The 56,251-nt window shown below is 68.6% G+C and carries 50 protein-coding genes (1 of these 50 cut by a window edge); 26 read left to right on the top strand and 24 right to left on the bottom strand.

Features of this window, described 5'->3' with window-relative positions; translation table 11 throughout:
- Positions 1-364, bottom strand: the start of a protein-coding gene (locus tag ACO2SS_RS17895) for a GGDEF domain-containing protein (protein WP_423279128.1). It extends 656 nt beyond the left edge of the window; only the first 364 of its 1,020 coding nucleotides appear in the window; the start codon lies at positions 362-364; its stop codon lies beyond the left edge, outside the window.
- A 72-nt stretch (positions 365-436) separates the two neighbouring features.
- Positions 437-1,600 (bottom strand): radical SAM family heme chaperone HemW, encoded by a 1,164-nt coding sequence (hemW, locus tag ACO2SS_RS17890; RefSeq protein WP_423279127.1) that lies wholly within the window; start codon positions 1,598-1,600, stop codon positions 437-439.
- Positions 1,601-1,740: 140 nt separating this feature from the next.
- Between hemW and ACO2SS_RS17885 the strand changes: the two genes are divergently transcribed.
- Both ACO2SS_RS17885 and ACO2SS_RS17880 read left to right on the top strand, forming a co-directional pair.
- Positions 1,741-1,995, top strand: coding sequence for a DUF2312 domain-containing protein (locus tag ACO2SS_RS17885; protein WP_423279126.1), 255 nt, complete (start codon positions 1,741-1,743; stop codon positions 1,993-1,995).
- Between the two features lie 54 nt (positions 1,996-2,049).
- Positions 2,050-2,706, top strand: a complete 657-nt coding sequence (locus tag ACO2SS_RS17880) for a LysE family translocator (protein WP_423279125.1) — start codon at positions 2,050-2,052, stop codon at positions 2,704-2,706.
- Positions 2,707-2,719: 13 nt separating this feature from the next.
- Here the strand turns inward: ACO2SS_RS17880 and ACO2SS_RS17875 are convergent, their stop codons facing one another.
- Genes ACO2SS_RS17875 through ACO2SS_RS17865 form a run of 3 tightly spaced genes read right to left on the bottom strand, consistent with a single transcriptional unit; the run spans position 2,720 to position 6,093 of the window.
- Positions 2,720-4,240: a CHAD domain-containing protein gene (locus ACO2SS_RS17875; protein WP_423279124.1), complete on the bottom strand. Its 1,521-nt coding sequence runs from the start codon at positions 4,238-4,240 to the stop codon at positions 2,720-2,722.
- Between the two features lie 9 nt (positions 4,241-4,249).
- Complete coding sequence (locus tag ACO2SS_RS17870) at positions 4,250-5,290, bottom strand: glycosyltransferase family 4 protein (RefSeq protein ID WP_423279123.1); 1,041 nt, start codon at positions 5,288-5,290, stop codon at positions 4,250-4,252.
- Positions 5,290-6,093, bottom strand: coding sequence for a UDP-2,3-diacylglucosamine diphosphatase (locus ACO2SS_RS17865; protein WP_423279122.1), 804 nt, complete (start codon positions 6,091-6,093; stop codon positions 5,290-5,292). Before ACO2SS_RS17865 ends, ACO2SS_RS17870 begins: the two co-directional genes overlap by 1 nt.
- Positions 6,094-6,327: 234 nt before the next feature.
- Between ACO2SS_RS17865 and ACO2SS_RS17860 the strand changes: the two genes are divergently transcribed.
- Both ACO2SS_RS17860 and ACO2SS_RS17855 read left to right on the top strand, forming a co-directional pair.
- Entirely contained in the window at positions 6,328-6,876 is a 549-nt protein-coding gene (locus ACO2SS_RS17860) for a peroxidase-related enzyme (protein ID WP_423279258.1), read from the top strand.
- 81 nt (positions 6,877-6,957) lie between these two features.
- Complete coding sequence (locus ACO2SS_RS17855) at positions 6,958-7,965, top strand: ABC transporter substrate-binding protein (RefSeq protein WP_423279120.1); 1,008 nt, start codon at positions 6,958-6,960, stop codon at positions 7,963-7,965.
- Between the two features lie 46 nt (positions 7,966-8,011).
- Here ACO2SS_RS17855 and ACO2SS_RS17850 read toward each other — a convergent pair whose 3' ends face one another.
- Genes ACO2SS_RS17850 through ACO2SS_RS17840 form a run of 3 tightly spaced genes read right to left on the bottom strand, consistent with a single transcriptional unit; the run spans position 8,012 to position 10,451 of the window.
- Entirely contained in the window at positions 8,012-8,860 is an 849-nt protein-coding gene (locus ACO2SS_RS17850) for an alpha/beta fold hydrolase (RefSeq protein ID WP_423279119.1), read from the bottom strand.
- Positions 8,860-9,708, bottom strand: coding sequence for a prephenate dehydratase (locus tag ACO2SS_RS17845; RefSeq protein ID WP_423279118.1), 849 nt, complete (start codon positions 9,706-9,708; stop codon positions 8,860-8,862). Before ACO2SS_RS17845 ends, ACO2SS_RS17850 begins: the two co-directional genes overlap by 1 nt.
- On the bottom strand, positions 9,708-10,451 hold the full coding sequence (locus ACO2SS_RS17840) for a 3-deoxy-manno-octulosonate cytidylyltransferase (protein ID WP_423279117.1): 744 nt from the start codon (positions 10,449-10,451) through the stop codon (positions 9,708-9,710). The genes ACO2SS_RS17845 and ACO2SS_RS17840 overlap by 1 nt, the downstream gene beginning before the upstream one ends.
- A gap of 169 nt (positions 10,452-10,620) precedes the next feature.
- Between ACO2SS_RS17840 and ACO2SS_RS17835 the strand changes: the two genes are divergently transcribed.
- The 8 genes from ACO2SS_RS17835 to ACO2SS_RS17800 all read left to right on the top strand — a co-directional run bounded on the left by ACO2SS_RS17835 (position 10,621) and on the right by ACO2SS_RS17800 (position 20,894).
- Positions 10,621-11,433 carry a c-type cytochrome gene (locus tag ACO2SS_RS17835; protein ID WP_423279116.1) on the top strand — a complete coding sequence of 271 codons (813 nt, stop codon included), beginning with the start codon at positions 10,621-10,623 and terminating at the stop codon, positions 11,431-11,433.
- Between the two features lie 84 nt (positions 11,434-11,517).
- Positions 11,518-13,416 (top strand): extracellular solute-binding protein, encoded by a 1,899-nt coding sequence (locus ACO2SS_RS17830; RefSeq protein WP_423279115.1) that lies wholly within the window; start codon positions 11,518-11,520, stop codon positions 13,414-13,416.
- A gap of 8 nt (positions 13,417-13,424) precedes the next feature.
- Positions 13,425-15,275: an extracellular solute-binding protein gene (locus tag ACO2SS_RS17825; protein ID WP_423279114.1), complete on the top strand. Its 1,851-nt coding sequence runs from the start codon at positions 13,425-13,427 to the stop codon at positions 15,273-15,275.
- Complete coding sequence (locus tag ACO2SS_RS17820; RefSeq protein ID WP_423279113.1) at positions 15,272-15,691, top strand: DUF4260 domain-containing protein; 420 nt, start codon at positions 15,272-15,274, stop codon at positions 15,689-15,691. Before ACO2SS_RS17825 ends, ACO2SS_RS17820 begins: the two co-directional genes overlap by 4 nt.
- The gene (locus ACO2SS_RS17815; protein ID WP_423279112.1) at positions 15,691-16,803 is read left to right on the top strand and encodes a microcin C ABC transporter permease YejB; all 1,113 of its coding nucleotides are present in this window, start codon (positions 15,691-15,693) and stop codon (positions 16,801-16,803) included. The genes ACO2SS_RS17820 and ACO2SS_RS17815 overlap by 1 nt, the downstream gene beginning before the upstream one ends.
- Before the next feature lie 7 nt (positions 16,804-16,810).
- Positions 16,811-18,016 (top strand): ABC transporter permease, encoded by a 1,206-nt coding sequence (locus ACO2SS_RS17810; protein ID WP_423279111.1) that lies wholly within the window; start codon positions 16,811-16,813, stop codon positions 18,014-18,016.
- Positions 18,013-19,665: an ABC transporter ATP-binding protein gene (locus ACO2SS_RS17805; protein WP_423279110.1), complete on the top strand. Its 1,653-nt coding sequence runs from the start codon at positions 18,013-18,015 to the stop codon at positions 19,663-19,665. The genes ACO2SS_RS17810 and ACO2SS_RS17805 overlap by 4 nt, the downstream gene beginning before the upstream one ends.
- Positions 19,662-20,894, top strand: coding sequence for a phosphopentomutase (locus tag ACO2SS_RS17800; RefSeq protein ID WP_423279109.1), 1,233 nt, complete (start codon positions 19,662-19,664; stop codon positions 20,892-20,894). The genes ACO2SS_RS17805 and ACO2SS_RS17800 overlap by 4 nt, the downstream gene beginning before the upstream one ends.
- On the opposite strand, the gene ACO2SS_RS17795 is transcribed toward ACO2SS_RS17800, so the two are convergent.
- A complete protein-coding gene (locus ACO2SS_RS17795) occupies positions 20,891-22,141 on the bottom strand; it encodes an FAD-dependent monooxygenase (protein ID WP_423279108.1) in 1,251 nt (416 codons plus the stop codon). The two genes, ACO2SS_RS17800 and ACO2SS_RS17795, sit on opposite strands and share 4 nt — an antisense overlap.
- A gap of 95 nt (positions 22,142-22,236) precedes the next feature.
- Between ACO2SS_RS17795 and tesB the strand changes: the two genes are divergently transcribed.
- The 3 genes from tesB to ACO2SS_RS17780 all read left to right on the top strand — a co-directional run bounded on the left by tesB (position 22,237) and on the right by ACO2SS_RS17780 (position 25,148).
- Entirely contained in the window at positions 22,237-23,118 is an 882-nt protein-coding gene (tesB, locus tag ACO2SS_RS17790) for an acyl-CoA thioesterase II (RefSeq protein ID WP_423279107.1), read from the top strand.
- 155 nt (positions 23,119-23,273) lie between these two features.
- The gene (locus tag ACO2SS_RS17785; RefSeq protein WP_423279106.1) at positions 23,274-23,612 is read left to right on the top strand and encodes a P-II family nitrogen regulator; all 339 of its coding nucleotides are present in this window, start codon (positions 23,274-23,276) and stop codon (positions 23,610-23,612) included.
- A gap of 36 nt (positions 23,613-23,648) precedes the next feature.
- Positions 23,649-25,148 (top strand): ammonium transporter, encoded by a 1,500-nt coding sequence (locus tag ACO2SS_RS17780; protein ID WP_423279105.1) that lies wholly within the window; start codon positions 23,649-23,651, stop codon positions 25,146-25,148.
- A 1,076-nt stretch (positions 25,149-26,224) separates the two neighbouring features.
- On the opposite strand, the gene ACO2SS_RS17775 is transcribed toward ACO2SS_RS17780, so the two are convergent.
- The 6 genes from ACO2SS_RS17775 to ACO2SS_RS17750 form a co-directional block, all read right to left on the bottom strand.
- Positions 26,225-28,189: an oleate hydratase gene (locus ACO2SS_RS17775; protein WP_423279104.1), complete on the bottom strand. Its 1,965-nt coding sequence runs from the start codon at positions 28,187-28,189 to the stop codon at positions 26,225-26,227.
- Positions 28,190-28,451: 262 nt separating this feature from the next.
- Positions 28,452-28,700 carry a hypothetical protein gene (locus ACO2SS_RS17770; RefSeq protein WP_423279103.1) on the bottom strand — a complete coding sequence of 83 codons (249 nt, stop codon included), beginning with the start codon at positions 28,698-28,700 and terminating at the stop codon, positions 28,452-28,454.
- Entirely contained in the window at positions 28,693-30,489 is a 1,797-nt protein-coding gene (locus ACO2SS_RS17765) for a DEAD/DEAH box helicase (protein WP_423279102.1), read from the bottom strand. Before ACO2SS_RS17765 ends, ACO2SS_RS17770 begins: the two co-directional genes overlap by 8 nt.
- Positions 30,490-30,560: 71 nt before the next feature.
- Positions 30,561-30,998 carry a DUF1772 domain-containing protein gene (locus tag ACO2SS_RS17760; protein WP_423279101.1) on the bottom strand — a complete coding sequence of 146 codons (438 nt, stop codon included), beginning with the start codon at positions 30,996-30,998 and terminating at the stop codon, positions 30,561-30,563.
- Positions 30,999-31,244: 246 nt separating this feature from the next.
- A complete protein-coding gene (locus tag ACO2SS_RS17755; protein ID WP_423279100.1) occupies positions 31,245-36,041 on the bottom strand; it encodes an NAD-glutamate dehydrogenase in 4,797 nt (1,598 codons plus the stop codon).
- Positions 36,042-36,078: 37 nt separating this feature from the next.
- Positions 36,079-37,515 (bottom strand): DUF882 domain-containing protein, encoded by a 1,437-nt coding sequence (locus ACO2SS_RS17750; RefSeq protein WP_423279099.1) that lies wholly within the window; start codon positions 37,513-37,515, stop codon positions 36,079-36,081.
- A gap of 268 nt (positions 37,516-37,783) precedes the next feature.
- Between ACO2SS_RS17750 and guaD the strand changes: the two genes are divergently transcribed.
- The 4 genes from guaD (at position 37,784) to ACO2SS_RS17730 (ending at position 41,852) form a co-directional block, all read left to right on the top strand.
- Positions 37,784-39,082 carry a guanine deaminase gene (gene guaD / locus ACO2SS_RS17745; RefSeq protein ID WP_423279098.1) on the top strand — a complete coding sequence of 433 codons (1,299 nt, stop codon included), beginning with the start codon at positions 37,784-37,786 and terminating at the stop codon, positions 39,080-39,082.
- A gap of 184 nt (positions 39,083-39,266) precedes the next feature.
- A complete protein-coding gene (gene dksA / locus ACO2SS_RS17740; RefSeq protein ID WP_423279097.1) occupies positions 39,267-39,686 on the top strand; it encodes an RNA polymerase-binding protein DksA in 420 nt (139 codons plus the stop codon).
- Between the two features lie 193 nt (positions 39,687-39,879).
- Positions 39,880-41,220 (top strand): MFS family transporter, encoded by a 1,341-nt coding sequence (locus ACO2SS_RS17735; RefSeq protein WP_423279096.1) that lies wholly within the window; start codon positions 39,880-39,882, stop codon positions 41,218-41,220.
- Positions 41,221-41,327: 107 nt separating this feature from the next.
- Positions 41,328-41,852 carry a VOC family protein gene (locus ACO2SS_RS17730; RefSeq protein WP_423279095.1) on the top strand — a complete coding sequence of 175 codons (525 nt, stop codon included), beginning with the start codon at positions 41,328-41,330 and terminating at the stop codon, positions 41,850-41,852.
- Here the strand turns inward: ACO2SS_RS17730 and ACO2SS_RS17725 are convergent.
- From ACO2SS_RS17725 to ACO2SS_RS17710, 4 genes are all read right to left on the bottom strand, one after another.
- Positions 41,841-42,407, bottom strand: a complete 567-nt coding sequence (locus ACO2SS_RS17725; RefSeq protein WP_423279094.1) for a hypothetical protein — start codon at positions 42,405-42,407, stop codon at positions 41,841-41,843. The two genes, ACO2SS_RS17730 and ACO2SS_RS17725, sit on opposite strands and share 12 nt — an antisense overlap.
- Positions 42,408-42,638 (bottom strand): hypothetical protein, encoded by a 231-nt coding sequence (locus tag ACO2SS_RS17720; RefSeq protein ID WP_423279093.1) that lies wholly within the window; start codon positions 42,636-42,638, stop codon positions 42,408-42,410.
- Positions 42,639-42,679: 41 nt separating this feature from the next.
- Positions 42,680-43,327, bottom strand: a complete 648-nt coding sequence (rdgB, locus tag ACO2SS_RS17715) for an RdgB/HAM1 family non-canonical purine NTP pyrophosphatase (protein ID WP_423279092.1) — start codon at positions 43,325-43,327, stop codon at positions 42,680-42,682.
- Between the two features lie 82 nt (positions 43,328-43,409).
- Positions 43,410-44,372 (bottom strand): hypothetical protein, encoded by a 963-nt coding sequence (locus ACO2SS_RS17710; RefSeq protein ID WP_423279091.1) that lies wholly within the window; start codon positions 44,370-44,372, stop codon positions 43,410-43,412.
- 229 nt (positions 44,373-44,601) lie between these two features.
- Between ACO2SS_RS17710 and ACO2SS_RS17705 the strand changes: the two genes are divergently transcribed.
- From ACO2SS_RS17705 to ACO2SS_RS17695, 3 genes are all read left to right on the top strand, one after another.
- Complete coding sequence (locus ACO2SS_RS17705) at positions 44,602-45,354, top strand: ABC transporter permease (RefSeq protein WP_423279090.1); 753 nt, start codon at positions 44,602-44,604, stop codon at positions 45,352-45,354.
- Positions 45,351-46,136, top strand: a complete 786-nt coding sequence (locus ACO2SS_RS17700; protein WP_423279089.1) for an ABC transporter ATP-binding protein — start codon at positions 45,351-45,353, stop codon at positions 46,134-46,136. The genes ACO2SS_RS17705 and ACO2SS_RS17700 overlap by 4 nt, the downstream gene beginning before the upstream one ends.
- Positions 46,137-46,261: 125 nt before the next feature.
- On the top strand, positions 46,262-46,861 hold the full coding sequence (locus tag ACO2SS_RS17695; protein WP_423279088.1) for an Hsp20/alpha crystallin family protein: 600 nt from the start codon (positions 46,262-46,264) through the stop codon (positions 46,859-46,861).
- Positions 46,862-46,942: 81 nt separating this feature from the next.
- Here ACO2SS_RS17695 and ACO2SS_RS17690 read toward each other — a convergent pair whose 3' ends face one another.
- Positions 46,943-47,923, bottom strand: coding sequence for an ABC transporter substrate-binding protein (locus tag ACO2SS_RS17690; RefSeq protein WP_423279087.1), 981 nt, complete (start codon positions 47,921-47,923; stop codon positions 46,943-46,945).
- A 176-nt stretch (positions 47,924-48,099) separates the two neighbouring features.
- Here ACO2SS_RS17690 and ACO2SS_RS17685 point away from each other — a divergent pair, with 176 nt between their 5' ends.
- Positions 48,100-48,660, top strand: a complete 561-nt coding sequence (locus tag ACO2SS_RS17685) for a Uma2 family endonuclease (RefSeq protein ID WP_423279086.1) — start codon at positions 48,100-48,102, stop codon at positions 48,658-48,660.
- 9 nt (positions 48,661-48,669) lie between these two features.
- Here the strand turns inward: ACO2SS_RS17685 and ACO2SS_RS17680 are convergent, their stop codons facing one another.
- The 3 genes from ACO2SS_RS17680 to ACO2SS_RS17670 all read right to left on the bottom strand — a co-directional run bounded on the left by ACO2SS_RS17680 (position 48,670) and on the right by ACO2SS_RS17670 (position 53,001).
- Complete coding sequence (locus ACO2SS_RS17680) at positions 48,670-50,052, bottom strand: amidase (protein WP_423279085.1); 1,383 nt, start codon at positions 50,050-50,052, stop codon at positions 48,670-48,672.
- Positions 50,053-50,116: 64 nt separating this feature from the next.
- Positions 50,117-52,099, bottom strand: coding sequence for a hypothetical protein (locus tag ACO2SS_RS17675; RefSeq protein WP_423279084.1), 1,983 nt, complete (start codon positions 52,097-52,099; stop codon positions 50,117-50,119).
- 68 nt (positions 52,100-52,167) lie between these two features.
- On the bottom strand, positions 52,168-53,001 hold the full coding sequence (locus tag ACO2SS_RS17670) for a tetratricopeptide repeat protein (RefSeq protein ID WP_423279083.1): 834 nt from the start codon (positions 52,999-53,001) through the stop codon (positions 52,168-52,170).
- 68 nt (positions 53,002-53,069) lie between these two features.
- Here ACO2SS_RS17670 and ACO2SS_RS17665 point away from each other — a divergent pair, with 68 nt between their 5' ends.
- From ACO2SS_RS17665 to ACO2SS_RS17655, 3 genes are all read left to right on the top strand, one after another.
- Positions 53,070-54,452, top strand: coding sequence for a leucyl aminopeptidase family protein (locus ACO2SS_RS17665; protein WP_423279082.1), 1,383 nt, complete (start codon positions 53,070-53,072; stop codon positions 54,450-54,452).
- A 36-nt stretch (positions 54,453-54,488) separates the two neighbouring features.
- Positions 54,489-55,361, top strand: coding sequence for a C40 family peptidase (locus tag ACO2SS_RS17660; protein WP_423279081.1), 873 nt, complete (start codon positions 54,489-54,491; stop codon positions 55,359-55,361).
- Between the two features lie 75 nt (positions 55,362-55,436).
- A complete protein-coding gene (locus ACO2SS_RS17655) occupies positions 55,437-55,916 on the top strand; it encodes a hypothetical protein (protein ID WP_423279080.1) in 480 nt (159 codons plus the stop codon).
- Between the two features lie 12 nt (positions 55,917-55,928).
- On the opposite strand, the gene ACO2SS_RS17650 is transcribed toward ACO2SS_RS17655, so the two are convergent.
- A partial coding sequence (locus tag ACO2SS_RS17650; RefSeq protein ID WP_423279079.1) for a hypothetical protein occupies positions 55,929-56,251 on the bottom strand: 323 nt, incomplete at its 5' end.

Genomic DNA, 56,251 nt, shown 5'->3' with positions numbered 1-56,251 from the left:
AGAGCCGAACGGGCCGCCCGTCCCGGTGCTCGATCCCCGCCGATAGTCGCATCCATCGAGGCTCGCCGCGCGTGGTTCGAATGCGCGCATCGAGCGTGAAGCTACATCCGGTTGCGATGGTGCGTGCGCGCAGGAACTCCATCTCGTCCCGCGATTCGTCCGTGTAGAGGCTGAGGATCGCGGCCCGTTGGGGACATGCCTCGACCGGATGTTCGAAGAGCCGATGGACTTCCTCGGTCCATGTCAGCCGCCCGGTTGCCAGATCGCATTCCCAGCCGCCGATGCCGGCCATCCGTGCCGCCTGCATGTAGAGGCGCGCCGGACCGGCGTCTCTCTCCAGCGGCAAGCCCGTCCCATACTGCATCCCGCCCTTCGCCTCTTTCGAGCCAAGTCGACGGAAACTAACCCCTCGCGGCTTAAGCCTGGGTTGCCGCGATCAGGCGGCGAGATCGGCCACGACCGCGTCCAGAACCGGGAATCCCGCGGGCGTCACGGCAATGCGCGACCCGAGATGGCCGGCGATCAGGCCGTCTCCGACCAGGTCCGACACGCGGCGGGAATCGAGGCGCCGTCCCGCGAAGGCGCGATAGCGCTCAGGGTCGATGCCCTCGCGCAGGCGGAGCCCCATGAGGAGGAACTCATCTGCCGCTTCCTCGGAGGTGAGCGTCGTGAACTCGGTGAGCCCGTGCCCGTGCTTCTCCACCCGGTCGAGCCAGGTCTCGGGATGCCGCTCCGTCGCAGTCGCGATCCGGCCATTTGGGGCGACGACACGGCCGTGAGCGCCGGGGCCCACGCCGACATATTCGCCGTAGCGCCAGTAGACGAGGTTGTGCCGGGATTCGGCCCCTGGGCGCGCGTGGTTGGAAATCTCGTAGGCGGGCATGCCGGCCGCCTGGCAGACTTCCTGGGTCAGATCGTAGAGGATTCGGCCTGCTTCCGGATCCGGCACGGTCAGGCGGCCCGCCGCATGGAGCTTCTCGAACCAGGTGCCCGGCTCGATCGTGAGCTGGTAGAGCGACAGGTGCTCGGCCGCATGGCCGATCGCCTCGCGAAGCTCGGCCGCCCAGGCCTGCGGAGACTGGTTGGGCCGGGCGTAGATCAGGTCGAAGGAGTAGCGGTCGAAGGTCTTGCGCGCGATCTCGACCGCGGCGAGCGCCTCGGCCACCGAATGCATCCGGCCCAGCCGGCTGAGATCCGCGTCGTTCAGGGCCTGCACGCCGATCGACAGGCGGTTCACCCCGGCGGCCCTGTAGCCGCGGAAGCGCTCGGCCTCGACGCTGGTCGGGTTCGCCTCGAGCGTCACCTCGGCGTCGGGCGCGACCGCCCACGCCGCTCCGATCGCGTCTAGGACGGCCCCGACCGTCTCCGGCTTCATCAGCGACGGCGTGCCGCCGCCGAGGAAAATGCTGGTGACCGTGCGGCCGGGCGTGAGCGAAGCCGCATGCGCGATCTCGCGCGCAAAGGCGGACGCGAAGCGCGGCTCGTCGATCCCGGTCTGCCGGACATGGCTGTTGAAGTCGCAATAGGGGCACTTCGCGAGGCAGAACGGCCAGTGCACGTAAACGGCAAAGCCGGCGTCGCGAGTCGGGTGGTCGAGCATCTTCTCAGCCTAGCACAAATCCGTCGGGCAGGGTGACGCGCCTTTGTGGCCTTGACGACGCGGGGTCCGGGCGGGCAGGCCGCATCTTTGCTTTTCGAATCGTCGACCGGCGCCCCGCCGGGTGTAGGAGTTGGTGGATCATGGCCGCAGACGTCGCGGATACCGGTGTCGCAGCCGACGAACTGAAGCAGTTCATCGAGCGGATCGAACGCCTCGAGGAGGAGAAGGCCGGTATCGCGGGAGACATCAAGGATGTTTTCGCCGAGCTGAAGGGCCGCGGCTTCGATGCCAAGGCCGTGCGCCAGATCCTACGCATCCGCAAGAAGGATCATGCCGAGCGGCAGGAAGAAGAGGCAATACTCGAACTTTATATGCAGGCCCTCGGGATGGTGTAAGGCCGGGACGGCACGCAGCCGTCTTTGCTTGTTGCGTCGGCCGCCGCCGTGTGGATGGCTGGGATCGATAGCTTCGCGGTCGGGACCTGGCCAATGCTGAACCCGGAACTCTTCCTCGCCTTCCTGCTGATCACCTTTGTCCTGATCGTTACCCCGGGACCGATCGTGACGCTGGTCATCGCGACGGGCGCGACCCGGGGCCCGAGGGCGGCACTCGCTACGGTACTCGGGACCGTCATCGGCAACGGCCTGCTCGTGGGTTCGATCGCGTTCGGCCTGAGCTGGGTCCTGAAGAGCTCGGTGCTGCTGTTCGAGGTCATCCGCTGGGCCGGAGCCGCCTACCTTATCTGGCTTGGAATCCAGGCCTGGCGGGGTGCCGGGAAGGCCGCGCAGCTCGCCTCGCCGCCCGACAAGGTCTACTTCTGGCGTGGTTTTCTGGTCGCCCTGTCGAACCCAAAGACGATCGCGTTCTTCACCGCCTTCCTGCCGCAATTCGTCGACCCCAACCTGCCTGCGGAGGTTCAGCTCCTGGTGATGTGCGCGGTTTCGGTGCTGATGGCGGCGGCGCTGGACGCCTGCTGGGCCGTGGCGTCGGGCCTTGGCCGGACGTGGTTCATGAAGCCCGCGCGGGCCAGGCTCCTCGGCCGCGCATCCGGCGCTGTCCTCATCGGCGGCGGCGTATGGCTCTCGCTTCTCCGGCGTCCTGCCTGACCCGCGCTCGTGCTCAGGCGAAGTCGCGCCAGAAAGGCTTTTTGTCCGAGAAGCTGGAATGCGCCGCGACCGCGGCCTCCAGCAGCTCCTGTTCGCGGCTCTCCTCGTCGAGCACGGCTTCCAGCGCGAGGGTTCCCTCCTCCGCATGATCGGCATGGAGCGCCTTCGCCGTCTCGAAGTCGTTCAGCTCGCCGAGGGCTTCCTGGAGGTGCTCGGTCGCCGAAAGGAAGGCCTTGAGCCTCTTCTTGTCCTTCTTGCCCTCGACCAGGCCTGAGAAGAATTCGGCCGCGTAGCGCAGTTTCTTCGCTTCGATTCGGACCTGATGGCGCGCCTCCGCGTCGATCCCAGCGAGATCGCGACCTCTTCGCCTGACCCGGCGACGGCGCTTGTCGAGGATCGCGGCGGCCAGTTCTTCTACGGGCCGCGCGAGACGCGCATCCTCCGCCTTGCGCCAAGCCCCGTCCTCGGCCCAGGCAAGCAGATCCAGCATGAGGCCGCGATAGCGCTTCGACGCAAACGCCTTGGCGACCCGATCATAGGCGGCCTCGCGATCCGCCCTGAGTTTCGCGATCCAGTCCGGGTCCGGTTCAGGCTGGCCCTCCTCGGGCGCTTCGGCTCGCGCAAGGTAGACGTCGAGGTTGCGGGCCTCTCCGAGGTGGCTCGAGAAGCCGCGCAGCAATTCGCGGATCCTCTGTGACTCCGGGTCGGCCAGAAGATCCTTGAACAGCGACAGGGCGGAGCGGAGCCGGCGTATCGCGACGCGCGCCTGGTGCAGCGCCTCCATGCGCCGCGCCTCGACGACGCCCGCCTCGTTCAGGCGGAAATGGCGGATGCAGGCGCGGATGATCGCTGCGACGGCATCTGCCGTCGGGGTGCCTCGCCGGAGCTTCACCGCTTCCGCTTTGTGGAATTCCGGCCTCTTGCCACCCGAGGCGAGAAGGTAGCCGTACTCGGATTTCGGAAAGATGCCGATCTTCAGGCTGCCGGCGGATTCCAGACCTCGGGCGAGGGCGAACAGATCGGCAGCGCTGCCGCGCTTCAGCTCGAGTTCGAGTTCGGCGATCATCCGCCCGGTGCCGTCTGAAGCGATCGTGCCCGCGTCGAGCGCGACCTCGATCGAGGCCGCGTCGCTCTCCACTTCCCAGGTCGTGCGCTCGACCTCGACCGAGAACATGGGTTGGAGCCTTCCGACCCCGTCCCGGCCGAGCAGCTTTTTCAGGGGCGTCTCGGCTGCCGCCGCCGGGTCGAGCTCCTCGCCTGCGACCTCAGTCTCCCACTCCGACCGGTCGAAGAGACCGATACCGGGCCCGTTATCCGCCCGCTTGACGGTCTGGACGACCTTCCCGCCGGCGGAGCGGAGCCGAAGGCTGAGGCCCTCGTTCCGCAGGGTTTGATCGGGCGTGTCGAAATAGACGGAGTTCAGCTGCTTTCGCGCTGCAGGCTCGCCCAGCGTCTTGGCCATGTGCGTCCGCAGGCGGGCCAATTGCTTCGGGCCCACCTCCAGCTTCAACTCCAACTCACGCGGTTCAGACATGGCGCTCGCCTAGCCGGCCGAGCGTAGCACGAGTGCACGAGGCGTCGACACCGGCTCCCTGAGAGGGACAACATGCGAGAGAAAGGCGCTGGCGCTTTCCTCCCACGAATGGCGGAGCGCAAACACCCGGCAGCGCTCCCGCGGGATCCGGAGCGCCGCAAGGGCCGCCCCTTGGAGATCATGATCGAGCACGGCCACGCCGCTGCCGGCGAGCACGTCCCGTGGGCCCGGGGCCGGAAAAGCGGCGACGGGAACACCCGAGGCCAGCGCTTCGAGAAGCACGATCCCGTAGGTGTCGGTCAGGCTCGGAAACACGAAAGCGTCCGCTGACGCGAAGATGCGGGCGAGATCCTCTCCCGTTCGGAGACCGAGAAAGACGGCCTCGGGATGCGCCGACTGCAAGAAGGTGCGCTGCGGGCCGTCGCCGACGACGAGCTTGGTTCCCGGCAGGTCGAGGGCGAGAAAGGCCGGAAGATTCTTCTCCACCGCGAGCCTGCCGACGAAGAGGAAGATGGGGCGGGGCAGGCCGAGGGTGGCGGAGCGGGGGCGAAACAGCGCCGTGTCCACGCCTCGCGCCCAGACCTTCAGCCGCTCGAAGCCGCGGCTTTCGAGCTCGCGCGCGAGGCTGGCGGTCGACACCATGGTGGCGGAACCCGCATTGTGGAACCGCCGCAGCCAAGCGTAGCTCCAGGCGAGAGGGATCGGCGCCCGGACCCGGAGGTATTCGGGAAAGCGGGTGTGGTAGCTCGTCGTGAAGGCGAGGCCGTTGCGAAGGCAGAACCTGCGCGCCGCCATGCCGATGGGGCCTTCGGTCGCGACGTGGATCGCGTCGAATCCCTTCTCCTGCACGAAGGAGGCGACCCGGCCTGCCGTCGCGAAGGAGAGGCGGATCTCCGGATAGGTCGGCATCGGCGCGGCCGCGAAGGCGGCCGGCGTCAGGAACGTCGTCTGGACGCCCACCCGGGCGAGAGCGGCGGCGGTCTCGTCGAGCGTCCGCACGACCCCATTCACCTGGGGGGCTGCCGCGTCGGTCGCGACGAGCAGGCGCATCAGGCCGCAGCCGCTTCCGCGTGAGGGGCAGCGAGCTTCAGCCTGGCCTGCCGCGGCGTCAGCGCCGTCCAGCGGATCAGCTCGAATTCGCCGTCATAGGTCTCGGCGAGAGCGGTGCAGCTCTCCACCCAGTCGCCGCAATTCATGTAGCGGATGCCGAGGTGGTCGTGGATGACGGCGTGGTGGATGTGCCCGCAGATGATGCCGTCGACGCCGTGCCGCCTCGCCTCGTTCACGAGGGCCGCCTCGTAATCGCCGATGAAGCTGACGGCGTTCTTGACCTTCAGCTTCGCCCATTGGGAGAGCGACCAGTAGGTGAGGCCGAGATGCCGGCGGGCGAGGTTGATGTAGCTGGAGACCAGGAGGGCGGCCTCGTACGCCCAGTCGCCGAGGAGCGCGAGCCATCGCGCATGCCGCACGACGACATCGAAGTCGTCGCCGTGCACCACGAGATAGCGCCGGCCGTCGGCTGCGACGTGAATGGCCCGTGACACCACCTCGACCCCGCCGAAATGGGTGCCGAGATAATCCTTCAGGAATTCGTCGTGGTTGCCCGGGATGTAGATCAGCCGGACATGTTTGCGGACCTTGCGCAGCAGCTTCTGGACGACGTCATTGTGCTCCTGCGGCCAGAACCAGCTCTGCTTGAGGCGCCAGGCATCCACGATGTCGCCGACGAGGTAGATCGTGTCGCTCTCGACCTCGCGCAGGAAGTCGAGGAGCAGGGCGCTCTGACAGCCTCGGGTCCCGAGATGGACGTCCGAGATGAAGACGGCGCGGTAGCGGCGGTTCTGAGCCTGCACGTCCCACCCTGAGATTCGGGTTCGGTTCCTCCCTCATGTCAAATCGCGATTGCAGAGATGTGACACCCCCTCTGCGGTCGCGGCGGCAACCGGCGTCGTCTATCCTCTCCGGCAGACAGGGAGGCCGGGATGGCGAAGGCTAAGCCGCAGCGCGAGCATCAGGACCGTGGCGCGAAGGAGGGGAGGAAGCCCGAGGTGGGCGAGCGGCCGGCCCGGCAGGTGGACGATCGCCCGATGGCGCTCGACCTGCCCCGCGGCGAGCTCTCGTCCGAGATGGAGGGCTACTTCGCCAAGTGCGACGAAAAGATCGGCTATGTGCCGAACGTGCTTGCCTCCTACGCGCATGACAACGCGAAGCTCGAAGCGTTCGCGGCCATGTACAATGACCTGATGTTGGCTCCGTCCGGGCTGTCCAAGCTCGAGCGCGAGATGATCGCCGTCGCGGTCTCGAGCCAGAACCGCTGCTATTACTGCCTCACGGCGCATGGCGCCGCGGTCCGCCAGCTCTCGGGAGATCCGGTTCTGGGAGAGCTCATGGTCATGAACTACCGGGCGGCGGAGCTCTCGCCCCGGCACCGGGCGATGCTGGATTTCGCCGTGAAGCTGACCGACACGCCTTGGGCGATCGAGGAGGCGGACCGGGCGGCCTTGCGGTCATCCGGCTTCGGCGAGCGCGACATCTGGGACATCGGCGCGGTCGCCGCATTCTTCAACATGTCGAACCGCATGGCATCCGCGGTCGATATGCGGCCTAACCCGGAGTACCACGGACAGGCCCGCTGACGGCCGTAAATCACAATTCGACGGCGATATTTGATTTTGCTTCCGAGGTCCCTATGTGGATTCCGAATTCAGGGATCTTCCATGCTCAAGAGCTTTCTCGCGGCGGCCGCCGGCGCCGCGCTGGCCGTCTCTGCCGCCTCCGCCCAGACCGTCCCCGCGCGGGTCGGCGTCATTCCCATCGTGGGTGCCGCCCCGATCTTCGTGGCGAACGGGCAGGGGTGGGCCAAGGAGGCCGGCCTCGACCTGAAGTTTACTGTGTTCGAGTCCGGGCCGAACATGATCCAGGCGCTCGCCTCGGGCACGATCGACATCTACGTGGCGGGCGTCATGCCGCTCGCCGTGGCGCGCGCGAAGGGGATCGAATCGAAGGTCGTCACCGCGACGGCGGTCGAGGAAATGGTTTTCGTCGCCGGGCCGAAGCTCGCCTCGTATTTCAAGGAGGGCGTCGCGCCTGCGCAGGCCCTGAAGGATTACCGGGCGAAGGAAGGAAAGCCGGCGCGGCTCGCCGCCCAGCCCCCGGGATCCGTCCCGAACACCACCTTGCAGCACTGGCTCTGGCAGGTCGCCAAGGCCGACAAGGCCGATGCCGAGATCGTTTCGATGGGCATCGACGCCACGCAGCAGGCTGTGCTCGTCGGCGCGGTCGAAGGCGCGGCCATTCGCGAGCCTGCCCTGACTATCGTCCAGGGCCGCAATCCCAACATCAAGCTCGTCGCGACCGGGGGGCAGATGTTCCCGTCTCAGCCCGGCACGGTAGTCGCCGTGACCCCTGCCTTTGCCAAGGCCCATCCCGAGAAGGTCCAGGGGTTGGTGGATGCTCTCGTGAAGGCGGAGAAGCTGCTCAAGGACAAGCCTGACGAGGCAGCTCCCTTCGTCGAGGCGGCGCTCGGAAAGGGCATCGTCGATCTTGCGACGATCAGGAAGGCGCTGACCTCGCCAGCCTCCCGCTTCGTGACCGACCCGCGCGTCATCGTGGACGCCACGGCCAAGATGCAGGATTACCAGGTCTCGATCGGCACGCTCGACAAGGCCGCGCCGCTGGATGGCCTGTTCGATCCGAGCTTCTTCGAGAAGTCGGCCGCCAAGTAGACGCGGTCGTGCAAGCGGCCGGACGAGCCTGTCCGGCCCGCACCTCTTACGCCCGAAGGTGGCTGAGGAGGCCCGCGCTGACGGAGAGGTGTTCTTCGTGCTGCACCCAGTGGCTCGCGTCCGGGAACCACGTGATCGCGCCCGCATCGCACATCGCGAGGCTCGCCTTTGCCAGACCTGACGCGAGCGCCCCATCCCGCTTGCCCCAGAAGATGCGGGTCGGCGCGCGGACGCGGCCGACGGGCGGCGTCTTCCGCTGCACGAGGGCACGGTACCAGTTCAGCATCGCGGTGATCGCGCCGGGTTGGGACCAAGCCTCGCGATAGCGATCCAGATCCTCGTCCGAGAACGTGCCGCGCCTGCTCGTTGCCGTCAGGGCGCGGCGCAACGCGCGATAATCGCCCGCCGCGAGCAGCCGCTCGGCAAGGCCGGGCATCTGGAAGAGGGCGACATAGTAGCTGCGCAGGAGCTGCGTCGGATGGCGCCGGATGAACGGCCAGACGACGTCAGGGTGCGGCGCATTCGCGATCGCAAGGCGTTCAATGCGCTGCGGATGCGCTGCCGCAACCCACCAGGCGACGATGCCGCCCCAATCGTGTCCCACCAGATGGAAGCGATCGTGCCCATATGCGTCCGCGAGGCCGATCACATCCGACCCGAGGATCGGCAGGCGATAAGCCCCGATCCCGGCCGGCTTGTCGCTTCTCGCATAGCCGCGCTGGTCGGGAACGGCCACGCGAAAACCCGCTTCGGCCAGCGGCCCGACCTGATGGCGCCAGCCATAGGAGAACTCCGGGAAGCCGTGCAGCAGGATGACGAGCGGTCCATCCTCGGGTCCGGCCTCGACCACGTGGAGGTCGAGGCCGCTCACCCGATGGATCCGCCCGCTATCCATCAGGTGCTCGTGTCCAGGCTCTTCCGGAAGGGATGCGCCGGGAAGACGCCGAGGATCCGGAATTCACGCGAGAAGAAGGCGAGTTCCTCGAGCGCGCGAGAGAGGGCCGCATCGTCCGGGTGGCCGTCGACCTCGGCGTAGAACTGGGTTGCCGTGAACTGGCCCTCGACCATGTAGGATTCGAGCTTGGTCATGTTGACGCCATTGGTCGCAAAGCCGCCGAGGGCCTTGTAGAGCGCCGCCGGCAGGTTGCGCACCCGAAAGACGAAGCTCGTGACGGTCGGGCCGTTTCCAGCCGGCGCCCAGCGCTCCTCCTTCGAGAGGACAATGAACCGCGTCGTGTTCGAGGCCTCGTCCTCGACATCCTCGGCCAAGACGTTCAGGCCATAGATCTTGGCGGCCATGCGCGGCGCCAGCGAGGCGCGCGTGCGATCGCCTGCCTGCGCAACCTCGCGGGCGGAGCCTGCGGTGTCGCCCGCCACGACGGGTTTGAGGCCGAGCCGGCGGATGATCTTGCGGCACTGCCCGAGCGCGTGGATGTGGCTGTGAACCGTCTTCAGCTCCTCCGCGACCACGCCCGGCAGCGCCATCAGGTCGAAGTGGATCGGCAGGAAGTGTTCGCCGACGATGTGGAGGCCGGAGGTCGGCAGAAGATGGTGGATGTCCGCCACGCGTCCCGCGATCGAGTTCTCGATCGGGATCATGGCGAGTTCCGCCTCGCCCTCGTTCACGGCCGCAAAGGCGTCCTCGAAGGTCGCGCAGGGAAGGGGCTCATGGTCGGGCCGGGCCTGCGAGCAGGCCGTATGCGAGTTCGCGCCGGGCTCGCCCTGGAAGGATATCTTTGCCATCACCGTAAAGTCCTGCCGGACAGAATCGCCCGGGCCCGCTCGAGATCGTCCGGCGTATCAACGCCGAGCGGCACCGTGTCGACGATCGTCGCATCGATCCGCATGCCGGCTTCCAGAGCCCGGAGCTGTTCCAGCTTCTCGCGCTGCTCGAGCGGGGAGGGAGGGAGCGTCACGAAGCGCTGGAGCGAGCGCCGGCGATACGCATAGAGGCCGATGTGGTGGAGGAGCGGCCCGTCGCCCCAAGGCGCCGTAGCGCGTGTGAAGTAGAGCGCGCGCAGTCGGCCGGTCGCCACCTCGCTGCCCACCAGCTTCACGACTGAGGAGGCCGTCCTCTCTTCGTCACGCGTGATCACCACCGCAAGCGTCGCAATATCGACCTCCGGGTCGGCAAGCGGGGCGATGCAGGCCGCGATAATGCCCGGATCGATGGTCGGCAGGTCGCCCTGCACGTTGACGATCAGGTCGTGGCGTCCTTCCGGATCGACCATCTCGACCGCTTCCCAGATCCGGTCCGAGCCGGAGGCATGGTCGGGACGGGTCGCGACAGCCCGGCCGCCTGCGACACGTACGGCGTCCAGGATCTCGGGCGCGTCGGCCGCGACGACGACAGGGCCGATGCCCGATTCCAACGCACGTCGCCAGACATGGACGATCATGGGTTCGCCCGCTATTTCGGCGAGCGGCTTGCCGGGCAGGCGCGTGGCGCTCATGCGCGCCGGTATGAGGACGAGCGGGTCTGACACGGCAGGTGCTTGGAAAGTCGCCGGGCTGTAACAGCCGCGCGCAGCGTTGTCATCCGAGCGCTGCGACCACGCGCGTAGTCTGGAACCGTTGTCAATCCGGCGGAAATGCGGCTAAGCAACCGGCGCCGCGGGCTTGGCGTTCCGTCGAGGCAGGAGTGCGAACGTAGACATGGCTATGGATTCGGTGGGCGGGACCCACGGCGGCGGCCGGGACCCGCTGCTCGGCAACAAGATCGCGGGTGCGGTCCTCGGGGCACTTCTGCTCGCCATGGGCCTGAACATCTTCTCGGAGATCCTCTACACGCCGAAGAAGCCGGCGGTGCCGGGCTATGACCTTCCCGCGCCCGAGGCCGGTGCTTCGGCCGGGGGGAGCGACCAGCAGGCTCAGGCCGAGCCGCTTCCGGTGCGTCTCGCCAGCGCAGATCCCGCAAAGGGCCAGGCTTCCGCCAAGAAGTGCCTCGCCTGCCACGTTCTCGAGAAGGGCGGCCCGAACAAGATCGGCCCGGGCCTCTTTGGCGTAATCGGTCATCCGAAGGGCGCGCATGAAGGGTTCAACTACTCCGCTGCCCTGAAGGCGAAGGGCGGCGAGTGGACCTTCGACGATCTCGACCACTTCTTGGCCAACCCGAAGGGCTTCGTGCCCGGCACCATCATGGCATTCGCCGGCATCTCGAACCCGAAGGAGCGGGCCGACCTGATCCGCTACCTGCAGACGCTGTCGGATAGCCCTGTTCCGCTGCCGGCGGTCGAGGCCGCTCCGGCCGCAGAGCCTGCCGCGGCGCCCGGCCCGTCGCAGACCCAGCAGCAGCCCACGCCTTCGATGCCGGGGCAGCGCGCCGAGCCGGCGCCCGCGCCGCTGCAAGCCAACCCGCAGCCGGCCGAGAGCCAAACCCAGCCTGGCGCTCAGCAGCAGCCGTCTCCGACACAGCCGGCCGACCCGGCACAGGTGACGCCGCCCCAGACGGAGCAGAAGCCCCAGTGATAGAGACAGGCCCGCGACCTCCGTCGCGGGCCTTTTTCGTTCCCTGATCTCAAACCCGACACATTCTTGCGGCCGGGTCTGACCATGATTTCAAAGTCGTTTTCCGCAATCGGGAATAACCGGCGCGAGATCCTGCGCCTCGCCGGGCTCGCCGGTACGGCCGCCATTGCCGGGCTGCCGGCTCGATCCCTGGCCGAGGAAAAGGTCTGGCGCCACGCCGTGTCCCTCCTGGGCACGCCGAAATACCCGGCCGGCTTCAAGCATTTCGAGCATGTCCGGCCCGATGCGCCGAAAGGTGGCCTGCTCCGACTTGGTGCTCAGGGCACGTTCGACAATTTCAATCCCTTCGTCGAAGGCGTGAAAGGCGAGTTGGAGAACGGGATCGAGAGCCTGCTCTACGACACGCTTCTCGTTGCCTCGGAGGACGAGGTTGCGACCGAATACGGGCTGATCGCAGAGGCGCTGAGCTATCCTGCCGATTTCGCGGAAGTCAGCTATCGCCTGCGGCCCGAGGCGAAGTTCCATGACGGCTCGCCGATCACGCCTGCCGACGTGATCTTCTCCTTCGAGACGCTGAAATCGACCCGGCCCACTTACGCCTTCTACTATCACAACGTCGCCAAGGTGGAGCAGACGGGTCCCCACGAGGTGACCTTCACGTTCTCCGAGAAGGGCAACCGCGAACTTCCTCAGATCGTCGGTCAGATGCCGGTCTTGCCGAAGGCGTGGTGGACGGGGACGGCTCCGAACGGCGAGAAGCGCGATCCCAAATCCACGACGCTGGAGCCGCCGCTGGGATCTGGTCGCTACCGCCTGAAGAGTTTCGATCCGGGCCGCTTCGCCGTCTATGAGCTCGTGCCCGATTACTGGGCGCGGGACCTGAACGTGAATGTCGGGCGCAACAACATCCGCGAGATCCGGTTCGAGTACTTTCGCGATTCGACCGTGCTGCTCGAGGCGTTCAAGGCCGACCGTCTCGATTTCCGGGCCGAGAACAGCGCCCGCAACTGGGCGACGGCCTATGACTTTCCGGCCGTGTCCGAGAGACGCGTCGTCAAGGAGGAGTTTCCGATTCGCTCCTCCGGCGTAATGCAAGCTTTCGTGTTCAATCTGCGCCGGCCTCGCTTCGCCGATCCACGAGTGAGGCGCGCCTTCAACCTGGCCTTCGACTTCGAGGACACGAACCGCACGCTGTTCTACGGCCTGTATCAGCGCATCGATTCCTACTTCTTCGGAACGGACCTCGCCTCCTCAGGCCTCCCTGAGGGGCCTGAACGGGAAATCCTGGACAGCGTGAAGGACAAGGTCCCGCCCTCGGTGTTCACGACGCCGTACCGAAACCCGGTGAACGGAAGCCCGGAGGCGGTGCGCAACAATCTTCGGGAAGCCGTACGGCTGCTCGGCGAAGCCGGGTACGAGTTGAAGGGTCGGCAACTTGTCGACAAGCGCACGGGCGAGCCGTTCCGGGCCGAGTTCCTCGGCTTCGACCAGAACACCGAACGCTTTGTCCTCCCCTACAAGGGCGCTCTCGAGCGCATCGGGATCGGGGTGGATGTCCGGATCGTGGATGCGGCGCAGTACCAGAACCGGCTCCGCTCCTTCGACTTCGATGTAACCACAACCGTCTGGGCGCAGTCGCTCTCCCCGGGTAACGAGCAGCGCGAGTTCTGGGGTTCCGCTGCGGCGGACCGGCCGGGATCGCGCAATCTCGCAGGTATCAAGGACGCGGCGGTCGACGCCCTGATCGAGCGGATCATCTATGCGAAGGACCGGCCGGAGCTCGTGGCCGCCACCCGGGCCCTGGATCGCGTGCTGCTGGCGCATGATTTCGTCGTGCCGCAATGGTCTTCGCGCGTCACCCGGACGGCGCGCTGGAACCGCTTCGGCCGGCCCGAGAAGCTGCCCGAGTATGGCGGCTCCGGCTTCCCGACCGTCTGGTGGTACGACGAGACGCTCGCCGCAAAGACGGGCTCACCGCGGTGAAGGTCGGAATGCGTCGTCGCTCGCTTCTCGCCGGAGCTGGGGCGCTCGGCGTTGCGTCCGCGGTCCGGCCCGGGCGAGGCCTGGCGGACGAGGCGGAAAGCCACGGGCTGTCGATCTTCGGTGACCTGAAGCACGGGCCGGATTTCCGCCATTTCGATTATGTGCGGCCGGATGCCCCCAAGGGCGGCGCCTTCTCGCACCAGATCGCGTTCACGGCCGGGAACCAGAACTTCGACACCTTCAACACGCTGAACATCTTCGTCCTGCGAGGCGACGGCGCTGCCGGAATGGGCCTTACCTTCCAGAGCCTCATGGCGCGCGGCCTCGACGAGCCGGACGCGATGTATGGCCTGGTTGCCGCAGGCGTGCGCCGTACCGAGGACGGGCTGACCTATCGCTTCCGCCTGCGCCCGGAGGCGCGGTTCAACGACGGATCGAAGCTGACGGCCGAGGATGTCGCCTTCTCGGTGAACCTCCTCAAGAGCAAGGGCCATCCGCGCATCTCACAAAACCTTCTTCAGGTGAGGGGCGCCGAGGCCGACGGCGCGGATATCGTGCGGATCGATTTCGCACCGGGCCGCTCGCGCGACCTTCCGCTCGTCGTCGCCGGGCTCCCGATCTTCTCGCGCGCCTACTACGACAAGCACGATTTCGAGGCCGCGACGCTCGAGGCGCCGCTCGGCTCCGGGCCCTACAAGGTCGGCAAGTTCGAGGTCGGCCGCTTCATCGCCTTCGAGCGCGTGAAGGACCATTGGGCGGAGAAGCTCCCGGTCAGCGTCGGGCAGAACAACTTCGACGAGATCCGCTACGAATATTTCCGCGACCGGCAGGTCGCGTTCGAGGCGTTCAAGGCGGGCGTCTTCACCTTCCGCCAGGAGTTCACGGCGCGGATCTGGGCGACCGGATACGATTTCCCGGCAGTCGTCGAGGGGAAGGTCAAGCGCGAGACGATCCCGGACCGCACGCCCTCCGGCATGCAGGGGTGGTTCTTCAACACGCGCCGCGACAAGTTCAAGGACCCGCGCATCCGCGAGGCGATCGGGCTCGCCTTCGATTTCGAGTGGACGAACGCGACGATCATGTACGGGGCCTACACGCGTACGGCCTCCTATTTCGAGAACTCGGATCTCAAGGCGGAAGGGAAACCATCGCCCGAGGAGATGAAGCTGCTCGAGCCGTTCCGCGGCCGTGTGCCTGACGAGGTGTTCGGGGAGCCTTATTCGCCTCCTCGGTCAGATGGATCGGGCCAGGATCGCGCGGCGTTGAGGCGTGCGAGCGAGTTGTTGCGCGAGGCGGGCTGCAAGCGCGAAGGGAACAGCCTCAGGCTACCCTCGGGGGAGCCTCTCGCTATCGAGTTCCTCGACTTCCAGCCGACCCTGCAGCCGCACACCCAGCCCTTCATCCGTAATCTCGGCCTGCTCGGCATCCAGGCAACCTCCCGCATCGTCGACGCGGCGCAGTACCAGCGGCGGACGGAGGAATTCGATTTCGACCTCGTCACGGCGCGCTACTCGAACTCCGCAACCCCGGGGGAGGGGCTGCGGCTGATCTTCGGCTCGCTCGCCGCGAAAACGAAGGGCTCGCAAAACCTCGCCGGCATCTCCGACCCCGTGATCGACTCCCTCCTCGACGGGATCGTCCAGGCGGAAACCCGCCCAGACTTGGTGGCGTCTGTCCGCGCGCTCGACCGGGTCCTCCGCGCCGGACGCTACTGGGTGCCGATGTGGTATCGCGGTTCGAACCCGGTCGCCTATTGGGATATGTTCGGCCACCCGGCCACCCCGCCCGCCTACGATCTCGGCGCGCCGGCCACCTGGTGGTATGAGCCGGAGAAGGCGAAGCGGATCGGACGGACTTGAGCGGAGCGGCGCGCGACGAAGGTGGAGTGCCCGCGGCACATTCGGGCGGCCTGCGGACCTTGCTGAGGCTAGAGGGCGCGGCGCTCCTCGCAGCGGCAACTCTCGCCTACGCGTGGGGAGGCTGGAGCTGGTATCTCTACCTCGGCCTTTTCTTCGTGCCGGATCTGTCGATGCTCGCCTACATGGCCGGGCCGCGCATCGGTGCATTAGCCTATAATCTCCTGCACGCGACCGTGGCACCGCTCATGCTGGGCTGCCTAGGCCTCGCCGCCCCGGAGGGACCCTGGATGCCGATCGCCGCGATCTGGCTTGCTCATATCGGCCTCGACCGGATGCTCGGCTACGGGCTGAAATCCTCGGCCGGCTTCGGACACACCCATCTCGGCCCGATCGGCCGGCGCGAGCGCCCTGCCTGATGGCGGCCTATATCGCCCGCCGCATCCTTCTCATGATCCCGACCATTCTCGGGATCATGCTGATCTCTTTCATCATCGTGCAGTTCGCGCCGGGCGGGCCGATCGAGCGGATCCTGGCGCAACTGCAAGGTACGGATATCGGCGCGACCGGCCGGATCAGCGGCGCCGGTGGCGACATGGGCGCCGGCGCCGCGAGAATGCAGCCCGGCGCCGGTGGGGAGATGAACTCGCGATACCGTGGCGCGCAGGGCCTCGATCTGGGCTTCATCAAGCAGCTCGAGGTGCAGTTCGGCTTCGACAAGCCCCCGCACGAGCGCTTCCTGAAGATGATCGCCGACTACGCGCGTTTCGATTTCGGCAAGAGCTTCTTTCGCGACGTGTCGGTCCTGCAGCTCATCCGGGAGAAGCTCCCCGTCTCTATCACGCTGGGGCTCTGGATGACGCTCCTGTCCTACTCGATCTCGATCCCGCTCGGGATCCGGAAGGCTGTGAAAGACGGGCGCCCCTTCGACGTCTGGACCTCCGCGGTCGTCATCGTCGGCTACGCGATCCCGGGCTTCCTCTTTGCGATCCTTCTCATCGTGCTCTTCGCCGGCGGATCGTTCTGGCAGATCTTCCCGCTGCGCGGATTGACCAGTGAGAACTGGAACGACCTCTCGCTCGGCGGGAAGATCGTCGACTATCTTTGGCACATCGCCCTGCCGATCACCGCGATGGCGCTCGGCGCATTCGCGACCTCGACGCTCCTCACCAAGAACTCGTTCCTGGACGAGATCAGGCGGCAATACGTCTTGACGGCCCGCATGAAGGGCCTGTCCGAGCGGGGCGTGCTCTATGGCCACGTCTTCCGCAACGCGATGCTGATCGTGGTCGCGGGCTTCCCGGGTGCCTTCATCGGCTCCTTCTTCGCAGGCTCGCTCCTGATCGAGACGATCTTCTCGCTGGACGGGCTGGGGCTCCTCTCCTTCGAGTCGATCGTCAACCGGGATTATCCCGTCGTCTTCGCGAACCTCTACATCTTCTCGCTCATAGGCCTGGTCGTGAACCTCATCTCGGACCTGACCTATGTCTGGATCGATCCGCGGATCGATTTCGAGACACGCGAGGCGTGAGGTCGGGATGAGCGACACCGTCGTGCCCGCACCTGAACTCGACCGGGTCCCGGTCGCGTCGCCGGCGAACAACCCGGAGGCGCCTCCTCTGCCGCGCGAGGGCTTCGTCCGCCTCTCCCCCCTCAACCGGCGCCGCTGGCTTAATTTCAAAGCCAATCGCCGGGGCTTCTGGTCGCTTTGGATATTCCTGGCGCTGTTTGGCGCGAGCCTGTTTGCCGACTTCATCGCGAACGACCGCCCGATCCTCGTCAGCTACAAGGGCGAATTGCTCTCCCCGATCTTCGTCGACTACCCGGAGGAGAAGTTCGGCGGCTTTCTGGCCGTCACCGACTACCGGGACCCGGTGATCGCAAAGGAGATCAGCGAGAACGGCTGGGCGCTCTGGCCGCCGATCCGGTTCTCCTACTCGACCCATAATCTCGACCTGCCCGTCCCGGCCCCGTCGCCGCCAACCTGGATGCTGACGGATGCGCAGTGCCGGCCTGCCGCCGAGAAGGCGGGCAAGAACCCTCCGCCGGGCGAGGCCTGCCGGGCGATCGAGCAGAACTGGCTCGGCACGGACGACCAGGGCAGGGACGTCGTCGCACGCCTGATCTACGGCGTGCGGCTCTCGATCCTGTTCGGCCTCATCCTGGCCACGATCGCCTCGGTGGTCGGCATCGTGGCCGGTGCCGTCCAGGGCTACTTCGGCGGCTGGACCGATCTCATCATGCAGCGTTTCATCGAGATCTGGACCTCGCTCCCTTCGCTCTACCTGCTGATCATCATTTCCTCGATCATCACGCCGAGCTTCCTCGTCCTCCTCGGGATCCTGCTCCTGTTCGAGTGGGTTTCCCTGGTGGGCGTAGTCAGGGCCGAGTTCCTGCGCGGCCGCAACTTCGAATATGTCCGGGCCGCCCGGGCGCTTGGCCTGTCGAACCTCACGATCATGTTCCGGCACCTGCTGCCGAATGCCATGGTGGCGACGCTGACCTTCCTGCCCTTCAACGTGAACGGCTCGATCGCGACGCTGACTTCGCTCGACTATCTCGGCTTCGGCCTGCCGCCAGGGTCGCCCTCGCTCGGCGAACTGCTGGCCCAGGGCAAGGCGAACCTCCAGGCACCCTGGCTCGGCCTGACCGGCTTTGTCGTCATCGCCTTCGTGCTGTCGCTCCTGATCTTCATCGGGGAGGCCGTCCGCGACGCCTTCGATCCGCGGAAGACGCTCGCGTGACGGCCCGAGCCGGAACTTGCGAGGACGTCCTCCTCTCCGTCGAGGACCTCTCCGTCGCGTTCCGCCAAGGCGGGGCGGACTCGCTCGCAGTGAATCGCGTGTCGTTCCACGTGAAACCCGGTGAGACCGTGGCCCTGGTAGGCGAATCCGGCTCGGGCAAGTCGGTAACCGCGCTGTCTATCCTGAAGCTCCTGAACTACCCGGCCGCGCATCATCCCTCCGGGCGCATTCTCTTCGAAGGCCGCGATCTTCTCGCGATGAAGGAGGACGAGATCCGCCGCGTTCGCGGCGACGACATCACGATGGTCTTCCAGGAGCCGATGACGTCGCTCAATCCGCTGCACACGATCGAGCAGCAGGTCGGCGAGATCCTGTTGCTCCATCGCGGCCTGTCTGGTCGCGCGGCACGGTCGCGAGTTCTGGAATTGCTGGAACTCGTCGGCATCCGGGAGCCCGAAAGTCGCCTCGGCGCCTATCCGCACCAGCTCTCCGGCGGGCAGAGGCAGCGCGTCATGATCGCCATGGCGCTGGCGAATGAGCCGAAGCTGTTCATCGCGGACGAGCCGACGACGGCACTCGACGTCACCGTCCAGGCGCAGATCCTGAAACTCCTGGCCGAGATGAAGGTTCGGCTCGGGATGTCCATGCTCTTCATCACGCACGACCTCGGCATCGTGCGAAAGATCGCCGACCGGGTCTGCGTGATGACCAAGGGCGAGATCGTCGAGTCCGGCCCGGTTGCGGAGGTGTTTGGAAACCCGCGGCACGACTATACGCGTCGTCTCCTCGCGGCGGAGCCGAAGGGCAGAGCGACGCCCGTTCCGGCGGAGGCGCCATTCCTCGTCAAGGCCGGGCCCCTGAAGGTCTGGTTCCCGATCCGCCGCGGCTTCCTGCGTCGGACGGTCGGGCACGTGAAGGCCGTAGATGGGGTCTCTGTCGCTGTCCGCGAAGGCGAGACCGTCGGCATCGTTGGAGAATCCGGCTCGGGCAAAACGACCCTCGGCCTGGCCCTGCTCCGGCTCACCCGCTCTGAGGGCCCGATCTGCGTGCTCGGTCGCGACATCGACGGCGTGGGCGGGAGAGCGCTCCGGCCGCTGCGCAAGGAGATGCAGGTCGTCTTCCAGGATCCGTATGGCTCGCTATCCCCTCGCATGTCCGTGGCCGAGATCGTGGCCGAGGGGCTCGTCGTGCAGCAGCGCAGCATGCCCCGGGCCGCGCAGCGTGCGGCGGTTGCGCGAGCCCTGCACGATGTCGGGCTCGATCCGGCGTCGATGGACCGCTATCCGCATGAATTCTCGGGCGGGCAGCGGCAGCGCATCGCGATCGCCCGCGCGATGGCGCTCGAACCCCGGTTCGTTGTTCTCGACGAGCCGACTTCCGCCCTCGACATGTCCGTCCAGGCGCAGATCGTCGACCTGCTGCGCGGCCTGCAGAAGAAGCGGAAGCTCGCCTACCTCTTCATCAGCCACGACCTGAAGGTGGTGCGAGCCTTGGCGAACCACGTCCTGGTCATGCAGGACGGGCGCGTGGTCGAGGAGGGGCCGGCCGAGCAGATCTTCTCCGAACCACGCACCGATTATACCCGAGCTCTCATGGCGGCCGCCTTCGGCCTCGAGGCCGCCGCGGCACCCGGCGTGGTGCGGGAATGACCGGCCGAGCATTGCTCATCGTCCTCGATTCCGTCGGCATCGGGGGCGCACCGGACGCGGCCGCTTACGGCGATGCGGGATCCGACACCCTCGGTCACATCGCGGAGGCATGCGCGATCGGACGCGGCGACCGCCTCGGGCTGCGATCCGGACGGCTCTCGTTGCCCAACATGGCCAGCCTTGGGATCGGCCTCGCCTGCGAGGCATCCACGGGCCGAGTGCCCCCTGGGCTGGATCGGCCCGGGCCCGCGATCGGCTGCTGGGGCGTCGGTCGTGAGACTTCGCGCGGAAAGGACACGCCATCCGGTCATTGGGAGATCGCCGGCGTCCCGGTGGATTTCGACTGGGGCTACTTTCCGGACACCCGTCCCGCCTTTCCGCCGGAGCTTGTCGAGGCCCTGCTTCGTGAGGCTCGCCTTCCGGGCATTCTCGGCGACCGGCATGCGTCCGGCATTACCATCGTCGACGAGCTCGGGGCCGAGCACGTCCGGACCGGCAAGCCTATCTGCTACACCTCGGCCGACAGCGTGTTCCAGATCGCCGCGCATGAAGAGGCCTTCGGGCTCGAGCGGCTCTACGATGTCTGCCGGATCGCGCGGCGGCTCTGCGATCGATATCGGATCGGCCGCGTCATCGCGCGCCCGTTCACCGGGGACGAGCGCGCCGACTTCGTGAGGACCGCCAACCGGCGCGACTACGCCACCCCGCCGCCCTCCGACACGATCCTCGATTGCCTCGCCGGGGCCGGCCGGGAGGTGATCTCGATCGGGAAGATCGGGGACATCTTCGCCCATCGCGGCACCGGGCGGGAGGTGAAGGGCGCCGGTAACGACGCCTGGCTCACGGCGGCCCTCGAGGGCCTCCGGGATCTCGGGGACGGCGGGCTGGTCTTCGCAAACCTCGTGGATTTCGACACGGAATACGGCCACCGCCGTGACGTGCCGGGCTATGCGGCGGCGCTCGAGCGGTTCGATGCGCGCATTCCCGAGATCCGGGCGGCGCTGGCGCCCGGCGATCTGTGCGTCATCACGGCGGACCACGGCAACGATCCGACCTTCCGGGGAACGGACCACACGCGGGAGCAGGTGCCCATCCTGGTCTTTGGGCCGGCTATCGCGCCCGGCTCGGTCGGGGTCAGGCCAAGCCTCGCCGACATCGGCGCCAGCATCGCGGCCCATCTCGGTATAGCCTGGACGGGCGCCGGGAACTCCTTCCTGGCGAGGGCCTAGAGCGGCTCGCCGCGCATCAGCCGTGGCGCCCGGCCGGCAGTGCCGGCGGCCTGTCCGGCGAAGAGGCCTTTCAGTCCCGGTGCCCGGTCCACCATGCCGAGGCCGATATCCCGCAGGACCCGCGAGGGCAGGCGGTCGTTGGAGAACAGGCGGTTCAGCGCATCCGTAGCCCCTGCCAGCACGACGGCGTCGAGCCGCCGGTCGCGCTGGTAGGCTTCGAGAACCGGCTCGCCGCCCGGATCCAGGCCCAGCCGAACCGCTTCGGCGATCCGCTCGGCCAGGGACGCGACATCCCCCAGCCCCAGGTTGAGGCCTTGTCCCGCCAGGGGATGCACGCGGTGGGCAGCATCGCCCACCAGGGCGAGCCGCGGCCCGACATAACTCCGGGCGAGACCGACCGAGAGCGGGAATGCGTACAGGTCGGTCAGCAGCTCGACGCGACCGAGCTCCGGCCCGAACCGCGCCTCGAGCTCCCGCTGCGCGGCGTCCCTTCCCATCTCGAGCAGCGGGCCGATCCGGGCCTCGCTCTCCGTCCAGACGATCGAGGACCGGTTCGGGTGCTCCAGCGTTCCGGTGAGCGGCAGGATGGCGAAGGGCCCGGCCGGCAGGAAATGCTGGATCGCCACCCCGCCATGGGAATGCTCGTGTGCGACCGTCGCCACGATGCCGGATTGCCGGTAGGCGCGGCCGACCCAGCCTATCCCGGCGAGTTCCCGGATCGTCGACCGGCCCCCGTCGCAGGCGACAAGGAGCGAAACCGGCCGCGGGACCGCGCCTTCGGCCTCGACCGTGATGGCGTTCGGGCCCGCCTCGAACCCCGTCACCCGATCGGGGGCGAGTTCGACGCCCTCGCTCAGGCAGGCCTCCCGAAGCGCGTCGTCCAGGCGGTCGGCCTCGACGAAATGCGCGAGCGGCTCCTCGTCGTCGCCGAAGCGCAGATAGGCGGGACGGACGGCGTCTTCGACCCGGCTGTCCGTGATGGTCATACCGTGGATCGGCTGCGCCTCGGCCGCGATCCCGCTCCAGATCCCGAGCGTCCGGTACATGGCGACCGCGCCGGGCGAGAGCGAATAGGCGCGCGGGTCGCTCCGGCTCCTCCGGAACCCCGGATCCAGCACCGCGACGCTGATCGCGGGACCGAGGCCGCGGGTGAGCGCCAGGGCCAGGGTGAGGCCGAGCGGGCCGCCGCCTGCTATGAGGATGCGCCAGGCCGGCGGGCGCTTGGGCGGGTCGCGAGGCGGCAGCATGGCCCGTCCTCGCAACGGCGCCGGGCCGCGTCAAGCTTGACCCGTCCACCGCCACGCGTCATCCGGCTCGTGCCCCTGCCGGGTGGAGGTGAGACATGTCGGGCGCGGTGGCCGAACTCCTCGAGGTCCTCGAACTGGAGAAGCTGGAGGAGAACCTGTTCCGCGGGCGTTCGCCGCAGGACAGCTGGCAGCGCGTCTTCGGCGGCCAGGTGATCGGCCAGGCCCTGGTGGCGGCCTGCCGGACCGTCGAGGACAGGCAGCCGCACTCGCTCCACGCCTATTTCCTTCTGGGCGGCGATCCGAAGGTCCCGATCATCTACGAGGTCGATCGGATCCGGGACGGCCGCAGCTTCGCGACGCGGCGGGTTGTGGCGATCCAGCATGGCCGTCCGATCTTCGCCCTCACCACCTCTTTTCACCTCGAGGAGGAGGGGTTCGAACACGGCGCCCGCATGCCGCAGGTTCCCCCGCCGGAGGACCTGCCGGGCGAGGCGGAGATCCGGGCGGGCGCCATCCCGTCCATGTCCCCGCAGGTCCGCGCCTATTTCGAGCGGGAGCGACCGATCGAATTGCGGCCCGTCGACCACCAGCGGACCGCGCAGGCCGACCCGCACGAGGGCGAGTTCCGGGTCTGGATCAGGACCACCGGGCCGCTGCCGGACGATCCTGCCATCCACCGCTCCGTCCTGGCCTACGCGTCCGACTTCACGCTGCTCGACACGTCCCTGGTCCCGCACGGCCAGAGCGTCATCCAGACGAACATCCAGGCCGCGAGCCTCGATCACGCGCTCTGGTTCCACCGGCCGTTCCGGGCCGACGATTGGCTCCTCTACGCCCAGGACAGCCCGAGCGCCTCCGGGGCGAGGGGGTTTTCGCGCGGCCTCGTCTATGATCGGGCCGGGCGCCTCGTTGCCTCCGTGGCCCAGGAAGGCCTCGTCCGGGAGCGCAAGCGCCAGCCGGATCTGCCGCCAAAATAGGCAAGTGCGACTCTGCGCGCCATCCGCTCCGGATTGCCCAGGGGTTAAGCGGAACTGGCACGACCCTTGTTTGACCCTACGCGTCTCCCGGTACGCGCGTGTCCGGCGAGGTGTTCACGTTTCGGCGGCAAGCCGAACAACCGGGGCAAACTCCCATGAAAATCGTTGTGGCGATCATCAAGCCCTTCAAGCTTGAGGAAGTTCGCGACGCCCTCACGGCCATCGGGGTGCATGGCCTGACCGTGACCGAGGTGAAGGGCTACGGGCGTCAGAAGGGGCACACGGAAATCTACCGCGGCGCCGAATACGCCGTGAGCTTTCTCCCGAAGCTGAAGATCGAGGTCGCGGTCGCGTCCGAGTTCGTCCCGCAGGCGATCGACGCCATCGCGAATGCCGCCCGCACCGGCCAGATCGGCGACGGCAAGATCTTCGTCATGCCCATCGAGCACGCGGTCCGCATCCGCACGGGCGAAACCGACAACGATGCGCTCTGACCCGCCCTCACTAAAAATCCTTCCGGAGAACACTTGATGATGTCCCGCTCCAGGCTGGCGGCCCTTCTGGGGGTTGGTGCCGCTTTGTGCCTCTTTGCCGATCCCTCCCTCGCGCAGACGCCGACGGTCGAAGCCGCCGCGGCGCCCGGGGCTCCGGTCCCGAACAAGGGCGACACCGCCTGGATGCTCGTATCCGCCATGGTCGTCCTGATGATGTCCGTGCCCGGCCTCGCGCTGTTCTATGGCGGCCTCGTCCGCACCAAGAACATGCTATCGATCCTCACGCAGGTCTTCACCATCGTGTGCCTCGCGGGCGTGATCTGGCTGATCTACGGCTATTCCCTCGCCTTCACGTCGGGCGGCGGCCTCAACGCCTATGTGGGCGGCTTCTCCAAGGCCTTCCTGATGGGCGTCAACGCCGAGTCGACGGCGGCCACCTTCTCCAACGGCGTCGTCATCCCGGAATACGTCTACATCTGCTTCCAGATGACGTTCGCGATGATCACGCCCGCCCTGATCGTCGGCGCCTTCGCGGAGCGGATGAAGTTCTCGGCGCTCATCCTGTTCGTGGTCCTGTGGCTCACGCTCATCTATTTCCCGATGGCCCACATGGTCTGGTACTGGGCCGGCCCGGACGCGCTGGCTGATGCCGCCAAGGCCGTCGCGGCCGCCGCGGACGGCGCCGCCAAGACGGCCGCCCAGGCCAAGCTCGACGAGGTCACGGCGGATGCCGGCATGCTCTTCTCCTGGGGCGCGCTCGACTTCGCGGGCGGCACGGTGGTCCACATCAATGCCGGTATCGCGGGCCTCGTCGGCGCGATCATGATCGGCAAGCGCGTCGGCTACGGCCGCGACCTGCTCGCCCCGCACTCGCTGACCATGACGATGATCGGCGCCGCGCTCCTGTGGGTCGGCTGGTTCGGCTTCAACGCGGGCTCGAACCTCGAGGCGAACGGCACGACGGCGCTCGCCATGATCAACACCTTCGCGGCGACCTGCGCGGCGGCGTTGTCCTGGCTCTTCGTCGAGTGGGGCGGCAAGGGCAAGCCCTCGCTCCTCGGCCTCGTGTCGGGTGCGATCGCGGGTCTCGTCGCCGTGACGCCCGCCGCCGGCTTCGCCGGCCCGATGGGCTCGCTCGTCCTCGGCCTCGTCTCCGGTGCGGTCTGCTACGTCTTCTGCTCGACGGTGAAGAACGCCCTCGGCTACGACGACTCTCTGGATGTCTTCGGCATCCACTGCGTCGGCGGCATCGTGGGCGCGATCGCGACGGGCATCCTCGTCTCGCCGAGCCTCGGCGGCGCGGGCCTGGCCGACTACACGGCCAATCCGGGCACCCTCTCGCCCGGCGCTTATGCGATGGGCACCCAGGTCTGGGCGCAGATCAAGGCCGTCGTCTTCACCCTGCTCTTCTCCGGCATCGGCTCGGCGATCCTGTTCAAGGTCGTCGACGTCATCGTCGGCCTCCGGGTCACGACCGAGGAGGAGCGCGAGGGCCTCGACGTCACGGACCACGGCGAGCGCGCCTACAACTACTGATCCGGTCGGGCTTCGGCCCGGCTCCGATCCAAGAACGAGCCCCGGCCACCGGCCGGGGCTTTTTCATTTGGCCCTCTCCATCCCGCCCGCTCACCTCTCCCCCCGCTCGCACCGGCGAAAGCCGGTGCCCATGGGCTGATCCCTCCCTGCAGGGGAGGGTGGCCCGAGCGGAGCGGAGGGCCGGGTGGGGCGTGTCTCCCCTCCCCCTCGTGGGGAGGGGCCGAGTCGAAGCGCAGCTTCGAACCGGGGTGGGGGGTGTCCCGCCGTCGAGCGGGTGCCAGGCGGAGCGCCCCCACCCGGCTCGGGCTTTGCCCGAGTCCGCCCTCCCCACGAGGGGGAGGGGAAAGCGCCCACGCGCCGTCCGTCCCCGGTCCGAGGTCGGCCACCACGAATGCGTTCAAGGAGCTGGCCCGAAAATCCTGTGAGGGAGCGGGATGCCGGTTCACCGGCCTTCGATTTGTAGAGCGCTATGTCGGGTGGGTGCTCAGGTCCCTCCCAGCATCCCGCGACGGTCTTTTCGGCCCCTGGGCAAACGCCCGGTCAGCCGCCCGAATGCCCCGGTTACCGGACCGTGACCTCGGGACCCGCCCTCCTCTCCGACAACGGTGCCCGGTGTCGACCGCCGTTCCCTCGCCGGAGACGAGTGACGGCAATATAGGAATAAATGCTAGATCTGTCAAGTTGGGATCCCGCTCACACCGGCGAAAGCCGGTGCCCAGGGGCTGGCCCCCGGCCTGCGCCGGGGCGAGCGGGGAGAGGCTGGATTGCTTCGCTACGCTCGCAATGACGAGCCCGCCCGCGCCGCCGCGCGCCCTCTCCCGGGGGTGGGAGAGGGCAGGAGGTTTCAGGACCGAGCAACCATCGAGTCGCTGTGCCTGCCGTGAGATCCATCCGGCTGCCGCACAGCGGGTGCAGGCGCTGCGCAGCCTGTCGTTCCGGCTTCTGATGGAGAAGCCGGAACAGCAGATGCTGAAGGCCCGGAGCGAGCAGGCCGAGGTGCTGACGAAAACAAGGTGCCGGACAACGTGATCAACGCCTGACGGGCGTAATTGCCGCTTCCGTTCGCACGAAGCGCTTCAGCGTCTGCGACCGGTGAAGTTCTCGCGAAGCTGTTCGAGCCACTCCCCGGCCGCATTCATCGCGTGGCCGCCCTTCTCGAGAAGATGCTTGAGCTCGCTTTGCGCTCCCTCGCGGGAGGAGGCTTCCTGGGCCGGGAGCGGTGGCAGGACGTGGGCGTAATAGGTCTTGTCGAGCAGCCGATGCAGGAGACGTTCGCCCGGGAACGACTCGTTGTTGTTGATCGTGCGCGCGGCCTTGAGCAGCGTGCGGATGTCGTACTGAACCGGGCTGATGTCCGGCACCTGCTTGTGCAGCCCAAGCAGCGTATAGACCCCGATCCGGCCGGTGCGGACCGAACTCTCCATTGTGAAGATGATGTCGTTCGAGGTTTCGACGAACTGCCCCATCAGGGCGAGGTTGGTGCACCCTTCGGGCACAACATGCGGGCGGTCGCCAGCCGCCCGCGGCATGAACATCGCGGTGATGTAGGGCATGAGCGCGAGCCGCACCTTCGTGGCCGCCGCGACCGCGTCGATCTGATCGACGATCCCCAGGTGGTAGCAGAGCTCTTCCAGGATCTCCCGTCCCGTGCAGGCCGGCATCGGCTTCTTGATGCGATCCCCGTTCTTGTCCATCAGCAGAGCATAGGCCCAGAGCACGAGGACGTCCTTCGGCTGCCCCGGGAAATGGGGTTGCCGGTTGCAGGTGACGCTCAGCACCCAGGCTGAATCGGTGAAGGTGATGATCCCGCCCGTGACCGTCTTGCCAGAATAGGGATCGTTGACGGACAGCTCCTTGAGCCGATCGACGAGCGGGGACGGCCAGCAGGTCAGCGTCACCGATTCCCACATCGACTTGTCGACGTCGCCGTAGAATTTCTCCGGCTTCCCGAAGATGGGGGATTTCTTCGCCAGGTTCTTCCACAGCGCCCAGTCGCTGTCGTTGCCGGGATCGTGCCGCCCGCGCTCCAGAACCGGCGCCTGGTCCATGTCGCCATAGGCGGTCCCTTCGGTCATCGATCCCGTGAGCGCGAAGACCAGGTCCTTGTCGCCGACGGGGATGGTGGCGTTGGCGCCGTCGACCTTGGCGTGGATGGCGGTCACCGTGCGGGCGTCGCCCTCGACACGCATGTCGAGATCATAGGCGCGGGTGCCGAACTGCACCTTCACGCCATGCTTCTTGAGGTGAGTGACGAGCGGGCGGACGAAGCTGTCGTATTGGTTGTACTTCGGAAAGACGAGGGTCGACATGTCGCCGAAGCCGTCGATCGAGTCGAGGAAACGATGCATGTACAGCTTCATTTCCAGGAGGCTCTGCCAGTTCTCGAAGGCGAACATGGAGCGCCACAGGAACCAGAAATTCGTCTCGAAAAAACCCGGGCTGAAGTAGTCGTCGATCTTGACGTCGTCGAGGTCCTCCTTTCTCTTCAGGAGGAGGCGTATCAGCTCCCATTGCTGCGATTCTGAGAGGCCGAATGTGGAGAAGTCGCGGATCTGCCCCTGCATGTGCATGAGCCGCGACTTCGAATAATTCGAGTCGTGGTCGTTGACGAGGCGATACTCGTCCAGGACGCTGAACCCTTCCGGTAGCTCCAGCGCCTGCACGTCCTGGAACATGTCCCAGAGATTGTCGTAGTTCCAGTTCATCTCGCGCCCGCCGCGGATGATGTAGCCGTCCTCCGGACCGCCGGCCCCGTCGAGCGAGCCGCCCGGGACGTCGAGCGCGTCGAGAACGGTGATGTCCTCGCCCCTCATCCCGCCATCGCGGATCATGTAGAAGGCGGCGGCCAGGCCTGCGATCCCGCTGCCGATGATCCAGGCCCTGCGCCCTTGAACGCTGTTATCCGGGACAGGACGGTTCCGCATGTAGGCGCCCATCATGTCTGGCGGGGGCAGCGTGTTGTCGGGGCTGTTGTGCCAATAGCCTGCGGAGGCGTCGGTTTCGACCGTGAAGTCTTTCGCCCTGCTCGAACCAGCAGTCATGACGCCCTCCGGCGAATATCCGAGACGTACAACTTGCGAGACCGGCGCGACGACGTGCGTTATATGGCCGCCTTTCCGAAATATTGTCACGTCACGGCCCCACTGGCTCGCAACCGGTGCGCACGCGGCTCCCTCGCCGGAGGGGAATAACCATCACATAGGAATAAAAGAAAGAGCTATCAAGCGCGCCTCGCATGAACCTGCCGGAGAGCGGCTCTCTACTCTGGAGATCGACAGGACAAGCCCAACGTGTAGTTCAAGATCAGCCTTCCTCGCCAGCAACAGGGCCGGCGCCGTCAATCCCCCGCAGCAGCAACGCGATCTTGGCAGCGTCTCTTTCCAGGATGCGTTTTCCGCATTCCAGACAGTAGTTTTCCCAACTGCGATCGCTCTTAACGGCCAGCCGACGGTCGCCCTTGCTTAGCCGGTGCTTGGAGTTGCCCTGGCAGTCGTGGGCGCGCTGGACGATGTCGATGTGAGCGCTGGTGATAAGCGATCTAATCCTAGCCACCGAACACCTCCGTTACGGCTCGGGCCACCAGGGCGCCGAACTGGGCGTTCACGTCGTTGAGTTGCTGCTGGGAGAGTTCGCTGCGCTCCCCTGGGCCTACGCCGAGAAGCGTCTGAATCTGCCGGTCGATGGCCGACTTCAGCACCACGAAGTTCGTCCGGCCACGACGTTGTCGGTCGAGATCCCGACCCTGGTGGTTGACCCCACGCTGGCCGAGGATGCGGCCGACCTCGGTTTGAACTCTTTGATCGAGAGCGGCGCGGGACGCTTGGCGCTGCCGAACCCGGGTGACGTCAACCGGCTCCAGCCGACGCATCGCACCGGCGACCGCCTCCGAATCATACCCTCGGTCCCGAAGCGCTCGGATTAAAGTGAGCGCTTCCTCGTCGTCCTCAAGGAGCGGTATTTCCTGGATGTGGACTTCGGATTGGAAGCGGACGTCCATCCCCTCGTTCGGGTCGCGCGGCACCGGCTCCACCTCGAGCTCGTCCCAATTGGCGAGATCCAGCCCCTCCATGGGGAGCAGTTCGTCGAAGAACGCCTGGTCGGCCTCAGTGTATGCCTGTAAATCGGACCAGCGACGGGCACAATTGGCGCCTGCATGGAAGACTACCACGCCGCGGTTCTCCGGCGCGTTCGGGGCGTTCTGGGTAATGACCCGCATGATGCGGCCGACGAATTGCACGAACGGCGACAGGTTGCCGAACATGCTGAAGACGGCTGCCACCGCGAGTTGGGGATGATCGAAGCCTTCGCCAAGCTTCCGAACCTGAACAATGACGTCGAGCTCGTTGTCTTTGAGCCTCCGAAGGACGCGTTCGTTGGCGACGCCCTCCTCACGCGAATGCACGAAGTCGGCCCGACGCCGGCGGGCACGATACGCCGCGACAACCTGCCGGCAGTGTTCATAATTTAGCGCTGACGCAATGATCTTCAGGTTCGGGTTGTTCGCCTCTTGCCGCAGCCGGTCGAGTTCACGGATTGAAGCGTCTACGATAGTGTTCAGCGTCTCTTCCGAAGTAACAATGCTGCGCCGGAAGTCGGCGTCGTCCTCGCCCAAGCGGCGAACCTCATCCAGGTCGACTTCGATTTCTTGTCCGTCCTCTCGCCGGACGTACCGCAACGTTCGCGGGTTCAGGACCACGGCTTTTAGCCGCTTAACGTAGCCTTCCCGGATCGCGCGGGCGACAGGGTACGAATAGATGATCCGGCCAGCCATGATCTGACCGTCTGCGCGCATCGGCGTAGCACTGAAATTCAGCACTCTCGCCGCCGGAAATGTCGCCTTCAGCGTATTCCACGACTGGGCGACGTTGTGGTGCCCCTCGTCGAAGAGAATCAGGTCGAAGAAGTCGTTCGGAAGCGAAGTGAGCCACCGGTTCTCGGCGCCCTGAAGCTGCTGAATGTTCGTGACGACAACCTCAGCCGCGTCGAGGTCAGCCCGGTTCGCGGTCGTCCCTCGGATCTCGACAAGTTCCGGCCAGGGCCCGCGCTCCAATACCTCCTGGGCGCGATAGAACATCCCGTCCTGAGCGGGATCGAAGGTATCGTGGAGTTGCCGTGCGATGTGCAGGTTCGGCGCAACTACCAGAGTGCGGCGGGAGCGGAAGGCGAACGGCGCGAGTGCGATCGTTCCCGACTTGCCGCAACCCACGGGCAGGATCACGCCCGCCTCACGATCCATCTCTGCGGCGAAGTCTGCGATGCTCGCGAACGCCTCCCGCTGAGGTGCCCGGATCTGCTCGTTGCCCTCAATGGCGGGTGTGCGCGTCTCGAATGAGCTAGGCACGATCGACCCATACTGCCCGGCCTAGCCCTAAGCGGATAATCGAACGTCCGCCCAGGGCCGCACCCCACCCCTCACCAGCCAATAAGTCCCCCAACGAACAGCAGTGCCGCCAGTGAACCCAAAAGGGTCCGCACGTTGTGGAGCCTGCCCCAGCGAAGAAGCAGCGCGCGGCTTTCCGCGCCCGCGTCCTGAAGGGGCGTTGCGAGGAGGCGTTTGTTCGTGGGCATGATGGCGAGCAGCGTGAACGGCCAGTTCGCCAGCAGGACGAGGCTGCCGGCGAGCCAGGTCCAGTCGCCGCGCTGGTGGAAGGCGACGAGGCCCAGCACGCCTCCGAGGATTGCCAGCCCGGCCTGGATGGGCAGGGCCCGCCTGTAGCTCGGCTGCCATTGCGCCAGCATGGGGCCGTCTGCCAGCCCGAGCCGGGCGGGATGCTCGACCAGCGTGATGTAGGCGGCAGCGCCCGCGAACAGGGCGGCGGCCAGGAGGGCGAGGACGGGAGCGGCCGACATGTCATCTCCTCGGAAGGTGGGGAGATGCCTGCCCAACGCAGGGCGTCTCCCCGAATGGCTCGGGTCGACGCCGTGGCTGGGAAGAACCCGCGGGATGCGGGCGCAGGAGCTACCGACCTGCAGCTCTATTTTCGGCCCCGAAAATCTGCCGCACGCCGCGCTCGTTGGCAATCGGCGGCATCCGGCATGGGGAGGGGCGCGGATCCCGCCACCGCCACGGCGGCGGCCGCGTTGGCGGGCCGGCGCCTATTCCTTCGCGAGGTCCGCCAGGAGGCTCGCCGCGACGGTGAGCTTCGACACCGTCAGGCCGGAGCTGGCGATGGCCTGCACGGCGCCCCTGATGCGGTCGATCTCGCCGCCGCGGGCGGCGGCCCAGTTCGTGACGCGCTCGGCCCCGGGGGCGCCGTCGCGGCCGGCGATCTCGGCCGTGAGCTTGCGATGGGCGGCCGCGAGCGCATCGACGGCCCGGTCCCGGGCGAGCCTGTCGTAGTGATCCACGACCTGGATGGCCAAGGCGGCGTTCGCCAGCTCGCCGAGCCCGAAGAGCCCGTCGGCCGCGAAGTGGACCCGGGCGATCTCGGCGACCGGACGTCCGGTGCGGCCGGCCACCAGGACGATGTCCGGCGCGGCGACGAGATCCTGGAGGGCCGTGAGCCGGGATGCGACCGCCTCCGGCACGCCAGCCTCGACGAGCGAAGCCGTGCGGTCGGACCAGCTCTTCGCCGCCTGCGGGGAGAGGGCCTCGGCGAGGCTCGCCGCCACCTCCGCGATGCCGCCCGCGTAGAGCCCCACCACCTCGTCGAGGCTCCGGGTGCGGAAATCGACGTTGCGGGTGAACCACACCATGCGCGAGAGCGTGAGGTCCTGGACGGAGGCGTAGAGGCTCAGCTGGAGCGCGCCGGGGATCCGGCCGTCGAGCGCGTCGAGCGCGTTGTTGAGCTCGATCAGGGCGAAGGAATCGCGCGTCGCCGCATAGGCGGCCGCGATGGTCGGCGCGTCCGCCCCCGTCTCGTCGCCGAGGCGCGTGACGACGCTCGGGCCGCCGCGGTTGACGATGGCGTTCGCGAGCTGGGTCGCGATGATCTCGCGCCGCAGGCGATGGCCCGCCACGGCGTCCGGGAAGCGCTCCCGCAGCGGGACCGGGAAGTAGCGCTCGAGCTCGCGGCCGAGATACGGGTCGTCCGGGACCGGGCTCGCCAGCAGCTCGTCGTGCAGCGACAGCTTCGCATAGGCGAGAAGCACGGCGAGTTCCGGGCGGGTGAGGCCGCGCCCATGCGCGCGGCGCGTCTCGATCTCGGCCGTGCCCGGCAGGAATTCGAGCGCCCGGTCGAGCCGGCCGGCGCCCTCCAGGACGCTCATCAGCCGCTCGAGGAAGCCGAGATCGCCGACGCCGCGGCGCTCGGCCAGCGAGAGCGCGAGCGTCTGGAGGTAGTTGTTGCGCAGGACGAGCTGCGCGACCTCGTCCGTCATCTCGGCCAGGAGCGCGTTCCGGGCCTCGCCGTCGAGGCGCCCGTCGCGCTGCGGCGTCGCGAGCGCGACCTTGATGTTCACCTCGACGTCGGAGGTGTTCACGCCGGCCGAATTGTCGATCGCGTCCGTGTTGAGGCGGACGCCCGCGCGGGCGGCCTCGATGCGGCCGCGCTGGGTCATGCCGAGATTGGCGCCCTCGCCCACCACCCTGGCGCGCAGCTCCGCCCCGGCGATCCGGATCGGGTCGTTGGCGCGGTCGCCGGCGGCGGCGTCGGATTCGTCGGAGGCCCGGATATAGGTCCCGATGCCGCCGAAGAAGAGCAGCCCGACCGGGGCCCGCAGGATGGCGCTCATCACCTCGTTGGGGGCCGCCTCGTCGCGATCGAAGCCGATCGCCGCCCGCGCCTCGGGCGAGAGCCGGATCGATTTCGACGAGCGCGGGAAGATCCCGCCGCCGGGCGAGATCAGCGCGCGGTCGTAATCCGCCCAGCTCGAGCGCGGCAGCCCGAACAGCCGCTTGCGCTCGGCCCAGGCGCGCTCCGGGTCCGGGTTCGGATCGATGAAGATGTCGCGATGGTCGAAGGCGGCGACGAGCCTGATCGCGCGGGACAGCAGCATCCCGTTGCCGAAGACGTCGCCCGACATGTCGCCGACGCCCGCCACCGTGACGGGCTCGGACTGGATGTCGATGTCGATCTCGCGGAAATGGCGCTTCACGGCCTCCCAGGCGCCGCGGGCCGTGATGCCCATCGCCTTGTGGTCGTAGCCGTTCGAGCCGCCCGACGCGAAGGCGTCGCCGAGCCAGTGGCCCCTCTCGATCGAGATGGCGTTGGCGGTGTCGGAGAAGGTCGCCGTGCCCTTGTCGGCCGCCACGACGAGATAGGGATCGTCCCCGTCGTGCCGCACCAGCTCCGGCGGCGGCACGACGCGGTCGCCGTCGAGGTTGTCCGTCACGTCCAGCATCGTGCGGATGAAGATGCGGTAGGCCTCGGTGCCTTCCTCCATCCAGGCGGCGCGGTCGCTCGGGGCGGGGAGGCGCTTCGGGAAGAAGCCGCCCTTCGCGCCCACGGGCACGATCACGGCGTTCTTGACCTGCTGCGCCTTCACGAGGCCGAGGATCTCCGTGCGGAAATCCTGCGGCCGGTCGGTCCAGCGGATGCCGCCGCGCGCGACCTTGCCGAAGCGCAGGTGCAGCGCCTCGAGCCGCGGCGAGTTCATGAAGATCTCGTAGAGCGGGTGCGGGCGGGGCAGCTCGTCCACGCGGGCGCCCTCGAACTTGAACGCGATCGTCTCGACCGGCAGGCCGTTCTGCCCGATCTGGAAGAAGTTCGTCCGGACGCAGGATTCCATCAGGTTGAGGAAGCGGCGGAGGATGCGGTCCTCCTCCAGGCTCGACACCTCGCGCAGGAGTTCCTCCAGCTCGCGGCGCACCTCCTCCTCGCCCGCGCGGTCCTCCGCCGGATGCGGGTCGAACCGGGCATAGAAGAGCGCCACCAGCTTGCCGACGATCGGGGCGTGGCGGGCGAGGACGGCGGCCAGGTAGTCCTGCCCGTAGGGGATCACGATCTGGCGCAGGTAGCGCCCGAAGGCCCGCATCAGGGCGGCCTCGCGCCAGCCGAGCCCCGCCTCGAGCACGAGCTTGTTGAAGCCGTCCGATTCCGTGACGCCGCGGAAGATGGCCAGGAGGGCCGCCTCGACCCTGGCCTCCGTCGCCGCGATGTCGATCGGGGCGCCGGTCGCGCGCTCCAGCGCCATGTCGTGCAGCCAGATGCGCGAGGATGCCTCGGCGCCGGCCGGGGAGATGCGGTAGGTGCGCTCGTTGACGACCCGGAAGCCGAGCCGCTCGAGAAGCGGGACCCGATCGGAGAGCGGCATGCTGACGCCGCGCGAGAAGAGTTTCAGGTTGACCCGGTCGTCGGCATCGCCCTCGCGCCGGTAGAGGTCGACGGCGCGCGGCCGCGCCTCCGACAGCCGCTCGATCGTGTCGATGTCGGAGAGCGCCTGGGCGGGATCGAAGAAGTCCCGATAGGCGGCCCCGAAGGCCTCCGCATAGCGGCCCGAGAGCTCGCGCGCCCGGGGGGAGGGCAGGGCCTCGGCGAGCGCCGCGGACAGCTTGTCGGCCCAGGTCCGGACGATGTTGGCGATCGCCCGCTCGATCGTCTCGCGCGGGACGTCCGGCACCTTCTCGGTGTCGCGCCCGATGATGAAATGCGTCCGCGCCAGCGGGCCTTCCGGATAGGCCGGGTAGGCGGCCGAGACGCGGCCCTCGAAGGTGCGGGCCAGGTACTCGCCGACGCGCCGGCGGACATCCGAGTCGTAGCGGTCCTTCGGCACGTAGACGATCACGGACACGAAGCGGCCGAACCGGTCGGGCCGCACCAGCGCCCGGATGCGCGGATGCTCCGTGAGGTGCAGGACGTCCAGCGCGAAGGAGAACAGCGTGTCCTCCTCGATCTGGAACAGCTCGTCCCGCGGGAAGACCTCGAGCACCTGGGTCAGCGCCCGGCCGTCGAAGCTCTCCGGATCGAAGCCGGCCTGTTCGAGGATGCTGGACGCCTTCCGCCGGAGATAGGGCACCTCCGTGACCGAATTCGTGTAGGCGGTCGCCGTGAAGAGCCCGACCAGGGCGAACTCGCCCCACAGGCGGCCGGACGGGCTGAACAGCTTCGCCCCGACATAGTCGAGATAGGCGCGCCGGTGGACGCGCGACTTCACGCTCGCCTTGGTGACGAAGAGCAGCCGCGGCCGGTCCAGGAAGGCGCGCAGCTCGGGCGTGACCGGGACGAACTCGCCGCCGCGCTTCAGGACATGCACGTCCGGGCTGCGGAGGAGCCCGAGGCCGGAGCCCTCGAGCGGCATGGAGGCGACCTCCCCGTCCTGGATCCGGTGCGCCCGCGCGCCGAGCAAGATGAAATTGCCCGAAGCGAGCCAGTCCAGGAAGGCGGCCGCCTCCCCGATCTCCGCCGGATCGAGAGAGGGCGGCCTGTCCCGGTACTCGGCCGCGAGCGCCTGGAGTTGCGCGCGCATGCGCTCGCCATCCGCGACCGCGGCCCGCACGTCGGCATAGACGCGGTCGAGCCCCGCTAGGAGGTCTTCCCGCTCCTCCTCCGGGAGGGCGTCGAGATGGATGTGGATCAGGCTCTCGCGCGAGCCCTCGCCCGTCTCCGGGCCGGCCTCGCCGATCACCCGGATGAGCGCCCCGGAATCATCCCGCTCGAGCGCCAGGATCGGGTGGGCGACGAGATGCGGCTCGAGGCCCCGCTCGACGAGCTCTGCGAGCGTCGAATCGAGCAGGAAAGGCATGTCGTCGTTGACGGCCTCGAGCACCGTCACGCGCCGGCGCGCGCCGTCCTGCTCGATCTCGCGGTCGCTCAGCCGGACGGAGGGCGCGCCGTGCGGGCGCGGCTCGGCGAGATGCGCCATCGCGTCGGCCGCGAAGGCGGCCAGCGTCTCGGCCGGATACGGAGCCCTGTCGTCGGCCGGAACGCGCCGGAACAGGAGTTCGGCGAACCCTTCGTCTCCACCCGGGGAGACGGCCAGGCGCGACTCCTCGCTCGCCCGATCCGCACTCATCACAACCTCCGAGATGGGCCGCCGAATGCGGCAGAGACTAGCGGGTCGCGGGGCGCGAAACCACGGCCGGGCCGCGGAATCGATCGGGCCGGACTTCGTCGAGCTCGGCCCTCGAGACCTGCATCTTGGACGGCGCCGACTGGATGGCGGCCGCGTCGAACAGGGCCTTGAGGGCCGCCCGCTCGTCGCCCGGAGCGGCCACGGAGGCGAGCCGCGCCGGCCGGACGGAGCCGCGCATCTCTCCGGTGATGACCGGGGCCGCGCCGGCGACGACCGGCCCGGCGAGCGGACGGAGCGGCGGCAGAGGTGCCGCGACCAGGAGCGGGGCGACCTCCTCGGGGCGACGCGGAGGCGTCGGCGCCAGCGAGGCGAGCGTGATCGGCTCCGGCGACAGCGGCCGGGCATCGGGAGGCAGCGCCGGCGGGACCGGCGGCGGGACGGCGAGCGGTGCCGCGACCGCCTGGGCGACGGGAGCCGGCTCCGGGGGCGGCGGTGCGGCGCGCTGCGGCCGGCTCGCCACCGGCGCAGGCTCGGGCGCGGCCGCCGCCGTCATGGCGGCCCCATAGCCGCGCGTGCCCGCATCGTCGCTGTTGCCGCCCATGACGGGTTCGGCATAGGCGACGCGCGAGCGCTGGCTCGGCGCCGCGCGGGTGCGCGAGGCGGACGAGCGGTAGAAGTCGCTGTCCTCGTCGTCGAAGCTGCCGAAGAGCGTCGCCCAGAGGCTCTTGCGCTCGCCGCCCGTCTCGGCCTGGGCATAGGCGAGCCCCGCGACCGCGCCGCCGCGGGCGAGGATATCCGCCCGCGCCAGCTCGTAGCCGGGGAGCGGCTTGCCGTCCCGGGGAAGGTGGACCGTGCGCCCGTCCGGGAACAGCCGCGCCAGCTGGTCGGTGGTCATGCGCGGCCAGGACCGGACGCTGCCGGCATCGAGGTGCACGAAGGGATTGTGGGCGTTCGGGTAGAAGCCGACGCCGCCATTCTGAAGCCGCATCCCGATCTCGCGGACGCGGCTCATGGACACGTCGGGCAGATAGAAATCCATGGCCCTCCCGGCCATGTGCTGCGACTGCTCGGCCACGGCGCGCGAGCGCCGGCGCAGCATCGCGTTGGTCTTGGGCGACCGATAGGCCGAGACCACCCGGATCGGCTCGCGCGATCCCACCTCGCGATAGACCTCCCAGACGATGTCGAAGAGCTTCGGCTCCATCCGGGTCGGCTCGTCGAGGCGCCAGTCGCGCAGCAGCCAGTTGAGCTGGTTCAGCCCGCTTTGGTCGTAATAGCCGTTGCGCCGAAACGTGATCGTGGCGCTTTCCTTGGTGTGCTCGTGCTGGATCGTGATGGCGCGGGTATCGCCGTTCGCGACGGCATCCTGGGTGCCCTGCACCCCGCACAGCGTCGCCGCCGCGCCGATAGCCAGGCCGAGAGCGGCCCTGGATACGCGCGCTGCCTCACGGCCGCTGCCTTGCGGTTTCGTCACTCTGCCCCTGCCACTGTCGAACCCGGGCGGTGCTCGCCCTCCAAAGGTGAACGGAAGGTTTCCGAGAAGGGTTACCCTCCCGTTAAGGCTTTTCTTTTTGTGCGACGACCGCCCGCCGCAACTCGGCTCGATATTCGGCGGAACATGCCCTGCCAAGTCGGTCCGGGGCAAGGGAAGCATTCAAACCGATGTGGACCGGAGGGGTTGGCTTGCGGCGCCTGGGCCTTCTTAATCTGCCCGGGCGTGCGGGACAGCGAGCCGGCCAGAGATGATCAAGGCAATCCGGGGCAGGCTCCTCTGGTACGTGGCCGATCCCGCAACCGAAGGCGCCGCCGCGAGGCGGTATCTCGAGGATGGCCTCCTCGTGGTCGAGAACGGCATCGTGGCGGCCGTCGGCGAGGCGGCGGACCTCCTGCCCGGGCTGCCGGCCGGGACCCCGGTGGCCGACCACCGGCCACACATCGTCGCACCCGGCTTCATCGACGCGCATATCCACTACCCGCAGACGCAGGTTGTGGCCTCCTTCGGGGCGACCCTGCTCGACTGGCTGGAGCGCTACACCTTCGTGGAGGAGCAGCTCTTCGCCGATCCCGCTCATGCGGAGGCGGGCGCGCGCTTTTTCCTCGACGAGCTGCTCAGGAACGGCACCACGACGGCCTGCGTCTATGGCACCGTCCATCCGGGTTCGGCGGAGGCGCTCTTCGCCGAATCGGAACGGCGCGGCACCCGGATGGCGGCCGGCAAGGTGATGATGGATCGCGGCGCGCCGCCCGGCCTGGTCGATACCGCCGAGAGCGGCTACCGCGACACGAAGGCCCTGATCGAGCGCTGGCACGGCCGCGGCCGGCAGATCTACGCCATCTCGCCGCGTTTCGCCCTGACCTCCACCGAGGCGCAGCTCGAAGCGGCCGGCCAGCTGGCACGCGAGCATCCGGACTGCCTCGTCCAGACGCATATCTCCGAGAACCTGCGCGAGATCGAGGCGGTCGCGGCGCTCTATCCCGCCGACCGGGACTACGCCTCCGTCTACGATCGCTTCGGGCTGCTCGGGCCGCGCTCGCTCATGGGGCATTGCCTCCACCTCACGGAGGAGGAGTTCGCGCTGTTCCACGCGCGTGATGCCGTGGCGGTCTTCTGCCCGACCTCGAACACCTTCCTGGGCAGCGGGCTCTTCGACTGGGGCCGGATGCGGGATCCCCGGCACCCCGTGAGGGTCGCGGTCGCGACCGATATCGGGGGCGGCACTAGCTATTCGATGCTGGCCACGATGGGCGAGGCCTACAAGGTGCTGCACCTCCAGGGCCAGACGCTCACGCCCGATTCGGCCTTCCACGCCATGACCCTGGGCAATGCGGTCGCGCTCGGGCTCGACCGCCTGGTCGGCTCCTTCGCGCCGGGGCACGAATGCGACGCGGTCGTCCTCGATGCTGGTGCGACGCCCGCGACGGCGCGCCGGCTGGAACGGGTCAGGACGATCGAGGAGGAGCTCTTTCTCCTGACCACGATGGGGGATGATCGCGCCGTGCGGGCTACCTACGTGATGGGAGAGCTCGTCCATTCGGCATGACCCCGATGGCGGGGCGCCTTCTCGCATCCGTTGTGACGGATTTGCGCGGTTGCCGAAAACTTGGCCCCGCTCTGCCTTTTCGCCGGGCGATCGGACAAGCCAACACCCGTTGTCGGCGTTTCGTGTTTGGAATATAGGCCCCCGAACAAACCGCAACGAAGCGGCTTCAAGGTCAGAGGGGCTGATGGTGAAGTCGACTGAGCTCCAGGGGTACCGTCCCGAAGACACGGAACCCTTCATGAACGAGCGGCAGCGCGAGTATTTCCGCCGCAAGCTCTCCCAGTGGAAGCTGGATATCCTTCGCGAATCACAGGAGACATTGGTCGCCCTGCAGAGCGAAAACCCGAACCATCCCGATCTCGCGGATCGCGCTTCGTCGGAAACGGACAGAGCGATCGAGCTGCGGGCCCGGGATCGACAGCGCAAGCTGATCGCCAAGATCGACGCCGCGATCTCGCGGATCGAGGAGGGGACCTACGGCTATTGCGAGGAGACCGGCGAGCCGATCTCGCTGCGCCGCCTCGAAGCGAGGCCGATAGCGACCCTGTCGATCGAGGCCCAGGAACGCCACGAGCGCAACGAGCGCGTGCATCGGGACGATTGAGCCTGTTCCGAAAGCCTCGCCAGCCCTGCGTTTGACGGCGGGGAGTAGGGGCATTCTGGTCGAGCCATGCGCTGGACGCGCAGGTGGCCGACCTCGCTACTGGGTTTCTCCACGCCGGTGGCACTCATAACAACCCGAACGCGTTGAGTTCAGCTGCTCCCGGACAGGGTCAGCACCGTGTTCGGAGAGCCTCATGAGCAGCGTGGCGCAGGCCGGCATCGCCGGAGCCGCACAACCGGCGGTCGACGAGCACGATACCCGCAATCGTATCCGGGCCATCATCGGCAGCTCGTCCGGCAACCTCGTCGAATGGTTCGACTTCTACGCCTACGCGTTCACGGCGCTCTATTTCTCCTCCGCCTTCTTCGGCTTCATCGCCCAGAGCGACCAGACCACCCAGCTTCTCTATTCGGCGGCCGTCTTCGCGATCGGCTTCCTCATGCGGCCGGTCGGCGGCTGGCTCTTCGGCTGGATCGCGGACCGCTACGGCCGCAAGACCTCCATGATGATCTCGGTGCTGATGATGTGCGCCGGATCGCTCGCGATCGGGTGCCTGCCGACCTATGCGACGATCGGGATCGCGGCGCCGATCCTGCTGCTCGTCTTCCGCATGGTGCAGGGGCTGTCGGTCGGCGGCGAGTACGGGACGGCCGCGACCTATATGAGCGAGGTGGCGCTCGCCGGGCGGCGGGGCTTCTTCGGGTCCTTCCAGTACGTGACGCTGATCGGCGGGCAGCTCCTCGCCTCGCTGGTGATCGTCCTGCTCGAACTCGTCCTGAGCGACGCCGAGATGCGGGCATGGGGCTGGCGGGTGCCGTTCTTCATCGGCGCCGGCGCGGCCGTGATCGCCTTCTACCTGCGCCGGTCGCTGACCGAGACGTCGTCGGAAGCGACCCGCGCCCGCAAGGAGGCCGGCTCGTTGAGAGCGATCTTCCGCCAGCATCCGCGCGCCTTCATGACGGTGCTCGGCTACACGGCCGGCGGATCGCTGATCTTCTACACGTTCACGACCTACATGCAGAAGTATCTGGTGAACACGGCGCAGATGCCGAAGGAGACGGCCAACGTCGTCATGACGGCCGTCCTGTTCACCTATATGTGCCTGCAGCCGCCATTCGGGGCGCTCTCGGATCGGATCGGCCGCAAGACCTCGATGCTGCTGTTCGGCGGGCTCGCGACCTTGTGCACGGTGCCGCTGATGTACGCGATCGGCAGCGTCCAGAGCCCGGTCGCGGCCTATTTCCTGATCGTGGCCGCGCTCGCGATCGTGTCCTTCTACACCTCCATCAGCGGCGTGGTGAAAGCCGAGATGTTCCCGGCGGAGGTCCGGGCGCTCGGGGTCGGCCTCTCCTATGCGCTGGCCAACGCGATCTTCGGCGGCTCGGCCGAGGCGGTGGCCCTGACGTTCAAGGATGCCGGCCACGAGACCTGGTTCTACTGGTACGTGACCGTGATGTGCGCCATCGCGTTCGTGACGGCCCTGTTCGGGCTGCAGAAGCACCCGACCTACCTGCGCGGCTCCAGCACGGAGTAGGCCGGGGAGCCTGCGCTCGCCCGCAAGCGGGCGCTTGCGCGCATGCGGCTTGCCTGGAGCGCGCCCGGGCGTCACCTCCACGGCACGACCAGCCGCGGAGAAGGCGCATGACCGAGCCCCTCAACCCGATCCTATCGCCGAGCCCTCCGATCGATCCCGGCGTGCGGATCGGCCATGTGCACCTGAAGGTGGCCGATCTCGACCGCGCGCTCGGCTTCTATTGCGGCGTGCTGGGTTTCGCGCTGATCCAGCGCTACGGCGCGCAGGCGGCCTTCATCTCGGCCGGCGGCTACCACCATCACATCGGGCTGAACACCTGGGAGAGCCTCGGCGGCTCGCCGCCGCCTCCCGGCACGACGGGCCTCTTCCACACCGCCATCCTCTACCCGACCCGGGCGGCGCTCGCCGATGCCCTGCGCCGCGTCGCGGCGGCCGGCATTCCGCTGGACGGCGCCTCCGACCACGGGGTCAGCGAGGCGCTGTACCTGCGCGATCCGGACCAGAACGGGGTCGAGCTCTACTGGGATCGCCCGCGCGAGATGTGGCCCGTCGAGGCGGACGGGCGTCTCGCCATGTTCACGCGCCGGCTCGATCTCGACGCCCTGCTGCGGGAGGGGGCTTCACAGGCGTGACGGATTCACCCGGAACACGCCCTTGATGCAGGCTGGGTCGCAGACGCAGAGCTGGATGTGCGTCTTGGCGTCGAACCCGGCGCCCGGATAGACCGGAGCGCCTTCCGTGAACACGCCGCGAACGCTGTCGAGCTTAACGCTCTGCAACTCGAGGATCGCGTGAACCCGGCGGATCACCGCGCAGTCGAGCCGTCGCGCCAGCAGGGTCTTACCGTTCGTGGGAAGCGGGACGCCTGCGACGGCGAGGTCGGCGGTAAGCTTGTGATAGGCGTCAAGGACCAGCTGGATAGCGCCTTGGGTCGTCATATCGAGGCATAGACCGAGGTCGATGACCGCTCCGACTACCGCTGGGGTCTCGATCTTCGAGGCGGCCTCGAGTTCGGTCGCCCAATCGAGCCCGCGCTCCGGATTGGCCTCCCAGAAGTAGATCCCGGGTCCCAGCCAATCCCATTCCTTATCGCTCGGGTGAAACGGCTCACCTGCGAGGAGGCGCTCGGCTACAGCGTGGTCGCAGCCGTGATAGCCTAGGACGAAGTGGGAGGTTAGGCGGTGCACTCAGCCCTTCGGCGTCGCGAAGCGCTTGGTGAGCTTGCCCGATGCCGTAAGGATGCCGAGCTTGCGGAGGCGGGCGCGGGCGGCCTCCGGCGAGTGATCCATCTTCGCCCAGGCCTCGGCCGAAGCCGCGAGGAGCGGCTCGACGCCGCGGGACGTCGACAGGTCGACATCCATGCGCGGCTTGGGGGCCGGATTGCTCCGCGTCTTCCTGTTCGCGACCGGCTTCGTCATGCCGCAAGGATGGGAGGCTTGCGGCCGAAAGACAAGCGGCTTCAGCCGCCTGGCCGCAGGCAGGCCTGCGACAGCGCCAGGAAGGCGCGGGCCCGGTGGGAGAGCGGCTGCGGGGCGGGGGACTGCCAGTCGATGCCGTGCTTCTCCTCCGAGGACATCTCCCCGAAGGTCCGGTCGTGGCCCTCCGGGAGGAACATCGGGTCGTAGCCGAAGCCGCGCCCCCCGCGCGGCGGCCAGACGAGTTCGCCGTGGATGCGGCCCTCGAACAGCTCCTCATGGCCGTCCGGCCAGGCCACGACGAGCGCCGACACGAAATGCGCCCGCCGGGCCGCGGACGAGCTTGCGCCCCGGCGGGCGAGCTCGTCCTCGATGCGGCCCATGGCGGCCGCGAAATCCTTCTCCGGGCCGGCCCAGCGCGCCGAGAACAGCCCGGGCGCTCCGTCCAGCGCCTCGACGCAGACACCGGAATCGTCCGAGAAGGCCGGCAGCCCGGAGGCCCGCGCGGCCGCCCGCGCCTTGATGGAGGCGTTCTCGGCGAACATCGTCCCGGTCTCGTCGGGCTCCGGCAGGCCGAGTTCGCCGGCCGAGACCGTCTCGACCCCGAAGGGCTCGAGCAGCTCGGTCATTTCGGCCAGCTTGCCGGGATTGTGGGTCGCGATCACCACGCGACCGGTCAGGATGCGAGACACGTCTTCCTCGGCTGAGCGGGCCGGATGCCCGCATCGCCGGAATAGGTCAGGCGCCGGGCCGAGGCCAGCGCCGGAACCGTCGTCAGAAGGATTTCGGCAGGCTCAGCGCATCCCCGATCGAGGAGACGGCATTCTGCAGGTCGCGGCCGTTGGGCAGCTTCATGCCCAGGAACTCGATCCGGTCGTCCGGGGGCGGCACCGGCTGCACCGCGCCCTCGGGGGCGGGCGCCGCGACGGGCTGCGCGGCCGGCGGACGGGCGGCGAGCTGGGCGGGCCTCGGCGCCGGCCGCTCGGGCCGCGCCTCCTGAACGGGCCTCGCCTCGGGCGGGCGGGCCGCCGCCATGCGGGCCGGTGCCCGAGGCGGAAGCGGAACGACCGTTTCCGCCACCGAGGCGGTCGAGGCAGGCTCGGGCTTGGGCGGCTCGCGGGTGAGCCTGGCGAGCTCGGCCGCCGCCGGAGGCTGGGCCTCCGCGGGCCGCGGCCCGGGAGGCAGAGCCGCCATGGCGGGCTGGGGCTCGGCGGGGGGCGGCTCGGCCGCAACCGGGACGGGCTGGATCCGCCCCGCGGGAGAGAACGCCATCGGCTGCGATGTTCCGACGAAGTGCGGCCGCCCCGTGGTGAAATTGCTCGGGAGCGGAGCCGTCGCGACGCTGGCCGCCGGGATGGTCATGGCCGCCACCGGCCGGGGACCCGTCGGGACCTGCTGGGCGACGATGGGAGGAGGCGGCGGCGCGGTCTCGACCACGCGGACGGGCTGCGTCCCGACGATCGCCGGCACGCCGTCGCGGATCTCCGGCATGTCGGGCAGCCGGCCGATGCGGATCTCGCTCCGCCGCGGCTCGTCCGGCTTGGGCAGGAAGGCGAGGCCCGAGAGGCTGGACGGGATGCTCAGATTGGAAACGAGGGCGGCGCCGGCTCCACCGATGACCGCGAAGCCGAGAAGGGCACCGCCCGCAATGAGCAAGGGGCGCCGGCTCCTGGCAGGCTCGACCCGGGTGGGGCCTGCTGGTCTGATTTCGGTCGGATCGATGGCGAGTTCCGCCATGCAGCGATGTCTCCGGAAGGGGCGACGCTCCGCACCCGAGGCCATCAATCTACAAGGATTCGGGCGTGAAAATGTCCGGCCCAAGTCAATCTTAGACCTGTTCACGTTACCAGAGTGTTGCCGTTCGGCAACCACCGTCAGGTTGCGTGGGAACGCGAGGGCGGTTTACGCGATGATCTACGGTCCCGTCCGGGACCGGACCCAATCTCGTGGTCGAAGCAACGGATCGATGAACCGCCTCGCCCGCACGGCGCTGGCCGCGGCGGGGCTGCTCGCTTTCCTGGGGATCTGGGAGGCGCTGCCCCGGCTCGGCCTGCTCAACCAGGCCCTCGTGCCGCCTCCCTCGGCCGTTCCGGCCGCGCTGATGCGTGAGATCGCATCGGGCGTCTGGCTGCAGGCGATCGCGTCCAGCCTCACGCATTACCTGCAGGGCCTCGCCGCGGGGGCCGGACTCGGGGTGCTGCTCGGCATCTTCGCCGGGATGTCCAACGTCTTCGAGAGCGCGACCGCCTGGGTGGTGCGTGTCGTGCGGCCGATCCCGGGCCTCGCCTGGGTGCCGTTCGCGATCATCTGGTTCGGCGTGGAGCCGCGGGCAGCGGTCTTCATCATCGCGATCGGGGTGTTCTGGATCGTGTTCTTCGCCACCCAGGGCGCGGTCCGGGGCGTCGACCGCGACCTCGTCGAGGTCGCGCGCGCCTTCGGGTTCCGCTCCCCCTTCGCGCGGCTGGTGAAGATCATGCTGCCGGCCGCGACGCCGGGCATCATGGTGGGGCTGCGGACCGCGCTCGGCCAGGCCTGGATGGCCGTGGTGGCGGCCGAGATCTTCGGCGTGCCGGGCGTCGGCCAGCGCATGATGCAGGCCTCGAGCCTGCTCGCGACCGACATCGTGCTCGTCTACATGCTGACTATGGCGGGCCTCTACGGGCTGATCGACACCGCCTTCGTGGCGGCGCAGAACCGGCTCCTGAGGTGGCGGGCATGAGCGCTGCCGAGACCGCCCCCGTCATCGAGATCCGCGGCCTCGGCCTCGCCTACGAGCGCGAGGGCCGGGTCACGCAGGTCCTTTCCGGGCTCGATCTCTCGATCGCCCGCGGCGAGTTTGTGGCGATCGTCGGCGAATCCGGCGTCGGCAAGTCGACCCTGTTGCGCGTCCTCATCGACCTTGCGAAGCCGAGCGCCGGCAGCGTGCGGGTGAACGGGACGGCGCGCCCGCCCGAGACGCGGCGGCTCCCGCCGATGGCGCTGGTGTTCCAGGATTCCCGGCTGCTCCCCTGGCGCCGGGTCCTCTCCAATGTCGGGTTCGGGCTCGAATGGAGCGGCATCTCCCGGGCGGAGCGGCGCCGCCGCGCGCAGGCCATGCTCGACCTCGTGGGGCTCGGCGAACTCGCGGGCCGGTGGCCGCACCAGCTTTCGGGAGGCCAGCGCCAGCGCGTCTCGCTCGCCCGGGCGCTCGCCGTGGAGCCGGACGTCCTGCTCATGGACGAGCCGTTTTCGGCGCTCGATTCCTTCACGCGCGAGTTCCTGCAGGACGAGCTCCTGCGCATTCGGGCCGCAACGGGCCGCACTGTCCTGTTCGTGACGCACGACATCGACGAGGCCGTCTATCTCGCCGACCGCGTCATCGTCCTGACCGGCAAGCCGGCCGGGATCGGGGCGGAGATCCGGGTCGAGGTTCCGCAGCCGCGCCGCCGTCGAGACCCGGCGCTGGCGGAGGCAGCCCGGCAGCTGAGGACCGAGCTCTCGCAGCGATCGTCGGAGCTCTGAAGGCGGCGGCGGCCAGACGCCGGTACCCTCCTCTTCCCGGCCGCGGCAAGCCGGTTCCGGGGAGCAGAATCGCCCGCGGCGGCGTTCCAGTCAGACCGGCGATGCCGGTCGTGATGGAGGCGCATATGGCACGTGCATCCTTGATACCTTTCCGGTCCGGGGGCCTGTTCGGAGCCGACCCATTCTCGGCTTTGCACCGGGACGTGAACCGATTGTTCGACGAGGTGATGCGCGGAACCAGCCTGGCGGCTGCGGGTCAGGGCCAGGGTGGCATGTCCAGCGTGATCGCTCCGCAGATGAACGTGAGCGAGACGGACAACGAGATCAGGGTCACGGCGGAGCTGCCCGGCGTCAGCGAGCAGGACATCCAGGTGGACCTGAACGACGACCTGCTCACCATCCGGGGCGAGAAGAAGCTCGAGCGGAAGGAGGACAAGGAGAACTTCCACTTCGTGGAGCGCTCCTACGGCACCTTCCAGCGCTCGCTGCAGCTTCCGTTCCCGACCGATCCCGGCAAGGTCCAGGCGCGGTTCGAGAACGGCGTCCTGACGGTGACCCTGCCCAAGGCGGCCCAGCAGAACCGCTCGCGGCGGATCGCGGTCAGCGGGCCCGGTACGAATGGCGGCGCGTCCCGCGGGGCGAAGGAGCAGGGCGAGGCGAGCGCCACGGGCCGGCCGGCCTCGCCGGGCCAGGGGAGCGAGAGCGGCGCGAAGAAGCAGGCCTAGCCGGCAGCCGGATCGGCCCGAGCAGGCGGAGCGCCGGGGGAGACCTCGGCGCTCTTGCTCCCTCCCGGCCGGCGGGAGGCCTTACTGGATCGGCGCGACGACCTTGTCGTTCTTGAAGTCGCTCGCGCTGAGCTTCTTCGAGACCAGCCCCTCGGCCTGGTAGGTGTCGAGCATCGCCTGGATGGCCGGGAAATCGGGCGAGGCGTCCGGCCGGCGGGCGAAGTCGTTGTCCTTGAGCAGGTAGGTGTCGAGCACCGGCACCGGCACCTTCATGATCTCGGACACGACCTTCATGGTCTGCTCGCGGTTCTCGAGCGCCTTCTTCATGCCGAGCGTGAGGTCCTTCACGTACATCCGGGCGAGTTCCGGCTTCTGGGCCAGGAAGTCCTTCCGGCACGCCTCCAGGATATGGACGATGTTCGGCAGCGCCTCCGACAGCGAGAACAGCTTGCGGATGCCGCCCTTGCCCTCGGCCCGGGCCGCGAAGGGCTGGTTCATGTTCACGGCATCGACGCGGCCCTGGCGCAGGGCGTCCTCGGCGAGCGGGAAGGTCACCTCGACGAGCTTGATGTCCTTGTTCGGATCGAGCCCGGCCTTCTTCAGGATGAGGTTGAACGGCCCCTGCGTGCCGCCGTTGATGATGGAGATGCCGACGGTCTTGCCCTTGAGGTCCGCGACGGACTTGATCGGGCTGTCCTCCTTCACGGCCCAGTAGACCGAGAAGGAGCCGGGCTTCTCGCCGACATGCTGGGCGACGATGTCGACCGCGAGCGTGCCGGCGGCCGTCCCCTGAGCGATCGGCAGCACGCCCTGCGTACCGCAATCGATCGCGCCCGCCGCCAGGGCCTGGCTGATCGCGGAGGTGCCCTGGAACTGCGACCACTCGATCTTGTAGCTCTTGCCCAGGTCCGGGAATTCCGCCGGGCGGCGCATCATCGTGTACTTGCCTTCCTCGGCCGGGATCGTGAACCCGACCCGGATCGTCGGCACGTCCTGGGCCTTCGCGGCCGCCGATACGGCGAGGCCGGCCGCAAGCGACAGCATCAACACGCGCGCAATCATTCCCGAGATCCCCTCAGCTTGCCGGGCCTTGAGCCCGTCGCCTCCGCTCGGTCCATCAGAGGACAGCGGCGGCTCGGCCGCAAGCAACAATTTGAAGCCTGAAGCATCCCGTGCGGGCAGCCGAGCGTCCGCGCCTCGACCATGGTAGACTTGCCGAAGTCTTGCCGGAGCGACGAATGGCGGATGCTGCGCCGACGCGGATGAGCGTGGAGGTCTTTCTCGACTGGCAGACGCGCCAGGGAGAGCTCTACGAACTGGTCGACGGCCGGCCCGTTCCGCGGGGAATGACGGGCGCCACGCAGCGGCACGATCGCGTCGTCACCAATGCGATCGTGGCCCTCGCATCCCGCTTGCGGGGCGGTCCTTGCTGGCCGATGACGGCGGACATCGCGGTTCGCACACGGGCGAGGAGCCTCCGTAGGCCTGACGTCACGGTCCAGTGCGTACCGCTCGATCCGAACGCAGCCGTGGCGAGCGAGCCCGTTCTCGTCCTCGAAGTCCTGCCGCCTTCGACCGAGCGGATCGACACGATCGTCAAGCTCGACGAGTACAAGGCGCTCGCCTCCTTGCGGCACATCCTCATTGCCGAACCGGATACGCCGCACGTGCTGCTCTATTCGCGCGGGGAAGACGGGCGCTGGACGGGGCTCGACCATATCGGGCCGGACACGGAGCTCGATCTGCCCGCGATCGGCTGCACCATCCCGATCGCGGAACTCTACGACGGCGTTTCCTAGACGGCGGCCCTAGCAGGTGGGCCAGGGCGGCTGCGGCCCGCGCATCCGCTCGAAAGCCGCGGACATGCGCAGGACGCCGAGGTCGTCGAAGCGGCTCCCCGCGATCTGCAGCCCGATCGGCAGGCCGGAGGCCGTGAAGCTCGCGTTCACGGAAGCGGCGGGCTGCTCGGAGAAGTTATACGGCACCGTGAAGCAGATATGCTCGAAGGGCCGCGCGGGATCGTTGATCGGCGACGGCAGCTCGGCCGGATAGGACGGGCAGGGCGCGACCGGCGACAGCACGAAGTCGAAGCCCTGCGTGGCCCGGAGCGCGGCATCCCGGATGGCACCCATCTGGCTCATGCCGCGATAGACATCGGCACCCGACAGGTCGCGTCCGCCCTCCGCCCAGGTCAGGATGTAAGGCAGGATCCTGGCCCGCTCTGCCTCCGTCAGCGGGCCGATATCGGCCCAGGCGCGCTGCCGCCAGAAGATGTCGAGCCCGTCCAGCATCTCGCGGGTCAGGAACGGGCCGACGGGCTCGATCGTGGCACCGGCCGCCTCGAAGAGCCGCGCTGCAGCCTCGACGGCGCTGCGCACCTCCGGCTCGACCTTCATGCCGATGCCGGCTTCGAGCTGCAGCCCGAGGCGGAGGCCCTTCAGGTTCAGGTCGAGATCGTCCCAGGCGAGATCGGCCGCCGGCAGGCTCATGCCGTCGCGCGGGTCCGGCCGGGAGAGCTCGCGCATCATCAGGGCCGCGTCGGCGACATTGCGGGTCATCGGGCCGGCGACCCGCCCCCAATAGGGCGGGTCGACCGGGACCCGGCCGAAGCTCGGCTTCAGGCCGAACACGCCGCACCAGCCGGCCGGGAGGCGGATGGAGCCGCCAATATCGGTGCCGACATGAAGCGGGCCGTAGCCGGCGGCCGCGGCCGCGCCGGCGCCCGCGGACGAGCCGCCGGGATTCTTCGTCGTGTCCCAGGGGTTGCGCGTGAGCGGATGGAAGCTCGATGTGCCGGAGGAGAGCATGCCGTAATCGGGCATGGTGGTCTTGGCGACGAGGACTGCGCCCGCTTCGCGCAGCCTGGCGGAAGGCGGGGCGTCGACGGGAGCCGCCGCGAGCTCGCGCGCCGCCGTGCCGAGCGGGATCGGCGTGCCCTTCGTGGCGATGTTCTCCTTAATCGTGACCGGCACCCCGTCGAGCGCGCGCGCCTCGCCCCGGCGCCAGCGCGCCTCGGATTCGCGCGCGGCCGCGACCGCGGCGTCCGGGCGGTAATCGTAGAGGGCCGCGAGCTTCGGCTCGCATCGCTCGATGCGATGGATGACGGCCTCCACCACATCCACGGGCGAGAGCGTGCCCGCCCCGTAGGCCTGGAGCAGTTCGGTTGCAGGCAGGTCCGCGTAGTCGGTCACTCGGCTTCTCCGGTCGGAACGGGCCGCGATTGCTAGCACGCGCGCCCCGCGGCCTCGACCGCAATCAGCCGGCGCCGCTGCCTCGAAGCGCGCCGCCCTGCCGCTCTGCCGAGCAGGGCACGACGAAGGCCTGCCCGAGGCTCTGCCATCCGAGGCCCTCCGGCCGCATCCGCAACTCCTGGCTCGGCGCCGGAAGCCGGTATGTCCGCATCTTCAGCCCCTCCGGCAGGCGCACGGTGCCGTCATCCGGAACGACGATGGCGACCGGGGCGTCGGGGGCGCGGCAGAAGCCCGCGATGTCCGCCCGCGTCGGCTCGAGGATGGCGTCGGGCTTGCCGGCCCATGGAAACCGGTCCGCCTCGCTGGCGAGGCCCGATGCGACGAGCCGGTCCATGCGGTCGCGCCAGATCATCCCGAGGTCGCGCGAGAACACGATGGAGCCGCCCTGCGCGTAGCTCGCCCAGTTGGGGCGGCCGACAAGCTTCCAGGCGTAGGTCGCTCCGCCCCTGAGCCACAGGATCTCGCCCTGCCCGGGCGGCAGCAACCGCACCAGCTCCGAATCCGGCTGGTAGCGGGTGGCCACGCGGGCGAACGAGGGCCGGTCGTCCCAGATCATCGCCGCCAGGACGGCGAGAACGAGGGCTCCCCTGGCCGCGGCCGCTCGGGGGACGGCACTCCGCCGTGCCGCCAGGAGGATCGCGGCCAGGACGACCGGGATCGTCCAGATCCAGAACAGCCAGACATGGGTGAGGATGGAGGCGCCGGGGGGCTTGGCCGACCAGACCGGAAGCACGACGAGAAGCCGCTGCAGGAGGACGAGCGCTCCCAGGATCGTGACCGCGACCAAGCCGATCCACCGTGCCCGTTCGGTGAAGAGGCCCGGCCTTTTCCGATCCGCCGCGAGGGTGAGGAGAGCGGCCGCGGCACCGAGGGCGCCGATCGACGAGAGCGGCGAGGCGAGCCAGCCGAGGACGAGGCAGGCAAGCGCAACCTGTCCCGCATTGCCCCGTCGCCACAGCCCGAGCGCGGCGATCGGAAAGGTGAGTGCGCCGGCAAGGCAGACGAGCCAGAGCGCACGCCACGGCTGGGCCTGCACGATCAGGACCACGATCCAGAGATCGGCCGCCAGCAGGGTGAGCGCGACGCCGAGAACGCCAACGATCACGATCGCGCCGAGAACCGCCCGCGCCATCGGCAGCCGCACGAAGCGGAGTGCGACGAGGATCGTCGCGCTGCGCACGACGATGTCCGCCCAGGCGGTGTCGGGCCACTGGCTCGGGAAGAGGTAAGCGTTGACGGAGAGCGCATCCGCCCAGTCCCGGTCCATCAGCTGGAAGAGACGTTCGGCGACCGGGAGCCCCGCCGCTCCCGCGAGCATCACCAGGACGGCGCCGCCGCCCCCGGCGAGCAGCAGCCAGCGCCGGTCCCGATACGCCTGCACGAGCACCCAGACGGCCAGGCCGGGAACGGCCATGATGGGGTGAACCAGCGCGGCAAGGAGAAGGACGGAAAGCGCCAGCCATTTCCGGCCGGCGCAGAGGGCCGCGAGTGCCGCCAGGACGAGTGCCTCGGCCGGAAGGCGCGGCGTAGCGAATGGCTCGGCGTAGCGGAAAAGCTGGCCGTAATAGCTCGGCACGACCGCCGCCGTGACGAGGCAGGCCCAGAGCAGGCGTCCCTTGGCCAACTGGCCGGCGAAGACGGCGAGCGCGGCGAACCAGGCGCAGAGGCCGGCAAGGGTCAGGATCAGGGCGCCCGGTTCCGCCCCCACGGCGCGCAGGAAGGCCCCGCTCAGGCGGGGGTAGATGCTGAACGCGGATTGCCCCTCGTGGGCGAAGAAGATGTCCCGCCCGAGGCCGTTCGGGTCGGCATCCGCCATGGCGCGACCGACATAGAGCTCGGCGTCGTGGATGATGCCCGAATAGGGGTGGGCAAGGAGAAACAACGAGAGCGCGCTCGCTCCCCCGACGAGGAGCCAGGGCAGACGGGCTTGGCCCGCCCGGCCGAAGGGTGCGCCCTCATCGCTCCTCGTGACCGCGCCGGAGCCCATGCCGTGTCCTCGATCAGCGGCGTCGATATCCGGAGGGCCGGCGTCCAAGCCGGCGGCGGCTCGGGGCTTCAGCCGTTCTGGCCGGCCTTCCGGGCGTCGGCCGGCTTCGCGTCCGCCTGCTGCCGCAGCGCCTTCCAGCTGTTCGGCTGCGCCATCATGCGCTTGATGGAGGCGAGGGTCTGGGCCGCCTCCTGCGGCTGCATGTCCTGCTTCAGGACGCTCTCCGCCTCGGCGAACTTGCCCTGCAGGCCGAGCACGAGCGCGAGGTTCTGCCGGACGCGGCCGTCGGCGCGCTGGTGCAGGGCGGCCTGGCGCATGATGACCTCGCCCTCCGGCAGGCGCTTGGCCAGCGCATAGGACAGCCCCTGGTTCGACAGGACCGTGGGCTCGCCGGGGACGATGCGGAGGGCCGCCTCGTAATAGCGCTGCGCGCCCTGGAAGTCGCCGAGCTGGTCGGCGACCGTGCCCTGGACGGAGAGGATGCGCCAATCGGGGCGCTCGGGCAGGTGGGCCTTGGCGAGGACCTCCTGGGCCTCCCGGAAGCGGCCCGCTTCGGCGAGCGCCTTGCCATAGGCGGCGAGGACCGGGAGGGCGCGTGGATTGCGGATCGTGGCCTGCTGCAGCACCGCCACCGCCTGCGCGTGCTGCCCGAGCCGCCGCAGCGTTCCCGCATAGGCGATGGCCGTATCGGCATCGGCGGGATTGGCCTCGAATTTCTGCCCCAAAGCTTCGGAGGATTGCCGTAGGCTGGCTTCGGAGACCGGCGCATCCGTTCGCTGGAGCGAGCCGGTCGTCTCGGGCGTCCCCCGGGCGAGGCAGCCGCCCAGCGACAGCGCGACGACGGCGACCGCGCCGGTCCGAAGCGCGCCGGAGAGAAGTGGTTGCAGAGGGGTGACGGGCATGAAAGGTACCCCGGCGAAATCCTCCGTTCGGCGTAGATCGTTAACCCTAACGCGGCGTTAAACCTGCCATGCTGCATCCTGCCTTCGTGTCCTCTGCGGACGCCTCGATCCCGATCCGCCTGGTCACGAAGGAGGGCTGGGACGCGGTCGCGGCAGAGCTCCCGCCGGGCGCACGCCGCTACGCCGAAGCGACGGGGTTCGACGGAAAGCCGGGAAGCCTCGCGCTCCTGCCCGGTCCGGAAGGCGAGCTCGCGGGCGTCCTCTTCGGCGTGGAGCCGGGCGAGGAGGCCGATCCGTTCGAAGTGGCCAAGCTTGCGACCTCCCTGCCGGACGGCGTGTACGGCTTCGCCGAGCCGCCCCGCGATCCCGCCCTCGCCTGCCTCGGCTTCGCGCTCGGGACCTACCGGTTCGAGCGCTACCGCGAGACGCCCGCGAAGGAGGTCCGCCTCGTCCTGCCGGAGGGCGTGGACGGCGAGGAGCTGAGCCGGATCGCGGCGGCGGTGGCCATGGGGCGCGACCTCGTCAACACGCCCGCCAACGACCTCGGGCCGGACGGGATCGAGGAGGCGGCACGCCGCGTCGCGGAGCGGCACGGGGCGGAGATCCGGGTCACGGTCGGCGACGACCTGCTGGATGCGAACCTGCCCATGATCCACGCGGTCGGCCGCGCCGCGGACCGGGCGCCGCGCCTGATCGACCTCACCTGGGGCGAGGAGGGTGCGCCGCTGGTCGCGCTCGTCGGCAAGGGCGTCGCGTTCGACACCGGCGGGCTCGACATCAAGCCGTCCTCCGCGATGCTGCTGATGAAGAAGGACATGGGCGGCGCCGCCGCGGCGCTCGCGCTCGCCGACATGATCATGGGCGCCCGCCTGAAGCTGCGTCTGCGGCTGCTGATCCCGGCCGTCGAGAACGCGATCTCCGGCTCCTCCTTCCGGCCGGGCGACGTGCTGCGGAGCCGGAAGGGGCTGACGGTCGAGATCGGCAACACGGATGCGGAGGGCCGGCTGATCCTGGCGGATGCGCTGGCGCTCGCGGACGAGGACGCGCCGGAGCTCGTGGTGGATTTCGCGACCCTGACGGGCGCGGCCCGGGTTGCGCTAGGCCCCGAACTGCCGCCCTTCTACACGAAGGACGACGCCCTCGCGGATGCCGTCGCCCGTCATGCACGCGAGGTGCGGGACCCCGTGTGGCGCCTGCCGCTCTGGGTGCCCTACGGCAAGATGCTCGCCTCCAAGATCGCCGACACGAACAATGTGTCGAGCGGCGGTTTTGCGGGCTCGATCACGGCCGCCCTGTTTCTCGCCCGCTTCGTCACGAACGCGAAGGCATCCCTTCATTTCGACATCTATGGATGGAACCCTGCGGCCAAGCCGGGCCGTCCGGAAGGCGGCGATGTGCAGGCCGCGCGGCTGGTCTACGCGCTCCTCAAGGAGCGGTACCCGGCGGAGTGACGGCCGGCGTTAACCTCGGGCCTGCATGCTGGAGCATTGATGACGAGCCTCGACCGACGCCTCACGCCGGCACGCCCGGACCTTGCCGACGAAAGGCTCCGCGGCCGCGTCGAGGCGGCCCGCTACGTTGCGGGCGAGACCAGGATGGTGGTCGCGCCGTCCGCGCCGCTGCGCCGCGAGCCCTATCCGGATGCGCCGCTCGATACCGAGGCGCTGATGGGCGAGAGCGTCACGGTCTATGACGAGAACGAAGGCTATGCCTGGGCCCAGCTGGGGACGGACGGCTATGTCGGCTATGTCCCGACCGAGGCGCTCAGTCCCGCGGCTACGGCTCCTACTCATCGCGTCACGGCGGTCCGGACCTTCGTCTATCCGGGCCCGAACCTGAAGCTGCCGCATGCCGCCTTCCTGTCCCTCGGGGCGGGCGTGACGCCCGTCGAGGCGCGGAACGAGTATGTGCGCCTCTCGACGGGCGGCTGGGTCTTCGCCGGGCATCTCGGCCAGGCCGATGCGTTCGCGGACGATTTCGTGCTCGTGGCGGAACGGCTCATCGGCACGCCCTACCTGTGGGGCGGCAAGACGAGCCTCGGGCTGGATTGCTCCGGCCTCGTGCAGCTGTCGCTGGCGGTGGCCGGCATCGCGGCGCCGCGTGACACGGACATGCAGGAGGAGGCTCTCGGAAAGCCGGTCGAACTCGGCCACGACCTTGCCGGCCTGATCCGGGGCGACCTCGTGTTCTGGCGTGGCCATGTCGGCATCATGCTCGACCACAAATGGCTCCTGCACGCCAACGGACACCACATGGCGGTCGCCATGGAGCCGCTCGCGGAAGCCGAGCTCCGGATCCGCGAGAAGACCTTCGGGCCGATCACCTCTTTCAGGCGGCTCGGCAGCCTCGGCGCGGGCTGAGCCTCCTCGGGGCACCAATCGCGCCCGCGGGCATTGATCCCGGATCCGATCCCAATCTCAATCCCGAGCCCGCCGATGCCGTCTCCCGCCCTCCGCAGCCTCGCCGCTGCGGCGATCTCCCTGGTCTTTGCCGCACCGGCCGCGGCGCAGAGCCTCGCCGAGATGGAGCAGCGCTCGGCCGTGATCGCGGATCGCTATCTGGCGGTCTGGTCGTCCAGCGACGAGCTCTCGATCGACGGGGTGCCCTATGTGTATGGGCCGCGCGTCACCTTCTACGGCCGCAGCATGGATTGGCGCGGTCTCGCGGCCGAGAAGCGGCGCGCCGTACGGCGCTGGCCGGTCCGCTCCTACCGGCACAGGCCGGGATCGATGAACGTGATCTGCAACGGCGATACGCGCCGCTGCGCGGTGCGGTCGATCATCGATTACCGGGTGGCGAACCCTGGCTCGGGCCGGCGCGCCAGCGGCGCGGCGACATTCGATCTCGGGATCAGCTTCGCCGGCCCGAAGCCCGTCATCCTCTACGAGGGCGGGCGCCCTCTCCGCCGGGGCTAAGCCGGAGGGGCGCTAATCGTCGCCGCCGAGCCAGCCGATGATCCCGCCGATCGCGCCGCCGCCATTCGGGGCGCGGCGCACGTAATAGCCGCCCGCGCCGTCGGAGTAGTAGCGGCGCCGCTCGACATAGGAATAGCTCCGGACCGGCCCCTCCGGATAAACCCACTCGCCATAGGCCCGGCGCGAGCGCCTCGCCTCGTAGGGCGGGTCGTAGCGGTAATTCGGGTTGTAGGCCTCCAGGTAGGGGCCGCGCACCCGCCGGCGAGCCAAGCGAGCCTCGCGCGCGGCCGCGCGCCGGGCAGACGCCGCCGCGCGCGCGGCCTCGCGTCGGGCCC

The organism is Enterovirga sp. CN4-39, from assembly GCF_049446235.1.
Lineage (GTDB): Bacteria > Pseudomonadota > Alphaproteobacteria > Rhizobiales > Beijerinckiaceae > Enterovirga.
This window is presented reverse-complemented; position numbering and strand designations above follow the sequence as displayed.

What these genes read in the sequence shown, in the direction of transcription:
- hemW (WP_423279127.1), bottom strand. Translation starts at nt 1,600, where the DNA reads ATGCTCGACCACCCGACTCGCGACGCCGGCTTTGCCGTTTACGTGCAC.
- ACO2SS_RS17885 (WP_423279126.1), top strand. Translation starts at nt 1,741, where the DNA reads ATGGCCGCAGACGTCGCGGATACCGGTGTCGCAGCCGACGAACTGAAG.
- ACO2SS_RS17880 (WP_423279125.1), top strand. Translation starts at nt 2,050, where the DNA reads ATGGCTGGGATCGATAGCTTCGCGGTCGGGACCTGGCCAATGCTGAAC.
- ACO2SS_RS17875 (WP_423279124.1), bottom strand. Translation starts at nt 4,240, where the DNA reads ATGTCTGAACCGCGTGAGTTGGAGTTGAAGCTGGAGGTGGGCCCGAAG.
- ACO2SS_RS17870 (WP_423279123.1), bottom strand. Translation starts at nt 5,290, where the DNA reads ATGCGCCTGCTCGTCGCGACCGACGCGGCAGCCCCCCAGGTGAATGGG.
- ACO2SS_RS17860 (WP_423279258.1), top strand. Translation starts at nt 6,328, where the DNA reads ATGGCGCTCGACCTGCCCCGCGGCGAGCTCTCGTCCGAGATGGAGGGC.
- ACO2SS_RS17855 (WP_423279120.1), top strand. Translation starts at nt 6,958, where the DNA reads ATGCTCAAGAGCTTTCTCGCGGCGGCCGCCGGCGCCGCGCTGGCCGTC.
- ACO2SS_RS17850 (WP_423279119.1), bottom strand. Translation starts at nt 8,860, where the DNA reads ATGGATAGCGGGCGGATCCATCGGGTGAGCGGCCTCGACCTCCACGTG.
- ACO2SS_RS17845 (WP_423279118.1), bottom strand. Translation starts at nt 9,708, where the DNA reads ATGGCAAAGATATCCTTCCAGGGCGAGCCCGGCGCGAACTCGCATACG.
- ACO2SS_RS17835 (WP_423279116.1), top strand. Translation starts at nt 10,621, where the DNA reads ATGGCTATGGATTCGGTGGGCGGGACCCACGGCGGCGGCCGGGACCCG.
- ACO2SS_RS17830 (WP_423279115.1), top strand. Translation starts at nt 11,518, where the DNA reads ATGATTTCAAAGTCGTTTTCCGCAATCGGGAATAACCGGCGCGAGATC.
- ACO2SS_RS17825 (WP_423279114.1), top strand. Translation starts at nt 13,425, where the DNA reads ATGCGTCGTCGCTCGCTTCTCGCCGGAGCTGGGGCGCTCGGCGTTGCG.
- ACO2SS_RS17815 (WP_423279112.1), top strand. Translation starts at nt 15,691, where the DNA reads ATGGCGGCCTATATCGCCCGCCGCATCCTTCTCATGATCCCGACCATT.
- ACO2SS_RS17810 (WP_423279111.1), top strand. Translation starts at nt 16,811, where the DNA reads ATGAGCGACACCGTCGTGCCCGCACCTGAACTCGACCGGGTCCCGGTC.
- ACO2SS_RS17800 (WP_423279109.1), top strand. Translation starts at nt 19,662, where the DNA reads ATGACCGGCCGAGCATTGCTCATCGTCCTCGATTCCGTCGGCATCGGG.
- ACO2SS_RS17795 (WP_423279108.1), bottom strand. Translation starts at nt 22,141, where the DNA reads ATGCTGCCGCCTCGCGACCCGCCCAAGCGCCCGCCGGCCTGGCGCATC.
- tesB (WP_423279107.1), top strand. Translation starts at nt 22,237, where the DNA reads ATGTCGGGCGCGGTGGCCGAACTCCTCGAGGTCCTCGAACTGGAGAAG.
- ACO2SS_RS17785 (WP_423279106.1), top strand. Translation starts at nt 23,274, where the DNA reads ATGAAAATCGTTGTGGCGATCATCAAGCCCTTCAAGCTTGAGGAAGTT.
- ACO2SS_RS17780 (WP_423279105.1), top strand. Translation starts at nt 23,649, where the DNA reads ATGATGTCCCGCTCCAGGCTGGCGGCCCTTCTGGGGGTTGGTGCCGCT.
- ACO2SS_RS17775 (WP_423279104.1), bottom strand. Translation starts at nt 28,189, where the DNA reads ATGACTGCTGGTTCGAGCAGGGCGAAAGACTTCACGGTCGAAACCGAC.
- ACO2SS_RS17760 (WP_423279101.1), bottom strand. Translation starts at nt 30,998, where the DNA reads ATGTCGGCCGCTCCCGTCCTCGCCCTCCTGGCCGCCGCCCTGTTCGCG.
- ACO2SS_RS17755 (WP_423279100.1), bottom strand. Translation starts at nt 36,041, where the DNA reads ATGAGTGCGGATCGGGCGAGCGAGGAGTCGCGCCTGGCCGTCTCCCCG.
- guaD (WP_423279098.1), top strand. Translation starts at nt 37,784, where the DNA reads ATGATCAAGGCAATCCGGGGCAGGCTCCTCTGGTACGTGGCCGATCCC.
- dksA (WP_423279097.1), top strand. Translation starts at nt 39,267, where the DNA reads ATGGTGAAGTCGACTGAGCTCCAGGGGTACCGTCCCGAAGACACGGAA.
- ACO2SS_RS17735 (WP_423279096.1), top strand. Translation starts at nt 39,880, where the DNA reads ATGAGCAGCGTGGCGCAGGCCGGCATCGCCGGAGCCGCACAACCGGCG.
- ACO2SS_RS17730 (WP_423279095.1), top strand. Translation starts at nt 41,328, where the DNA reads ATGACCGAGCCCCTCAACCCGATCCTATCGCCGAGCCCTCCGATCGAT.
- ACO2SS_RS17720 (WP_423279093.1), bottom strand. Translation starts at nt 42,638, where the DNA reads ATGACGAAGCCGGTCGCGAACAGGAAGACGCGGAGCAATCCGGCCCCC.
- ACO2SS_RS17710 (WP_423279091.1), bottom strand. Translation starts at nt 44,372, where the DNA reads ATGGCGGAACTCGCCATCGATCCGACCGAAATCAGACCAGCAGGCCCC.
- ACO2SS_RS17705 (WP_423279090.1), top strand. Translation starts at nt 44,602, where the DNA reads ATGAACCGCCTCGCCCGCACGGCGCTGGCCGCGGCGGGGCTGCTCGCT.
- ACO2SS_RS17700 (WP_423279089.1), top strand. Translation starts at nt 45,351, where the DNA reads ATGAGCGCTGCCGAGACCGCCCCCGTCATCGAGATCCGCGGCCTCGGC.
- ACO2SS_RS17695 (WP_423279088.1), top strand. Translation starts at nt 46,262, where the DNA reads ATGGCACGTGCATCCTTGATACCTTTCCGGTCCGGGGGCCTGTTCGGA.
- ACO2SS_RS17690 (WP_423279087.1), bottom strand. Translation starts at nt 47,923, where the DNA reads ATGATTGCGCGCGTGTTGATGCTGTCGCTTGCGGCCGGCCTCGCCGTA.
- ACO2SS_RS17685 (WP_423279086.1), top strand. Translation starts at nt 48,100, where the DNA reads ATGGCGGATGCTGCGCCGACGCGGATGAGCGTGGAGGTCTTTCTCGAC.
- ACO2SS_RS17675 (WP_423279084.1), bottom strand. Translation starts at nt 52,099, where the DNA reads ATGGGCTCCGGCGCGGTCACGAGGAGCGATGAGGGCGCACCCTTCGGC.
- ACO2SS_RS17670 (WP_423279083.1), bottom strand. Translation starts at nt 53,001, where the DNA reads ATGCCCGTCACCCCTCTGCAACCACTTCTCTCCGGCGCGCTTCGGACC.
- ACO2SS_RS17665 (WP_423279082.1), top strand. Translation starts at nt 53,070, where the DNA reads ATGCTGCATCCTGCCTTCGTGTCCTCTGCGGACGCCTCGATCCCGATC.
- ACO2SS_RS17655 (WP_423279080.1), top strand. Translation starts at nt 55,437, where the DNA reads ATGCCGTCTCCCGCCCTCCGCAGCCTCGCCGCTGCGGCGATCTCCCTG.